Source organism: Streptomyces tritici (assembly GCF_048500665.1).
Taxonomy (GTDB): Bacteria; Actinomycetota; Actinomycetes; order Streptomycetales; family Streptomycetaceae; genus Streptomyces; species Streptomyces tritici.
The window spans coordinates 3,073,848-3,128,051 of sequence record NZ_CP183183.1 but is presented as its reverse complement, the minus strand read 5'-3'; the positions used below and the strand labels follow the sequence as shown (position 1 = coordinate 3,128,051).

The window sequence follows — 54,204 nt, the reverse complement described above, 5'->3', positions numbered from 1 at the left end:
CGTACGGGGTGACGGCGTGCTTGGGCCTGATCTCCGTCACCGGGGTCGATTCGTGGATCGTGACGCCGAGGGCCTCGACGGTCTCCGCGAGGCCCTTGGCGAGTTTCGCCGGGTGGAGGCGGGCGCCGTGCGGGGTCCAGCTGGAGGCGACGGCGCCGGAGACGCGGATGCGTTCGGCGGTGTCGCGGGCGCCGAGCAGTTCGCGTTCCTTCTCGCCGAAGGCGAGTTCGCGGGCGTGGAACGCCTTGAGGCGGGTCAGCTGGGCGGGGGTGAGGGCGACTTCGAGGACGCCGCCGCGGTGGAGGTCGGCGTCGATGCCTTCGGCGGCGCAGACGTCGACGACTTCGGTGACGGTGTCGTTCATGGCGCGCTGGAGGCGGGCGGCGGCGTCGTGGCCGTGCCGGGCGGCGTACCGGTCGCGGCCGGCGATGCCGTTGTAGAGCCAGCCGCCGTTGCGGCCGGAGGCGCCGTAGCCGCAGAACTTGGCCTCCAGGACGGTGATGTCGAGGAAGGGTGCGGCCTTCTTGAGGTAGTACGCGGTCCACAGGCCGGTGTAGCCGCCGCCGACGATGCAGACGTCGGCGGTGGTGTCCCCGGGCAGCGGCTCGCGGGGCGCGGGTGTGCCTTCCTGCGCGTACCAGAACGAGATGCCGCCGTTGACCGTGACCGTGCTGCTCATGCTGTCCTCTTGTCCCTGTCCCCTGTGGGTGCGTGGCGGGAGGGTACTACCGCTGTCCGGGGGGTGGATATCGCTGGCCGGGCGGGCGGTCGGCGTTCCATGCTGCTGTCATGATTCGTACTGCCACACCTGACGACGTCCCTGTCATCCACCAATTGATCCGTGAGCTCGCCGAGTACGAGAAGGAGCCGGACGAGGCGAAGGCGACGCCGGAGCAGATTCACGAGGCGCTGTTCGGGGAGCGGCCGGGCGCGTACGCGCACCTCGCGGTGACGGAGGCGGGGGAGGTGGCGGGGTTCTGTCTGTGGTTCCTCAACTTCTCGACGTGGCGCGGTGTTCACGGGATCTATCTGGAGGACCTGTACGTGCGGCCGGAGCACCGGGGCGGCGGGCACGGGAAGGCGCTGCTGACGGAGCTGGCGCGGATCTGCGTGGAGCGCGGGTACGAGCGGCTGGAGTGGTCGGTGCTGAACTGGAACACGCCGTCGATCGAGTTCTACGAGTCGCTGGGTGCGCGGCCGCAGGACGAGTGGACGGTGTACCGGCTGACGGACGGGGCGTTGAAGGAGCTGGGGGCGGCGGGCGGGGCCGCCTGACCGCCGCGTTCCTTCGGTACGGGTGACGGCCCGGTTCCCTTGCGGGACCGGGCCGTCCGGCGTGGGGGCGTCAGGGGATCAGGACGACCTTTCCCGTCGTGCCGCGGGTCTCCAGGGCGCGGTGTGCGGCCGCGGCCTCGGCGAGGGGGAAGGGGTGGACGGCGGGGCGGAGGCGGCCGGAGGCGGCTTCGGTGAGGGAGCGGGTCTCCAGGGCGCGCAGGCCGCCGGCCTTCTCGAGCATCGCGGGGCCGAGGGGGGTGGTGGAGGTGATGCCGCGGTCGGCGAGTTCCTCGTCGGTGAGGTCCAGGGGGCCGGCGCCGGGGGCCCAGCCGTAGGCGAGGTGGCGGCCGCCGGGGGCGAGGAGGTCGAGCGCGGCGCGGGCGGTGTCGCCGGCGACGGCGTCGAAGAGGATGGTGACGGGGCGGTCGCCGCGGAACTCCCGTACGCGGTCGGGCCAGTCGGGCTGCGTGTAGTCGACGGCGAGGTCGGCGCCGTTGGCGCGGACGCGGGCGGTCTTGTCGGGGCCGCCGGCGAGGCCGATGACGGTGGCGCCGGCGTTCTTGGCGTACTGGACGAGGAGGGTGCCGATGCCTCCCGCGGCGGCGGTGACGAGGACGACGTCCTCGGGGCCGGGTTCGGCGAACTGGAGGATGCCGAGGGTGGTGCGGCCGGTGCCGATCATGGCGACGGCCTCGGCCGGTCCGAGGCCGTCGGGGACGGGGTGGAGGCGGTCGGTGTCGGTGACGGCCGCTTCGGCGTAGCCGCCGGGGACCATGCCGAGGTGGGCGACGACCTGCTTGCCGAGCCAGGCGGGGTCGACGCCCTCGCCGAGGGCGTCGACGGTGCCGGCGACCTCGCGGCCGGGGATGGTGGGGAGTTCGGGGGCGGGGTAGGGGCCGGGGCCGCCCTGGCGCAGGGTGGTGTCCAGGACGTGCACGCCGGCGGCGGCGACGGCGATGCGGACCTGGCCGGGGCCGGGGGCCGGGCGCTCGGTCTCCTCGTACGTGAGGTTCTCGGCGGGGCCGAAGGCGTGCAGGCGGATCGCGTGCATGGTGGCGGTGCGGGACGTCGTGGACATGGTGGCCTCTCCCCAGGTGGACCGTGCTCCTGTTGACGGACTCCAGCCTGCGACCTCAAGCATGCTTGAGGTCAAGCGGCTTGGGTGCGCGGCCCGGTGAGGGGGCGAGGGCGAGGGAGACGGCCTCGATGGCGCTGTTGAAGGAGACCTCGGAGAGCACGCCCGGCGCGGCGACCTGGTCGCCGACGAGGTAGACCCCGTCGCCGCGGTCGATGGCGGGGCGGTCGCGCCAGGTGGTGCCGGGCCGGTCGACCGCGCCGGTGCGGCCGTTGGCGACGGCCTCGCGGCGCCAGACGGTGCGCTCGCGCCAGCCGGGGAAGCCGAGGTCGAGGAGGCGTTCGGCGTGGGCGACGCCGTCGGCCTTGGAGCCGTCGGGGCCGATGGGCAGCTGGGCCTGGATCAGCTGCCGGCCGGCCGGGGCGAGGCCGGGGTCCTGGGCGGTGAAGCGCTCCACCCAGCCGGGCGCGTCGAGGTCGGAGATGACGAACGGGTCGCCCTTGCGGGTGCGCAGGGCCACGTCGAACAGGACGGTACGGCCGCTCTCCCAGGTCAGTCCGGGCTCGCCGAGGAGGCGCGCGGCGGCCGGCAGGGAGGTGGCGAGGACGACGGGTCCGCGGTCGAGCGGCAGGGACTCGACGCGGGAGTCGGTCTCGATGCGTACGCCCAGGTCCCAGGCGCGGGAGGCCATCCGTTCGATGAGCTGTCCCCAGCCGCCGAGGACGTACTTGGCCTCCGGCGGGAGGGCGGCGGCGCGGTGCAGCCGCTCCTGGACGAAGCGGGCGGAGAGCGCGCCGGGGTCGTGGTGGAACAGGGCGACGCCGCTGTAGTGGGCGGCGGCGCGGGCGGTGTCGGCCCCGGCGATGCCGGTGGCCCAGGTGAGGAAGTCGGTGTCGACGGGGGCCTGTTCGGGTGTGCGGAGGGTGTGGCGGAGGAAGCCGAGCGGCGGGGTGCGGCGCAGGGCGCCGCCGCGGTGGAAGCGGAACCGGGCGGCTTCGAGGGCGGGCAGCGGGGCGAGCGGCCCGAGGAGGTCGCGCTGCTTGAGCCAGGTCCAGTGGGGGCCGCGGTCGTACAGGGCGTGGGGGCCCTCGTTGGTCCGGTACGGGCCCTCGGCGGTCCGCGCCCGGCCGCCGAGGGTGCCGTGCGCCTCGTACAGGGTGACCCGCGCGCCGGCCTCGCGGGCGGTGATGGCGGCGGTGAGTCCGGCGAAGCCGCCGCCGATGATCGTGATGTGCTGCTGCATGTCTGCTGCCCCTTCCCGGTGGTGTCACGCATGCGACGACCCGGGGCCGCGTTTCGTGACATGGGACCGGCGGCCGTGGCGCAGCTCACACCGGCGATGTCAGGGCAGGCGGGGGAAGCGGGACTGGAGGTCCCAGACGGCGGGGTTGTCGGCCAGGCCCTCGTGCATGTCGGTGAGGTCGGCGAGGAGGTCGTGGAGGAAGTCGCGGGCCTCGCGGCGGAGCTCGGCGTGGTTGAAGGTCAGCGGCGGCTCGTCGCCGGGCATCCAGTCGGCCTCGACGTCGACCCAGCCGAAGCGGCGCTCGAACAGCATCCGGTCGGTCGACTCGGTGAAGTCCAGCTCGGCGTACTGGGGCTGGGAGGCGCGGCTGCCGCGCGGGTCGCGGTCGAGCTGCTCGACGATGTCGCACAGCGCCCAGGCGAAGTCGAGCACCGGCACCCATCCCCAGGCTGTGGACACCTCGCGGTCCGCCTCGGTGTCGGCGAGGTACACGTCCCCGCAGAACAGGTCGTGGCGCAGGGCGTGGACGTCCGCGCGGCGGTAGTCCGTCTGCGGCGGGTCCGGGAAGCGGCGGGAGAGGGAGTAGCCGATGTCGAGCACGTGGTCGATGGTGTCACGCCCGCGCCGACGCGGTGACACGACGGCCGCCGGCCCCGTGGTGCCGGGCGTGGTGCCGGCCGTACGCGCGGGCCGCGACGGCCAGCAGCGGGCCGGTCGCGGCGAGCGGGGCGTAGAGCACGAGCATGACCGTGGCGCCGGAGGGCGACAGGTGCGCGTCCGGGGTCACGAAGAAGAGCAGGACCGCCTGGCTCAGGCAGAACAGGCCCATCAGCCAGCCCAGGACGCGGCCCGTGCGGGCCGCGACGCGAGGGTTCGGTACGCGCAGCCGGCCGGTGACCACCAGCAGCGGGAGCAGCGCGGCGCACTCCTGCAGGACGGTGAGGCCGACGACGTACGCGACGCCCCAGCCGGGGATCCCGTACACCTCGCGCAGCACCTCGGGGGTGTACCCGACGGGCAGCTGCGCGGCCATCGCCAGCCGCCACAGCCCGGACGGAACCGTGCACAGGGCGAGCAGGCGGGCCGCCCGGCGGGCGGTGCGGAGGTCGGCGGAGGGGCTGCGGAGGCCGGGGGCGGGGGTGAGCGGGCGCGTCGTCATGCCGCCCACTCTCGCGGCCGGGCGCGCCCCGGTCCTCGGCCCGTACGGCGGACCTCCTCCGCCGCGCGGCGGAGGCGGGAGGCGCCGTACGGACGAGGCGCTACGGCAGCAGCCGCTTCTCCTTCGCCACGGCCACCGCGCCCGCGCGGGTGTCCACGCCGAGCTTCGCGTAGATGCGGCCGAGGTGCGTCTTCACCGTGGCCTCGCTGATGAACAGCGCGCGGGCGATCTCGCGGTTGCCGAGGCCCTGCGCGAGCTGGGCCAGGATGTCGCGCTCGCGGTCGGTCAGCGAGGGCCCGGCGGCGCCGCGCATGCGGTCCATGACCCGGCTGGCGACCGGGGCGGACAGGGTCGTACGGCCCTGCGCGGCCGAGCGGATCGCCGAGAACAGCTCCTCCGGGCGCTCCGCCTTCAGCAGGTAGCCCGTCGCGCCCGCCTCGATCGCGCGCGTGATGTCCGCGTCGGTGTCGTACGTGGTCAGGACCAGCACGTGCACGTCCGGCGAGGCGATGCGGCGGGTCGCCTCCACGCCGTCGATGCCCGGCCCCAGCTGCAGGTCCATCAGCACCACGTCCGGCCGCAGTTTCGCGGCCGTCGCGACGGCCTCCTCGCCGCTGCCGGCCTCGCCGACGACCTCGATGCCGTCGGCGCTGCCCAGCAGCGCGAGCAGGCCGGCGCGGACGACCACGTGGTCGTCGCAGAGGAGGATGCGTACCGGCTTCTCGGAAGTCACTCGTGGGTCTCCAGGGGGATCGCGGCGGACAGGACGGTGCCCTCGCCGGGGGCCGACTCGATGGTGAGCGCCCCGCCGAGCTGGCGCACCCGCGCCCGCATCGCGGGCAGGCCGTGCCCGCGCACGCCGGACCGCCCGGTGCGGTCCGGTTCGAAGCCGCGGCCGTCGTCGGCGATGTCGAGGACGACCTGGTCGTCGAGGTACGTGAGGGTCAGCGCGGCGGAGGTCGCCGCGGCGTGCTCGCGGACGTTCGCGAGCGCGCCCTGCGCGATCCGCAGCAGCGCGGACTGCACCCGCTCCGGCACGGGCAGGGGCGTGCCGTCGACCCGGAAGCCCGCCGACTCGCGGGCCGCGAGCAGCCGCAGCGCCTCCTCCAGGCCGCCGCCCTCCGCGAGGTCCGCGGGGGCGAGGTCGTGGACGAAGCGGCGGGCCTCGGCGAGGTTGTGCTCGGCGATCGACTCGGCGGTGCGGACGTGCCGGCGCGCGGTCCGCGGGTCGCTGTCCCAGGTGCGGTCGGCGGCCTGGAGCAGCATCTGCTGGCTGGACAGGCCCTGCGCGAGGGTGTCGTGGATCTCCATGGACAGCCGCTGGCGCTCGGCGAGGGTGCCCTCGCGGCGTTCGATGGCGGCGAGTTCGCGCCGGGTGCGGATCAGGTCGTTGATCAGGGTCCGCTGCCGGTCGGCCTGCCGCTGCATGTGGACGAAGACCGCGGTGGCGATGGCCGCCACGGCGGGCGGCGCGACCAGCAGGTTCGGGTCCCAGCCGCCCAGCTGGACCTGGGCGGCCACCACGAAGGCGGTCAGCAGCGTGACGAGGACGAGCGCGGCGCGCGGCGGCAGGGTGCGCAGCCCGGTGTAGAACAGCGGCACCGCGCACCAGGCGAAGCTCGGCGCGAGCACCACGAGCACCACCCACACCGCGACCACCGTCACCAGCCAGGCGATCCGCCGCGGCGTCGCACGGGTGCCGAGCACCGGCCCGAGCAGGTACAGCGAGGCCAGCGCGCCGGTGAGCGCGATGATCCAGGCGCTGCGGTCCTCCCAGGGGTGCCGGATCAGGTACCGGACCAGCGAGGCGCCGAGCAGCAGGAAGAACGCGAGGTGCATGACGCGCGCCAGCCAGCGGGCGTCCGGATCGTGCTCCATCCCTGACCTTTCCACAGCCGCGTGACCGCGTCCGACCTGGTGGTACGCATCCATGGTGACCCGGGCGGACCAGTGCGGCATCAGCCGATCGGCTGACCCCGGCGTCCACCGTCCCGCGCGCCGAGGGCAGCCGGTCCGAGGACCGTCCGGGGCGGCCGGCGGCACCAGCATGGATCTCGAAGCGAACGAATCCCGCCGCTGAGGACCCGAGGACTCGAAGGAGCCCCACCATGAAGAAGAAGCTCTGGATCGGCGCCGCCACCGCCGCCGTCGTCGCCGCCGGCACCTTCGGCGCCGTCTCCGCGAACGCCTCCGCCCCGGCCGCCGCCCCCGCCGTCGCGATGAAGGCCGACGTCGCCAACGACAACCTCGTGCAGAGCACGCACCTGACGATCGAGGCCGCCACCGAGGCCGCGCAGGCCGCCCTGGACGCCGCGAAGGCGGAGAACCAGCGCGTCTCCGTCGCGGTCGTCGACCGCAACGGCAACACCCTCGTCACCCTGCGCGGCGACGGCGCCGGCCCGCAGTCGTACGAGTCCGCCGAGAAGAAGGCGTACACCGCGGTCTCCTGGAACGCGCCGACCTCCGAGCTGGTCAAGCGCCTGGAGAACGCCCCCAACCTGAGGGACATCCCGGGCACCCTGTTCCTCGGCGGCGGTGCGCCGGTGCAGGTCAAGGGCGCGCCGATCGCCGGCATCGGCGTGGCCGGCGCCCCGAGCGGCGACCTGGACGAGAAGTTCGCCCGCGCGGGCGTCGCCGCCCTCGACAAGTAAGCGGGAACGGCCCGATGACCCCGGTGGCGTTCCGGCCCCCCGAACGGGACGCCACCGGCCCCGTGCCCACGCTCGCGTACGCCTGAGGAGGGCGGCCATGGCCAGGAACGAAGCGAACCGGCGCCTGCTCGACGCCGCCCGCCGCGGCGACGCCGAGGGCGTGCGCGCCGCGCTCGCCGACGGCGCCGCCGTCGAGACCCGCGACGAGGAGCTGCGCACCCCGCTGCTGCTCGCCGCCCTCGGCGACCACGTGGCCGCCGCCCACGTCCTGGTCGACGCCGGCGCCGACCCGGACGCGCAGGACAGCCGGCACGACAGCGCCTGGCTGGTCACCGGCGTGACCGGCAGCGTCGCGATGATGCGGGTGCTGCTGCCGGCCGGACCGGACCTGACGCTGCGGAACCGGTTCGGCGGGATCGCGCTGATCCCGGCCTGCGAGCGCGGGCACGTCGAGTACGTGCGGGCGCTGCTGGCCGAGACCGCGATCGACGTCGACCACGTCAACGACCTGGGCTGGACGGCCCTGCTGGAGGCGGTGATCCTCGGCGACGGCGGCCGCGCCCACGCCGAGATCGTCGAACTGCTGCTCGCCCACGGCGCGACGCCCGGCCTGCCGGACGGCGACGGCGTCACCCCGCTCGCCCACGCCGAACGCCGCGGCTTCACCGGCATCGCCGCGCTCCTGCGCGCCGCGCGGTAGCGCGCGCCCGTCCGCCCCGCCCAGGGGGTGTCTCGTCGGCCATGCCGGGCTCCCGGCGTCTGGCACCGCTCCCCCCGCTGCCCGGAAGGCGCGGGGGGACCCCCAGCCGCGTTGTCGTCGGTCGCCGACTCCCCCACGCTCGGCTTCGCTCGCGCGGGGGGACCCCATCGCGTCGCCTCCCTCCTCCGCCTTGCGATGCACGGCACCGGACGCCGCTCGCTGATCCGGCCTGATCGACAGGACACCCCCTAGGATCGGCGGGTGGAACCCCGTCACGTCCTCCGCCCGCGCCGCCCCGCCGCGCGGGCGGCGCCCGTCGTCGCGGTGCTGCTGCTCCTGTCCGGCTGCGGCGACGCGGGGGTGGACGGGACGCCCGGCGCGGCCGGGCTGCGCGACCCGTACTTCCCGAAGCTCGGCAACGGCGGGTACGACGTGACGCACTACGACCTGGCCCTCGCCTACGACCCGAAGACCCGGCGGATCGACGCCACCGCCGAACTGACCGCCACCGCGACCCAGGACCTCAGCGCCTTCAACCTCGACCTGGCCGGCCTCACCGTCCGCGCCGCCACCGTCGACGGCGCGCCGGCCGCCGTCCGGCGGGCCGGCAAGGAGCTGACGCTCCGGCCGCGCGCGGACCTCGACAAGGGCGAGGTCTTCCGCACGCGGATCGTCTACTCCGGGGTCCCCGAGACCGTCACCGACCCGGACGGCTCCGAGGAGGGCTGGCTGCCCACCGCCGACGGAGCGCTCGCGGTCGGCGAACCCACCGGCTCCATGGCCTGGTTCCCCGGCAACCACCACCCCTCCGACAAGGCCACGTACACCGTCACGCTCACCGTCCCCGCCGGGCTGAAGGCCGTCTCCAACGGCCGCCCGGTCTCCGAGCGCACCGCGGACGGCCGGACCACGACCGTCTGGAACAGCCCGGAGCCCATGGCCAGTTACCTCGCCACCGTCGCCATCGGCACGTTCCGGACGCACACCGGCAGCGTCCGCGCCGGGACGTCCGCCGGCCTGCCCGTGGTCACCGCGATCGACCCGTCCGCCGCCGACGCGGAGGCGGACGCGCTGCTGGCCCGGATCCCGGAACTGCTCGACTGGCAGGCCGAGAACTTCGGCCCGTACCCGTTCTCCGCCGCCGGGGCGATCGTCGACCGGCCCGGGGACCTGGGCTACGCCCTGGAGACCCAGACGCGCCCGGTGTTCCCGCGCACCGCGTTCGACACCGCGACCCTCGTCCACGAACTCGCCCACCAGTGGTACGGCGACTCCGTCACGCCCGAGTCGTGGCGGGACATGTGGCTGAACGAGGGCTTCGCCACGTACGCGGAGTGGCTGTACGCGGAGGACTTCGAGGACACCCCGGCGCAGGACAGCTTCGAGGACGCCTTCGCCGACGAGGCCAACTGGGCCTTCCCGCCCGCCGAACCGCCCTCCGCGGAGAACATCTCGGACGCGCCGGTGTACGGGCGGGGCGCGATGGTGCTGCACAAGGTGCGCCGGGCGGTCGGCGACGACGCCTTCTTCGCGCTGCTGCGCGGCTGGGCGGCGAAGCACCGTCACGCCAACGCCTCCACGGCCGACTTCACCGCCTACGCGGAGACCGTGGCGGGGGAGAGCCTGGACGAGATCTGGGACGTGTGGCTGTACGGCGACGGCAAGCCCAGGAGCCCCGAGGACTAGTCCCGGGTTTGTGCGCGGGCAGGGGCAGGGCCCCGGTGCCTACGGGTGCTGTCGGTCGAGCGACGGCACCCGTGCACCGGGGCCCTGACGTGATGTGCGGGGGGCGTCGGTCAGATGTTGACGCCGAAGTCGCGGGCGATGCCCTCCAGGCCGGAGGCGTAGCCCTGGCCGACCGCGCGGAACTTCCACTCCGCGCCGTTGCGGTAGAGCTCGCCGAAGACCATGGCGGTCTCGACGGCCGCGTCCTCGCTGAGGTCGTAGCGGGCGATCTCGGCGCCGCCGGCCTGGTTGATGACGCGGATGTACGCGTTGCGCACCTGGCCGAAGTTCTGCGCGCGGGAGACCGCGTCGTAGATGGAGACCGGGAAGACGATCTTGTCGACGTTCGCCGGCAGCGCGGCCAGGTTGACGTTGATCTGCTCGTCGTCGCCGCCGCCCTCGCCGGTGCGGTTGTCACCGGTGTGCACGATGGTCTGGTCCGGCGTGGACTTGTTGTTGAAGAAGACGAAGTGCGCCTCGGAGGCGACCTTGCCGGTGGCGTCGACGCCGATGGCGGACGCGTCGAGGTCGAAGTCGGTGCCGGTGGTCGTACGGACGTCCCAGCCGAGGCCCACGGTGACGGCGGTCAGACCCGGCGCCTCCTTGGAGAGGGAGACGTTGCCGCCCTTGGACAGGCTTACAGCCATGGGAAGTCCCTTTCTTCGTGCTCTTCCTGGTGTCGTCACACGGGATAACGCGGACGGCGCCGCGCCGGTTCCACGGGAGTGGGGCGCTTGTGGAAAACAGGGTGACGCATGGGGGCCGCTGCGGGGAACATGGAGGACATGTCCGGGCCCTACGTCATCCGTGGTTCGGTCTCCCTGCCGGAGGCCGAGCTGATGTGGCGTTTCTCCAGGTCGTCCGGTCCCGGCGGGCAGCACGTCAACACCAGCGACTCGCAGGTCGAACTGCGTTTCGACCTCGCCGCGACGCAGGCGCTGCCGCCGGTGTGGAAGGAACGCGCCCTGGAGCGGCTCGCGTCCCGCCTGGTCGGCGGGGTCCTGACCGTACGGGCCTCCGAGCACCGCTCCCAGTGGCGCAACCGCGAGACGGCGGCCGTGCGGCTCGCGGCCCTGCTGGCGGAGGCGACCGCCCCGCCGCCGAAGCCGCGCCGCCCGACGCGGATCCCGCGCGGCATCAACGAGCGCCGGCTGCGGGAGAAGAAGCAGCGCGCCGAGACCAAGCGCGGGCGCCAGGGGCGGGACTGGTAGGGGACGGGGACCGTTGACGCCGTCGGGCTCAGCCCAGGTGGCGGTACCGGCCGCGGAAGTACGTCAGCGGGCCGCCGTCCGCCGTCGGCAGAGCCGCCGTCAGCACGCGGCCGATGACCAGCGTGTGGTCGCCGGCGAGCACCCGGTTCTCCGTCCGGCACTCCAGCGTCGCCAGCGCCCCGCCCATCAGCGGCGCGCCGCTGGCCTCGCCACGCGTCCAGGGCACGTCCGCGAACAGCAGTCGGTCGCTGACCCGGCCCTTCATCGCGAACCGCCCGGCCACGTGCCGCTGGCTCTCCGAGAGCAGCGACACCGCCCAGGTCGGCACCTCCGCCAGCAGGTCGTCCATGCGGGAGCCGTTGCGCAGGCTCACCAGGACCAGCGGCGGGTCGAGCGAGACGGACATGAAGGCGGTGGCCGTCATGCCGACGTCCTCGCCGCGCGGGCCGTCCTCCGGATCGTGCGCGGTGACCAGCACCACGCCGGAGGCCAGCCGGGACATCGCCGCCCGGAACTCGTCGTTGCTCACCCCCTCAGCATGGGGGATGCCGGGGGTGGGGGAGGCGGTACGCGGGGCGGGGCTCGTCTGCAACACACGCCGACGCTAGCTCCGGCCGCCCGGGCCGGGCATCGGGCCAGGGGACCAGCCGGGTCCTAGGTCCGCCGTCGGACACATCCGGCAGGCATATGACGCGGCCCGGCGCAAAGCGGCGCGCCGGACACCGGCCCCGTGGTGGATTTGCGTTGCAGAAGAAGGGGGAGCGCTCCCGTGTCCGTGTGACGCCTGGTGGTGCCGTATGTGACTTGAGTCACAGAGCCGAGTAATTGTTGACCCTGTGTACCGGGTGCACAGCTCCCTGTGATTCAGTGGCGGAGACAATGCAGCACGAGTGCCGATGAGAACCCTGGAGTTGCTGTCGAGGTCTCGGGGAGAGCGAGCGATGGAGACCGAGTCGGAGCCGTACGTCCGTCTTGCGACCCTGCGGCAGCTGCACCAGGTCGTGGCCGACCTCAACACTGCCCGCAGCCTGGCGGACACCCTGCAGACCGTCGCCGAAGGCGTCGTCCGGGGCCTCAACTATGAGCTGGCCTGCGTGAACCTCGTCCGCGCCGACGGAGACCTCGTCGTCGCCGCCTTCGCCGGCAGCCCCGCCGCCGAAGCGCTCATCACCGGCCGGGTCGGCTCCCGCGCCTCCTGGGACCGCCGCCTGAGCATGGGCGAGGCCTGGGGCGACCTGCGGTTCATACCGCACACCGAGGGCTGGGTGCTCATGGAGGACGACGTCCCCCAGTGGCACACCGACGGCCCCGCCCCGCGCTTCGAGGACGAGTGGCACCCCCAGGACCGCCTCTACGCGCCCATGTACGCCTCCGGCAGCGGCCGCGAGCTCCTCGGCGTCATCTCCGTCGACCGCCCCCGCAACGGGCGGCACCCCGGCCCCTGGGGGCGCGAGGCCCTGCAGATGTACGCCTCCCAGTCGGCGATTGCGATCAGCAACGCGCGCCTGCGAGCAAACATGCAGCGGGCCCTGGTCCGGCTCGAACGCGAGCAGCAGGCGCTGCGGGCCAGTGAAGAGTCGTTCCGCCAGGCCTTCGAGTACGCCCCCTCCGGCATGGCCATCGCCGAACTCGGCGGCGACCAGCACGGCCGGCTGCTCCGCACCAACGACGCGCTCTGCCGGCTGCTCGGCCGCCCCGCCTCCGTCATGCGCCGCTACTCCTTCGCCGACCTCGTCCACCCCGAGGACATCGGCACCCTGCTCCGCACCTCCGCCGAGGGCGGCCGCGCCGAGCTGCGGCTCGGCCGCCGCGACGGCACGTACGTGTGGGTCTCGCTGCGGAACTCCGTCGTCGCCGACACCGCCGACGGACCGCGCTTCCTGCTCACCCACGTCGAGGACATCGAGGAACGCAAGCGGCACGAGCTCCAGCTCGCCCACCGCGCCTCGCACGACGCCCTCACCGGCCTGCCCAACAGCGCCGAGCTGCGGGCCCGCCTCAGCGCGCGGCTCTGCGAACGGCCCGGCGGGGTGCGCGCCGCCTCCGCGTCCGACGGCCGTCCGGCGTACGGCGGCCCCGGCCGGCGGCACGACGACCCCTCCTACGAGGGCGGCTCCTACGAGAACGGCTCGTACGACGAGCCCGGCTTCGACACGTACGGCTCCGGGGCCGAGCACGGCTTCCGCTCCGACGGCTTCGACTTCGACCCGCCCGGCGGCGGGCCCTACGACCACCACGTCCACACCGTCGCCCCCGCCGGGGGAGACGTGGACGACGGCACCAAGGGGCTCGCGGTCCTCTTCTGCGACCTCGACGGCTTCAAGTCCATCAACGACCGGTTCGGGCACCACACCGGCGACGCCGTCCTCATCGAGGTCGCGCGCCGGCTCACCACCGGCGTGCGCGACGGCGACACCGTCGCCCGGCTCGGGGGTGACGAATTCGTCGTCCTCGCCGACGGGCTCGGCGCGGCGGACGCCGCCGACCTGGCCGTACGGCTGCGGAACGCGATCATTCCGCCCATCCGGGTGGACGGCAGGGCCGTACGGGTGGGTGCGAGTTTCGGCATCGGCTGGGCCGAGTGCGGCATGACCGTGGAGGAAGTGCTGAACTCCGCCGACCAGCGGATGTACATCGAGAAACGATCCCGCGCCAAGGTCCAGCGACGGGCGGGATAGGGCTGCGCGGAAGCTGCTCCGAAGTCAAGGACCGCATCGGGGGGTGGCCCGTTCGGGGTAGGCTCGCCCGGTCGGCGACGGCTGGCGAGCATGGATAGGAGTGACGGGGATGGCTGCCGGTACCAACGGCGCGAACACGCCCGAGGACGACGATCCGTTCGGTTACCTCTACGCGGACGGCCAGGCCGCGGGCGCGCAGTCGCCCCGCCAGGGCGGCTACGGCTACCCCGGGCCCGCCGCCGCGCAGCCGGGCGTCCCGAGGACCTCGTACAACCAGGTCAGGGCGGTCGGCGAGCGCCAGTACGGCGGCCACGCGCAGGTGCCGCACCAGGCGTACGGCCAGCCGAACGCGCAGTACGCCGCGCCCGAGACGTACCCCGGCGGCGCGCCCACCCGCCAGACCACGATCCCGCCGCAGCGCGGCGGCGCGGGCGGGGGCGGCGGCCGCGGGCCCAACACCAAGGGGCTGCTGCTCGGCGCGATCGCGGTCGTCGCGGTCGTGGTGATCGGCATCACCGTGGCGATCCTCACCAACGGCGACGAGAAGGACCCGGCGGCCGGCGGCGGGACGCCGTCGACCGGCGCGCCGACGGCCGTCCAGGAGAGCCCGACCGGCGAACCCACCGACAAGGAGACCCCGCAGCAGCTCCCCCAGCAGGACGCCGCCACCCTCAAGCTCGGCGGCTCCGCGGCCCTCGCCAAGGACATCAAGGGCGCGGAGGGCGCGGACGGCGCGTACGTGACCGGGTTCAACGCCCTCGGCTCCTCGGTCACCTGGCAGGCCGAGGTGGAGCAGGCCGGACCGTACTACCTGTCGGTGCGGTACGCGATCCCCGCGAAGGACGCCAACGCGACGCTGTCGGTCAACGACAAGCCGAACAGCAATCCGATCGGCCTGAAGAACTTCATCCGCTCCTCGGACCCGAACTGGGAGAAGAACTGGCAGACCACTTGGGCGCCGGTGACTCTCAAGAAGGGCATGAACACGATCAAGATCTCCTGCGAGCAGGGGAACCAGTGCGACGCGATCTTCGACTGGCTGAAGATCACGAAGGACCAGCCCTGACGGTCCCGGGACCGGCGGAGTGAACGGGTGGCGCCCCCTGGTGGGGCGCCACCCGTTTCTCACATCAGGCGCAGGAAGGCCGTGACCGTCTCGGTCATGGCCTCGCGGGCCTTTGTCAGGTACTTGCGGGGGTCGACGCTCGTGGTGTCCTCGGTCAGGTGGGTGCGGACGGCGGTGGTGTAGGCGGTGTTCAGGGCCGTGCCGACGTTGATCTTCGTCATGCCGGCGGCGACGGCCGCGCGGATCTCGTCGTCCGGGACGCCGGAGGAGCCGTGCAGGACCAGCGGGACCGGGACCGCGTCGTGCAGGGCGGTGATCAGGCCGTGGTCGAGGGCGGCGGTGCGCTCGGTCATGGCGTGCGAGGAGCCGACGGCGACGGCGAGCGCGTCCACGCCGGTGTCGGCGACGTACGCGGCCGCCTCCGCCGGGTCCGTGCGGACGCCGGGGGCGTGTGCGTCGAGCGGCGGTTCGCCCTCCTTTCCGCCGACCCGGCCGAGCTCGGCCTCCACCCAGATCCCGCGTTCACGGCCCCAGCGGACCGCGTCCGCGGTGGCCTTGACGTTGTCCCCGTAACTCAGCCGCGAGGCGTCGAACATGACGCTGCCGAAGCCCTCGGCGTGGGCCTGGCGCAGGAGGTCCACGGACTCGACGTGGTCCAGGTGGAGCGCGAGCGGGGCGGACGAGGCGCGGGCCACGGCGGTCGCCGCGGCGGCGAGCGGCCCGAGGCGGCCGCCGTGGAACTTCACGGCGTTCTCGGAGACCTGCAGCACCGCGGGCGCGCCGGCCCGCTCCGCGCCGGCGGCGACGGCCTCGGCGTGCTCCAGGGTGATGACGTTGAACGCGGCCAGGCCCCGGCGGGCGGCGCGGGCGGCGGAAACGAGTTCGCCGGTGCGGACGAGGGGCATGCGGGCGGCTCCCTTGACGACGTCGGGGGCGCCCGTCCCGCCCCGGGACGGCCGCCCGGGTCAGGCCGCGGGGGCCTGGGTCTGTACTGCTACCTGCGGCAGGAGGCGTTCGTACGTCTCCCGCTCGAACTCGCCGGCCGTCGGCGACAGCACCGTCGCCGTCGACAGCGCGACCGCCCGCGACAGGCGGTCCGGCCAGGGCAGCCGGTCGACCAGGGCGGACAGCAGGCCGGCCACGGCCGAGTCGCCCGCGCCCGTCGGGTTGCCCTTGACGGTGGCGGGCGGAGGCGCCTGCCACAGGCCCGAGGCGGTGACCGCCAGCAGGCCGTCCGCGCCCAGGGAGGCCACGACCGCGTGCGCCCCGCGCCGGCGGGCGTCGCGCGCGGCGCGCTCCGGCTCGCGGGCGCCGGTGAGCTGGGCCAGCTCCTCCGCGTTGGGCTTGACGATGTCCGGCCGGGCCGCGATGCCCCGCCGCAGCGGTTCCCCGCTGGTGTCGAGCAGCACCGGCACCCCGGCGCCGCGCGCGGTGCGGATCAGCTCCGCGTACGCGCCCACGTGGATGCCCGGCGGGAGGCTGCCGCACAGAGCCACCGCCTCGGCGGCGGGCAGGAGTTCGCCGTACCGGTGCAGGAAGGCGGACCACTCCTCGGGGGTGACCGTCGGGCCCGGTTCGTTCAGCTGGGTGGTGTCGCCCGTGGTGTCGTCGACGACCGCGAGCGTGCGGCGCGTGTTGCCGCCGATGGGGACGAGCGCGTCGCGCACCGGGCAGCGGGCGAGCAGGGTGCGCAGCACCGCGCCGTTGGGGCCGCCGGCGAAGCCGGTGACGACGGTGTCGTGGCCGAGCGCGCCGAGCACCCGGGCGACGTTGACGCCCTTGCCGCCGGGCCGTTCGAGGACGTGGGTGACGCGGTGCGAGGCGTGCGGGGTCAGCGCGGGCACGCGATACGTCAGATCGAGCGCGGTATTGAGCGTGACCGTGAGAATCACCTGCCGCACCCCCCTGGAAAGCGCTGTCTGTCCTGCCCGAATGCTGTTTCGCGCCCTGATCATGCCAAAGAGAAGGCGGTCAGCCCAGACCCTGTGCCGACCGCCGTCACCTAAGTTGCACCGAAATCAGCCCAGTTGGGGTTCAACCACCCAGGCGCCCTTCCGCATCACACCCTTGAGCTCGAAGTCCTCGTCGAGGACGACGAGGTCGGCGTCCTTGCCGGGTTCGAGGGAGCCGACCCGGTCGTCCAGGCCGAGCAGGCGGGCCGGGTTGGCGGAGACGGCCTGCACGATCGACTCGACGGGCAGCCGGTCGACCGTCGCCGCGCGCTTGAACGCCCGGTCGAGGGTGAGCGTCGAGCCCGCGATGGACCCGCCCTCGACGAGCCGGGCGACGCTGTCCTTCACCTCGACCTCCAGCGGGCCGAGCATGTAGCGGCCGTCGCCGAAGCCGGCCGCGTCCATGGCGTCGGTGATGAACGCGACGCGCGCCGGGCCCGCGTGATGGAACGCCAGTTCCAGGGCGGCCGGGTGCAGGTGGGTGCCGTCGTTGATGAGCTCGACGGTGACCCGCTCGTCCTCCAGGAGCGCGGCGATCGGCCCGGGCGCGCGGTGACCGAGGCCGGGCATCGCGTTGTAGAGGTGGGTGGCGACGGTGGCGCCGGCGTCGACCGCCGCGACGGTCTGCTCGTACGTGGCGTCGGTGTGGCCGACGGCGGCGATCACGCCGTGGTCGGCGAGCAGCCGTACGGAGTCGAGGCCGCCGGGCAGTTCGGTGGCGAGGGTGACCATCCGGGCCTGTCCGCGCGCCGCGTCGACGAGCTTGCGGACCTCGGCGGGGTCGGGGTCGCGCAGCAGGCTCTCGTCGTGGGCGCCCTTGCGGCAGGGGGAGATGAACGGGCCCTCGAAGTGGATGCCGGCGAGGTCGCCCTGCTCGGCGAGTTCGGAGAGCAGTCCGGCGCGGCGGGTGAGGAAGTCCATGTCGCCGGTGACGAACGAGGCGACGGTGGTCGTGGTGCCGTGCAGCCGGTGGGTGTGGACGCCGTGCAGGACCTCGTCGACGGTGCCGGAGGTGAAGGACGCGCCGCCGCCGCCGTGGTTGTGCATGTCGACGAAGCCGGGGACGAGCCAGTGGCCGGAGAGGTCGAGTGCGGGCGTGTCGGCGGGCGCCGAGCCCGCGATGCGGCCGCCCTCCACGATCACCCGTCCGTTGTCGACGATCCCGGTCGGCAGCACGACGCGTGCCCCGGCGAGAACCTTGCGAGCGGCCATCAGGCGGAGACCTCCGGGTCGTGGGGGGTTCGGGGAGAATTGTCGGCCGCGAGGAGGTCCCAGGCGAGGAGGCCCGCGCCGAGGCATCCGGCGGTGTCGCCGAGGGCCGCCGGGACGACGGCGGGCAGCTTCTGGAAGGTGACCCGCTCCTCGACGGCGGCCCGGAGCGGCGCGAACAGGGTCTCGCCGGCCTCGGCGAGGCCGCCGCCGATGATGAGCGTGCGGGGGTCGAGCAGGGTGAGCGCGGTGACCAGGCCGTCGGCGAGCGCGTCCACGGCGGTCCGCCAGACGCGGGCCGCGGCCGGGTCGCCGGACTCGACGGCCTTGGCGCAGTCGGCGGCGTCGGCGTCCGGGTCGCCGGAGGCCTCGGCCCAGGCGGCGGAGACCGCGGAGGCGGAGGCGTACCGCTCCAGGCAGCCGCGCTGGCCGCAGCCGCAGGGCACGCCGCCGGGGCGGACCACGATGTGGCCGATCTCGCCGGCGTACCCGTGGGCGCCGGCCTCGATGGCGTCGCCGATGCCGATGGCGCCGGCGATGCCGGTCCCGAGGGGCACGAACAGGAACCGGTCGGCACCGCGGCCGGCGCCGATCCGGCCCTCGGCGAGGCCCCCGGTGCGCACGTCGTGACCGAGGGCGACGGGCAGGCCGCCGAGGCGCTCGCTGAGCAGGGCGCGCAGCGGGACGTCGCGCCAGCCGAGGTTGGCGGCGTAGACGGCGATGCCGCGGCCGGCGTCGACGATGCCGGGGACGGCGACGCCGGCCGCGGAGGCGGGGGTTCCGTAGCGCTGCAGGCCCTGCTCGCGCAGCTCGGCGGCGAAGCCGAGGATGGACGCGACGACGGCCTCGGGCCCGCGCGCGCGGCCGGTGGCGCGCCGGGCCTCGTAGAGCAGCGTGCCGTCCGCCCCGACGAGGGCGGCCTTCATCCCGGTGCCGCCCACATCGAGGGCGATGACGTGTCTCACGGGTCCCAGTCTGACCCGGCGGACCCCAACAGGTCTAGTCCACTGCCCGATATTGTTGCGCGGTCATACAAACGCCGGCCCCACCCCTGCCGGAGCCCTCAGCCCAGGATCACGCTGCGGGTCAGGTTCCGGGGCCGGTCCGGGTCGAGGCCCCGGGCCTCGGCCAGGGCGACCGCGAGCCGCTGGGCCCGGATCAGCTCGGCCATCGGGTCGAGCGGCGAGCTGAGCAGCGTGCCGCCGGTCCGCGCCACATCCCCGGCCAGGCCCTCGGGGACCGCGCCGAACGCCCAGGTCACCCGGCCCGGGGCGGCGATGGCGATGGGCCCGTGGCGGTACTCCATGGCCGGGTACGCCTCCGTCCACGCGCCCGCCGCCTCGCGCATCTTCAGCGCCGCCTCCAGGGCCAGGCCGTAGGTCCAGCCACGGCCGAGGAACGTCCACTGCTCGGCCTCCAGCGCCGCCTCCGGCAGCGGCTCGGTGACGGCCAGCTCCGCGTCCACCGCCGCCTCGTCGACCGGCTTCAGGCCCGGCACGTCACCCAGCCCGGCCCGCAGGAACGCCAGCGCCGAGGTGGCGAAGCGCGTCTGGACCACCGACTCCTCGTCCGCCCAGTCGAGCACCGCGACCGCGTCCGCCGCGTCCCTCACCGGCGTCTTCGGGTCCGCGGTCAGCGCCAGCGTCGGCACGCGGCCGCGCAGCGCGGCCAGCAGCTCCAGGACCTCCGTGGTCGTGCCGGAGCGGGTGATCGCCACGACCCGGTCGTACGCCCGGTCCACCGGGAACTCCGACGAGGCGAAGGCGTCCGTCTCGCCCTGCCCGGCCGCCTCGCGCAGCGCGGCGTACGCGAGGGCCATGAACCACGAGGTGCCGCAGCCCGTCACCGCGACCCGCTCGCCGGGTGCGGGAAGGCCCTCGAAGTCCGCCGCCGCCCGGGCGGCGCGCCGCCAACAGGCGGGCTGGGTGGCTGTCTCGGCTGCGGTACGGGACATACGCGTCGGCTCCTTCAGGAAGGGGACGGTCGGGCACGGTCGGACGTACGTTGCGCACGATACCCAAGTGGTGTAGACCTCATCCCTCCCGATGAGGGAAAATCGCAGCTCAACGACGAGTGAAGGGAAGGACAACGCTGTGCAGCGGCGACTCCTTGGACTGACCGCGACGATCGCCGCGCTGGGCATGACCGCCGTGCTCGCCGGCTGCGGCGTGACCGGCGGCGACGGGGACGTCCGGCTCACGCTGGTCGCCGCCGACTACGACCTCGCCGGCGGGGACTCCACCGAGAAGTACTGGGCCGGCCTCACGGCCGCCTACGAGGCGAGCCACCCCGGGGTCGACATCGACGTGCGGATCGAGTCCTGGAACGACGTCGACCGCGTCGTCGCCGAACTCGTCGACGCCGGCAAGGCCCCCGACCTCGCGCAGATCGGCGCGTACGCCGACCACGCCGCCGCCGGCCGGCTCTACAGCGCCGACGAACTGCTCTCCGTGCCCGTCCAGGCCAACTTCCTCGCCCCGCTGATCTCCGCCGGCGAGATGCGGCGCGTCCAGTACGGGATGCCCTTCGCCGCCTCCACCCGGCTGCTCTTCTACAACAAGAAGCTCTTCGCCCGGGCCGGCGTCGCCAAGGCCCCCACCACCTGGGACGAGCTCGCCGACGACGCCCGGAAGCTGAAGCGCGCAAAGGTGCCCTACCCCTTCGCGCTGCCGCTCGGGCCCGAGGAGGCCCAGGCCGAGACCATGATGTGGCTGCTCAGCGGCGGCGACGGCTACACCGACGACACCGGCCGCTACGTCATCGACTCCGACGCCAACGTCGACACCTTCCGCTGGCTGAAGACCGAGCTCGTCGACAAGGGCCTCACCGGCCCCGTCGCCCCCGGCAAGCTCAACCGCAAGGCCGCCTTCGCCGCCTTCTCGCGCGGCGAGGTCGGCATGCTCAACGGCCACCCCTCCCTGATGAAGGAGGCCGCCAAGCAGGGCGTCGACGTCGGCATGGTCCCGCTGCCCGGCCGGGACGAGAGGCCCCGCGCCGCCATGGGCGTCGCCGACTGGATCATGGCCTTCAAGCAGAACGGCCACCGCAGGGAGGCCGGCGACTTCCTCAACTACGTCTTCAGCGACGCGAACGTGCTGAAGTTCGCCGGCGACAACGACCTTCTGCCGTCCACCGTCAGCGCCTCCCACGCCATGGAGGACGACCCCGAGCACAAGGCCCTCGCGCCGTTCCTGAAGGCACTGCCCGACTCCCGGCTCTACCCCGTCGGCAAGACCTCCTGGGCACGGGTCAGCGACACCGTCAAGCGGAACATAGGCCGGGCCGTCGAGCCGGCCGGTTCGCCGGACGCGGTGCTGGCCACGATCGGGCGGGCGGCGAGGACCGCGGAGGACGCCGAGTAGGGCCGCCGAATAGGTTGGTCGTATGAACGACGCATCGCAGCCCGGGGCCGGGCAGTCGCCCGAGCCGGACCCGCTCGGCGAGCGCGAGCGCGCCGTCCTGGCCCTGGAGCGCCGTTCCTGGCCGGGACCCGGCGCGAAGGAGCGCGCCGTGCGGGAACAGCTCGGGCTCTCCCCGGTCCGGTACTACCAGCTGCTCAACGCGCTGCTCGACGACCCGCGCGCCCTCGCGCACGACCCGGTGACGGTCAACCGGCTGCGCCGGGTGCGCGCCGAGCGTGAGCAGCGCCGCTGAACCGTGCCGCTGACGCGGACGCGGAGCGTGGGTAGGGTCGGGGCATGGTCAGCAGCCTGCCGCATCCGACCACGTCCGCCGGCCGCGACGGTCTGGCCGCGCTTCTCGCGCGTCCGGAGAAGGCCGTCGTCGCCCTCGACTTCGACGGGACGCTCGCCGAGATCGTCCCGGACCCCGAGCAGGCCCGCGCCCATCCCGGCGCGGTGCCCGCTCTGGCCGCCCTCGCCCCGCACGTCGCCTCGGTGGCCGTGGTCACCGGCCGGCCCGCCGGGGTGGCCGTCCGCCACGGCGGCTTCGCCGGGGTGCCCGGCCTGGAGGGCCTGGTGGTCCTCGGCCACTACGGCGCCGAGCGCTGGGACGCCGTCTCCGGCACGGTCACGGCCGCCGAGGTGCCGCCCGGGGTCGCCGCCGTACGGGCGGAACTGCCCGGCTTCCTGGACCGGGTCGGGGCCTGGCCCGGCACCTGGATCGAGGAGAAGGGCCGCGCTGTCGCCGTGCACACCCGGCGCGCGAAGGACCCGCAGAGCGCGTTCGACGCGCTGAAGGTCCCGCTCGGCGAGCTGGCCGCCCGTCACGGGCTGGTCCTGGAGCCCGGCCGGATGGTCCTGGAACTGCGTCCCCCGGGCATGGACAAGGGCATGGCGCTGGCGAAGCATGTCCGCGACACGGCCGCGGAGTCGGTGCTGTACGCGGGCGACGACCTGGGCGACCTGCCGGCCTTCGGCGCGGTGGAGAAGCTCCGCTCGAACGGGGTCCCGGGCCTGCTGGTGTGCAGCGGCTCCACGGAGGTCCCGGAGCTGGCGGAACGGGCCGACCTGTCGGTGGCCGGCCCGTCCGCGGTGGTGGACTTCCTCGCCGGACTGGCGGAGGAACTCGCCGCGCGCCGCTGAACGGCGCGCGGCGGTCGTTCCCTGGTGAGCAGTCCGGGAGTCCTGATCAGTCCGTCGGGATCAGTCCGTCGTGATCAGTGCGCGGCCGGGTTGGTCACGGTGATCCTCAGGTCGTCGCCGGTGTCGTCGGTGACGGTGACCTTCACGCCGTGGCCCGCGACCTTGACGCTCGCTTGGGCGGCCGCCGGGTCGTAGTAGGCGTTCGGGTCGGTGTCGTCGAAGACGGGGATGCCGGGGACGGAGGGGGCGCAGGCCGCCTTCGTCACGACCGTCTGCTGCTGTCCCTTGCCCGACAGGACCTCCTTGTGGAGGCAGATCGCGTCCGTGGCCTCCAGGCCGAAGGTCGCGTCGAAGGGCTGCCGGCGGTTGCTCGGCGCGGTGCCGTCGTCGTAGCGGAACGGCGTGGGCCGGGCGTCGACGGCCATGGCCGCGCCGCCGCCGGGGTGGTCGCTGACGTTGTTGTCGTCGAAGGACCGGTCGACGTACCAGACGAGCATGCCGTTCTGGTACTTGAACCACTCGACCCAGTCCGGGGCGGTGATGCCCTTGCTGAACTGGTACGGGCCCTCGGCGAGCAGCGCGTCGCTGCCGACGTACTCGCGGTTCTCCACGAGGTAGTACCGCGGGAAGGTGGCCGTCTCGGTGCCGGTGGAGATCTTCCAGCGGCCGGTGGCCGTCCAGCCGTTCGTGCCCTGCTCGACGTCGTCGGTCAGCAGCGTGGTGCCGCCGGCCGACAGGGTGATGTCGTCCAGGAACGCGCCGGCGAAGTGCACGCCGCCGTCGGTCTGGTAGCGGAACCGGAACAGCGAGGGCTTGCCCTGGGCGTCGTACGCGTAGCGCAGCGTCGTCCACTTGCCGGCCGAGGAGCCGTCGACGGCCGCGCCGGCGCGCTGCCAGTTCGCGCCGCCGTCGAGGGAGTACTCGGCGAACAGGTAGTCGTAGTCGGCCTCGATCTCGTGCCAGGCACCGGCCGTGACGGTGACCCGGGGCGCGGCCGGCACGGAGCGGGTGAGGGACTGGTTGAGCCCGTCCGCGGAGCCGGTCCACCAGGCGTGCGAGCCGGAGGCGGGGGTGGCGTACGTGGTGCTGGTCGTCTTGTCCGGCAGCGGGATGCGGACGGCCTGCTCCTTGCCGACGGCCTGGAGCTGCGCCGGGCTCAGCGTGTACGTGCCGGTGGCGCCCAGGGGGGCGTCGGCGTAGTCCAGCCAGCCGAGGAACAGCTTCTCCTCCGCGCCCATCAGGCCCGGGTGGGTGCCGATGCCCTCGTTGGCGGCGGCGCCGTGGCTGAGCCAGGAGCCGGAGCTCATCAGGGTCCAGAAGGCGGTGGAGTTCTCGCCGCCGTTGGTGTCGTAGTAGTCCGGCAGGCCGAGGTCGTGGCCGAACTCGTGGCAGAAGACGCCGAGTCCGCCGTTCTCGCCCTCGGTGGTGTAGTCGCCGAGCCAGTACTTCGACTGGCCGATGCGGGCGCCGCCGGCCTTGTTCTGGGTACCGGCCACGTCCGGGCCGGTCAGGCCGTAGTCGTCGCCGTTGACGTACCAGCGGTGGGACCAGATGGCGTCCTCGCCCTGGGCGCCGCCGCCGGCGTCCTCGCCCATGCCGGCGTGCACGGCCTGGAAGTGGTCGATGTAGCCGTCGGCCTCGTCGAAGTTGCCGTCGTGGTCCCAGTCGTTGCGGTCCCAGACGTCGAACTGGGCGAGGTGGGCGTCGATCTCGGCGGGGGACTTGCCGGCCGCGATCTGGGCGTCCCACCAGGCGTTGCCGGTGTCCTGGATGAAGGCCCAGGAGCCGCCGTTGTCCTCGATCGCGTTGTCGCCGTAGAAGGAGGCGTTGTACGGGACCTTGACCCAGTCCTCGACGGTGTTGGTGACGGAGTAGCGGCCGCCCGAGAGGTTCTCGTAGTAGGTCCGCATCGACTCGCCGGGGCCGTTGAAGAAGTTCTCGTAGTAGGCCTTCGAGAAGTCGGCGGTCCAGGCGTTGGAGTTGTCCGTGGTCCGGTCCGGCTTCGGGATCTGGTTGTGCAGCGGGCCGGGGACGGAGCCGTACTTGCCGGCGGACTGGTCGCCGAACTCCGCGAGGATGGTGAGGATCTTCTCGGAGCGGACGGTGGTCGTCTCCACGAATTTTCCGGGTGCGAGTTCGACGACGCCCTTGGCGTTCGCCCTCGCCTTGCCCTTGGCGACCTTGTCGATCGCCTGCTCGCGCATCTCGGTGCGCTGCTCGGTGAGCGGTCCGGGACGGTTGTCGGGCCGGTGGGCGGTGGCGCCCGGTGCTCCCGACGGGGTGTCCCGGGCCTCCTGCGCGGCGGCCGGGGTGAGGCCCGCGGCGAGGAGTGCGGTGAGCGCCGACCCTAGGGTCATGCCCACGACAAGTCTCTTCACGTCTGCGATCCCTTCGCATGCGTGGTCGCATGGTTCGCGCGGTTCGGGGGGTGTCGGATCGCCTGGGGGAACGATCGCGGCAGAGTCTGGCACGGAAGGGGCGCGGAAGAGGAGAGGTCGGCAGCGACATCTTCCGCTACGCGGTGCGCCCACCCCGAATGCCGGACGCCGCGGGGCCGCACGGCCCCGCGGCGCCAACCGCTCCGCTTCCGCTCCGCGGGCCCGACCGCCGCCCGGCGCGGGCCGCTACTCCCCGTCCGGGTCCTCCCGCAGCGCCGCCAGCTGCTCCAGGAACCAGCGCTGCGGCGGCAGCGCGGTCGCCGCGGCGGCGAGGCGCTCCGTGCGCTCGGCCCGCTCGGCGGCCGGCATCGACAGGGCCTCGTGCAGCGCCTGCGCCGTCGCGCTCACGTCGTACGGGTTCACCGTCAGCGCGTCCTCGCGCAGCTCCTCGTACGCGCCCGCGCCCTCCGACAGGACCAGCGCGCAGCCCGCCTCGGAGACCACCGGTATCTCCTTCGCCACCAGGTTCATGCCGTCCCGCACCGGGTTCACCAGCGCCACGTCGGCCATCCGGTACACCGCGAGCGAGCGCGTGAAGTCGTCCTGGACGGAGACCAGCACCGGCTGCCAGTCCGCCGTGCCGAACTCCTCGTTGATCCGGTCCGCCAGCTCCCGGACCGCCGCCGTGTACGAGCGGTACGCCTCCAGGTCCTGCCGGGACGGGTACGCCGAGGCCAGGTGCACCACCCGGCCCCGCCACTCGGGGCGGGCGGTCAGCAGCTCCCGGTAGGCGAGCAGGCCGCGCAGGATGTTCTTGGAAAGCTCCGTCCGGTCGACCCGGGCGATCGTCCTCCGCCCCGGGCCGACCTCCTCGCGCAGCCGGGCCAGCCGCTCGTCCACCTCCGGCCGGTACGCCAGCGCCCGCAGGTCCTCGGCGTCTACCCCGAGGGGGAAGGTCCGCACGCGGGTGGTCCGCTTCGGGCCGCCCCAGTGCATGTGGTCCACCCCGCGCCAGGGGGTGCCGGTGGGCGAGAGCGGCTGGGCGGCCCCGACCGCGCTGTCGATGTGCGCGCCGTTCATGAACGCGAACGCCCAGCTCCACGTGTGGAACCACAGCTCGTCCGCGCCGAGCATCCCCCACACCAGCTCCTCGCGGACGTCCTGCGGCAGCATCCGCAGGTAGTCCGTCGAGGCCCAGGGCGTGTGCGTGAAGTGGCCGATCCGCAGGTCGGGCCGGAGCTCCCGCAGCTGCCCCGGCACCAGCGCCAGGTGGTAGTCCTGCACGAGCACGCAGGCGCCCTCGTCGGCCGCCTCGGCCAGCGCCTCCGCGAACGCGCGGTTGTACGCCCGGTACGCCTCCCAGCGCAGCCGGAACTCCGCGTCGAAGACGGGCTCGCGCGGCACGTCGTACAGGTGGTGGTGGAGGAACCACAGCACCGAGTTCGCGATCCCGTTGTACGCGTCCGCGTACACCGCGGGATCGATGTCCAGCATCCGGACGCCCGGCTCGCCGACGCCCTGCCGCACCGCCTCCCGGTCGCCCTCGCCCAGGGCCGCGCAGACCCACAGGCTGTCCTCCGCCGAGATCGCGCTCAGGCCGGACACCAGCCCGCCGCCGCCCCGCCGGGCGTCGAGCGTGCCGTCGTCCCGGCGCACGTAGCTGACGGGACCGCGGTTGGAAGCGACGAGAACACTGGCCATGGGGCGAACCTAGCCCGTCCCGTATCCGCTCAAACGTACGCCCGGACACGGTGGCGACAACCGGTCAGCGGTCCCGGCGCGCCCGGAGCGCCGCCCGCGCCACCACGCCCGTCGCGCCCAGCGCCAGCATCAGCCCGCCCAGCAGCCACAGACGCTCCCCGGCGTGCCCGGCCGCGCCGAGCAGGGTCCCTTCGTGCAGCAGCCGCGCCTCGTGCATCATCTGTGCAAATCGCATGAAAAGGGAATCTAGTCATCCCTTTCCGCGCCTTTCGGCTGCGCCACGCCCGTCACGGCTCCGCAAGGCGCCTCGGCTGCGCCACGCCCGTCCCGGCTACGCGACCCGCCTGTGCGCGTACTCCGCGATCTCCGTCATCGGCGGCCGCTCCTCGGTGTCCACCGGGTACGTCCGCGGCACGAACCCCGGCTCGCCCGCCGCGCCCCGCTCGAACTGCGTCAGCACCGGCCGCACCAGATGCCCCCGCGACAGCCGCACCTGCGCCGTCCGGTAGATCGCCGCCGCCATCCGGCCCAGCGCCTGACCGCCCTGGTGGCGGTGCTTGCGCACCCCCACGTCCACCTGCGCCAGGGCGTCCAGGCCCACCGTGTGCAGCGCGTCCACAAGGAGCCCCAGCTCCACCCCGTACCCCACCGGGAACGGCAGCCGCTCCAGCAGCGAGCGCCGCGCCGCGTACTCGCCGCCCAGCGGCTGCACGAAGCCCGCCAGCTGCGGCCAGTGCAGGTTCAGCAGCGGCCGCGCCACCAGCTCCGTCACCCGGCCGCCCTGCCCCGGGGCGTCCCCCAGGGGCCGGTCGTACATGGCCTTGACGAACTCCACGTCCGGGTCCGTCAGCAGCGGGCCCACGATCCCCGAGACGAAGTCCGCGGAGAAGTCCCGCAGGTCCGCGTCCACGAAGCAGACGATGTCCCCGCCGGTCGCCATCAGCGAGCGCCACAGCACCTCGCCCTTGCCCGGCACGGCCGGGATCCCCGGCAGGATCGCGTCCCGCGCCACCACCCGCGCGCCGGCCGCCGCCGCCACCTCCGCCGTCCGGTCCGTGGACCCGGAGTCCACCACCACCAGCTCGTCGACGAGCGGGACCGCCTCCGACATCAGTTCGCGCCGGATCACGGAGACGATGTCGCCGACGGTCGCCTCCTCGTCGAGCGCGGGCAGCACGACGCTCACCGTCGTCGCGCGCTTGGCGGCGAGGATCTGGTCGAGGGGACGATCGGCCACCGACCAGGAGCGCCGCCCGAGCCAGCGCTCCACTTCTTCCAGCACGTCCGTTACTCCCCAGTTGCGGTGTGTGATCCATCTCGCGCTTCGGACGGCTGTCTCAACCGCCCACGCCTTCGGTTACAGTCTTGAACAACGCGGAGGCCCGATGCATGTCGGGGTCCCGACCGCGACTCACAATCGAATACCGCTCATCCAGAGGGGCAGAGGGACACGGCCCGTTGAAGCCCCGGCAACCCTCCAGCCGGTCTCCAGTCCGCGCAGCGCGCGGCCGCGAGGCTCCCGGCTAGGGAAGGTGCCAAATCCGTCTCATGGCGAAATGCGCCATGAGGAAGATGAGGAGAAAGGGCCTCGCCTCCATGGCTGTACAGACGGTTGCACCCACCACGAACGCGGTCGATCTCGGCCCCGCCACCGGCCTCTCCTGTCGCGAGTGCGGCGAGCGTTTCGCGCTCGGCCCGATCTTCGCCTGCGAGCTGTGTTTCGGCCCGCTGGAAGTCGCGTACGAACTCCCCGCCGGCGACCCCGAGGCGCTGCGCAAGCAGATCGAGGCCGGACCCGCCAACATCTGGCGCTACGCCCCGCTGCTGCCCGTCCCGGCCGACGTCACCCAGAAGCCCAACCTGAACCCCGGCTGGACCAAGCTCGTCCAGGCGGACAACCTCGCCCGCGCGCTGGGCGTCGAGCCGGGCAAGCTGTTCGTCAAGGACGACTCCGGAAACCCGACCCACTCCTTCAAGGACCGCGTCGTCGCCCAGGCCATCGAGGCCGCCCGCGCCTTCGGCTTCACCACCCTGTCCTGCTCCTCCACCGGCAACCTGGCCGGCGCCGTCGGCGCCGCGGCCGCCCGCGCCGGCTTCCGCTCCTGCGTGTTCATCCCGCACGACCTGGAGCAGGGCAAGGTCGTCATGGCCGCCGTCTACGGCGGCGACCTCGTCGGCATCGAGGGCACGTACGACGACGTCAACCGCTTCTGCTCCGAGCTCATCGGCGACCCGCTGGGCGAGGGCTGGGGCTTCGTCAACGTCAACCTGCGGCCGTACTACGCCGAGGGCTCCAAGACGCTGGCCTACGAGATCTGCGAGCAGCTCGGCTGGCGGCTGCCCGACCAGCTCGTGATCCCGATCGCCTCCGGCTCCCAGCTCACCAAGATCGACAAGGGTCTGCAGGAGCTCATCAAGCTCGGCCTCGTCGAGGACAGGCCGTACAAGATCTTCGGCGCCCAGGCCGAGGGCTGCTCCCCGGTCTCGGCCGCCTTCAAGGCCGGCCACGACGTGGTCCGCCCGCAGAAGCCGAACACCATCGCCAAGTCGCTCGCCATCGGCAACCCGGCCGACGGCCCGTACGTCCTCGACATCGCCCGCCGCACCGGCGGCGCCGTGGAGGACGTGAACGACGAGCAGGTGGTGGACGCGATCAAGCTGCTCGCCCGCACCGAGGGCATCTTCGCCGAGACCGCGGGCGGCGTGACCGTCGGCGTGACGAAGAAGCTCGTCGAGAACGGTCTGCTCGACCCGAGCCTCACCACGGTCGTCCTCAACACCGGCGACGGGCTCAAGACCCTCGACGCGGTGGCCGACACCTCTCAGGCGACCGCCGTCATCCGCCCGAGCCTGGACGCGTTCCGCGACGCCGGCCTGGCGAACTGAGCCGACTGCGACTGAAAGGGAGTAACCGCAGCATGAGCGTCAACGTCCGCATCCCCACCATCCTCCGCACCTACACCGGCGGGCAGTCCGAGGTCCAGGCGGAGGGCGCGACCCTCGCCGAGGTCATCGCGGACCTGGAGAAGAACCACACCGGCATCGCCGCCCGCGTCCTGGACGACCAGGGCAAGCTGCGCCGCTTCGTCAACGTCTACGTGAACGACGACGACGTCCGTTTCGAGCAGGGCCTGGAGACGGCCACGCCGGACGGCGCGGGCGTCTCGATCATCCCGGCCGTCGCCGGCGGCTGCTGAGTTACCAGCGGTACCCGAATTGCCCCCTCCGCGAGAGAAGCGGAGGGGGCAATTCTGCATGGTTGAGCGCGGTAGAGTTGGGGAAGTCCCCTCCGCTGCTCGTGCCGGCCGCATATGAGAATGCGCCCGCACGCGACAAGATGCAGCCAAAGTGTTCGAGCGTTGTGTACTTTTTGCGTCCTTTGCCGGGCCCGACTTGCCCTGGATATCAAGGAAATCTCCGCAATTCTCCTTTCCGGCGCGCTCAGAATTCTCGTCCGATTGACCTGTTGCAGAGGGCAGTTGGGCAGATACATTCAGCCGCGGTCGACGCGTTCCGGCGCAGGGTCTGACCCGGGTCCGCGAAGTGCGGTCCCGCGCAAGGGCCAGTAATAGGGGAGTTAGGCATGGCTCAGGGCACCGTCAAGTGGTTCAACGCGGAGAAGGGCTACGGCTTCATCGCGGTCGACGGTGGTGCGGATGTTTTCGTCCACTACAGCGCAATCCAGATGGACGGCTACCGCACCCTCGAGGAGGGGCAGCGGGTCGAGTTCGAGATCTCGCAGGGCCAGAAGGGCCCGCAGGCCGACATGGTCAAGCTCGCCGTCTGACCGCGGCGCGATCGGCCACCGACGCACTTCACCCGAGGGGCCCGCATCCTGACCGGATGCGGGCCCCTCGCGTGCGCCCGCACCTCCGGCGCGGCCTCGCCCGACACCCGGAAGCCGCTTGCGCCCTCCCGACGCCCGACCACCACCCCTTGTTCGACGTCCCTGCGGGACGGCCTTGCACTCTCCTGGGTCGAGTGCTAATCATTGGCGTTAGCACTCTCCACGTGAGAGTGCTTACGGATCGGGCAGACGAGGTCCGCAGGCCGGGCGGGGCAAGGAACCGCACGGCGCGCAGACCGTCCGTCGCGGGCGTCGGCGCGGTCCTGGAGCGTTATCCACCCCATGTCCGGGAGGACCACTTCACATGGCCAAGATCATCGCGTTCGACGAGGAGGCCCGGCGCGGTCTCGAGCGCGGCATGAACCAGCTCGCTGACGCCGTCAAGGTCACCCTTGGCCCCAAGGGCCGGAACGTCGTCCTCGAGAAGAAGTGGGGCGCCCCCACGATCACCAACGATGGTGTGTCCATCGCCAAGGAGATCGAGCTCGAGGACCCGTACGAGAAGATCGGCGCCGAGCTGGTCAAGGAAGTCGCCAAGAAGACGGACGACGTCGCCGGCGACGGTACGACCACCGCGACCGTCCTCGCCCAGGCGCTCGTCCGCGAGGGCCTGCGCAACGTGGCGGCCGGCGCCAACCCGATGGCCCTGAAGCGCGGCATCGAGAAGGCCGTCGAGGCCGTCTCCGGCGCCCTGCTCGACCAGGCCAAGGAGGTCGAGACCAAGGAGCAGATCGCCTCCACCGCCTCCATCTCCGCCGCCGACACCCAGATCGGCGAGCTCATCGCCGAGGCCATGGACAAGGTCGGCAAGGAAGGCGTCATCACCGTCGAGGAGTCCCAGACCTTCGGTCTGGAGCTGGAGCTCACCGAGGGCATGCGCTTCGACAAGGGCTACATCTCGGCGTACTTCGCGACCGACATGGAGCGCATGGAGGCCGCGCTCGAGGACCCGTACATCCTCATCGTCAACTCCAAGGTCAGCAACGTGAAGGACCTCCTTCCGCTGCTGGAGAAGGTCATGCAGTCCGGCAAGCCGCTGCTGATCATCGCCGAGGACGTCGAGGGCGAGGCCCTGTCGACCCTGGTCGTCAACAAGATCCGCGGCACCTTCAAGTCCGTCGCCGTCAAGGCCCCGGGCTTCGGCGACCGCCGCAAGGCCATGCTGAACGACATCGCCATCCTCACGGGCGGCACGGTCATCTCCGAGGAGGTCGGCCTCAAGCTCGAGAACGCCGGCCTGGACCTGCTGGGCCGCGCCCGCAAGGTCGTCATCACCAAGGACGAGACCACCATCGTCGACGGCGCCGGTGACAGCGAGCAGGTCGCGGGCCGCGTGAACCAGATCCGCGCCGAGATCGAGAACTCGGACTCGGACTACGACCGCGAGAAGCTCCAGGAGCGCCTCGCGAAGCTGGCCGGCGGCGTGGCCGTCATCAAGGCCGGCGCCGCGACCGAGGTCGAGCTCAAGGAGCGCAAGCACCGCATCGAGGACGCCGTCCGCAACGCGAAGGCGGCCGTCGAGGAGGGCATCGTCGCCGGCGGTGGCGTCGCCCTGCTGCAGGCCTCCGAGGTCTTCGAGAAGCTGGAGCTGGAGGGTGACGAGGCCACCGGCGCCGCCGCCGTCAAGCTGGCGCTCGAGGCCCCGCTGAAGCAGATCTCCGTGAACGCCGGCCTCGAGGGCGGCGTCATCGTGGAGAAGGTGCGCAACCTGCCCGTCGGCCACGGCCTGAACGCCGCCACCGGCGAGTACGTCGACATGATCGCCGAGGGCATCATCGACCCGGCGAAGGTCACGCGCTCCGCGCTGCAGAACGCGGCCTCCATCGCCGCGCTGTTCCTCACCACCGAGGCCGTCATCGCCGACAAGCCGGAGAAGGCCGCCGCGCCGGCCGGCGGCGGCATGCCGGGCGGTGACATGGACTTCTGATCCCTCGCGGATCGGCAGTTCCTGAAGCGGTACGCGAAGGGCGGCACCCCCACCAGGGGTGCCGCCCTTCGGCGTTCGCGCGCCGCGCGTCAGAGGACGTCGACGAAGTCGCCGACCGCGGACGAGTGGAAGTGCGTGCTGGTGCTCGTCCCCAGGTAGCGGATCAGGTACGTGCCGTCGACCGTGGCCGTCGTCTTCAGCGACACGCCGCCGTTGGCCGCGGACTTGCCGGAGGCGACCAGCTTGTACGCGCTCGAGCCCTTCGCCTGGAACCACAGGCCGACGGGCTGCCCCGCGTACAGCGTCCAAGCGCCGTTCTTGTACTGCTGGAGCCCACCCGTCACCGTCACCGTGGCGCCCTTGCGCACCGGCTCGGGCGCCGCGTTCACCGAGACGACGCGCGTCTGGATGCGCCCGAGCCGTACGGCCGGGCCGAAGCTCTCGGCCATGGTGTCGGTGGCGGGATGGTGGACGCGGAACCAGCCGCCGGTGCTGCGGCCCGTGACGGTGAAGGGGGAACCGGCGGAGGCTTCGCCGGTGCCGATCACCTTCCAGCCCGTGCGGCCGTCGGCGGAGTGCTCCAGCCGCATCGGCTCGGTGTGGATCCCCGTGATGTCGGACGGGTAGGTGTACTCCAGCCTGCCCGTCATCGTGACCGTCGTGTCGGCCGCGAGCGAGCCCTGCACCTTCTCGATGTGGGACTCGCCGGGCATGACCACCTGACCGCCGGCGCTTCCCTCGAGGAACACATCGGTCGTCGACACGTACCAGTGCCCCGCGTACTTCCACGGCGCGCCCTTGAACAGGGCGCTGTAGCGGCCGTCGGCGTCGGTGGTCACGAGCCGCACCATCCCACCGGAGTTCACCCGCACCTGGGTGCCGGCGAGCGGCGTGCCGTCGTCCTCGGCCACGACGCGGCCGCGGATGGCGAAGGGCTCACCGGGCAGCACACGGGCCTTGTCCACCGCGCCGGTCACCGTGACCGGGCGGGCCGTGACGCTGTAGAAATCGTGCTGCAGCTTCAGGGTGCCGTGGACCTCGTCGCTGTCCTCCGAGAAGGCGAGGTCGTACAGGTTGTGGTTCGTGGTCACCCGGTATGGCTCGGCGGCGAACGTGCCGTCCGCGGCCACGGCGACCGTCTGCGCCGACTCCTCGGAGCGGGCCGACACCCGCACCGTACGGCCGGCCAGCGGGACCGCGTCGCCGGAGCCGGGCTGAATGCCCGTCAGGCTGCCCTTCGGGCGGGCGACCGGGTCGGTCCACGCAGGGGCCGCGACGGCGAACGTCGCCTGCGGCCGCAGCGTGAAGTCCAGCGTCCCCGCGTCCAGGCGGGTGAGCTTGTTGCCCTTGCTGTCCTCGGCGGTGACGTCGATCGAGTACCGGCCGAGCTCGGGGAGCTGCCCGCCGTCCTCGGTCAGCTTCAGCGGGGTCTCCGCGGGCAGCTGGTAGTAGCCCGCCGCCTCCGACGCCGTCAGCGCCGGCAGCTCGACGAGGACCCGGTCGCCCTTGCGGATCCTCGCGGAGACGGAGGTGACCGTGCTGTCCGGCGCGTCGGTCCAGGCCGAGACCTGGAACGCGCCGCGCTGGTGGTCGAACGTGGTGGCCCGGCCGATGCCGACGGTCGCGGTGTCGGCGAAGGCCGGAACGGCGGGCGCGGTGAGCGCCAGGGCGACCGCGACCGCGGTCAGGGAGTTCCTGAGGTCAGCGCGCATCGATGTACACCGCCTTGGTCTCGCTGTAGAAGTAGCCGTTCAGCGGTTGGGTGACCATCGCCCAGTACCCGTCGCCGTAGTTGGTGGCGGTGAACCGGAAGCCGCCGTTCGTGGCCGTCTTGATGTTCCGCTTGACCCAGTACCACTGCGTCTCGCCGCGCGGCTTGAAGATCAGCGTCACGTACTGGCCGCCCATCGGCTTCCAGACCCCGGAGACCTGCTTCTGCACCGCGCCGGACACGGTCATCGTGCCGTTCACGGTGGGGCGGGTGGGGCTGATGGTGAAGGAGGAGAACCGGGTCGGGATGCGGGTCTGGAAGACCGGCTTCGAGACCGCCGTGACGTACCGGTCGGTCTCGGCGTGCACGACGCGGTAGTACGCGCGGACGAAGCCGTTCACCGAGATGTCGAACGGGCAACTGGCCGTGCCGCTGTACGCCGAGGTGCCCCAGCGCAGGCTGCGCCAGGTCCGGCCGTCCAGGGAGTACTGGATGGCGACGGGCTCGGACTCGCAGCCGACGGCGCTCAGCTTGCCGGTGGCCCGGACGGTGCCGTACGGGTCGATCGCGATCCGGACGTCGGTGAAGCCGGCCGGCTGCGGAACGGCGATGCGGCCACGGGCGAACGGCAGCTCTCGCAGGTACACCGAGGGCCGGACGTGGGTGAACACGTCGGTCGTGACGGACGCCTTCGCGGGATACGCGAAGGTGCCGTCGGCGGCCGCGTCCGCGCCGCCCATCGCACGGGCCACGTGGTGGATCCCCGCGTTCGGGTACTCCGGCGACGAGACGACGGGCGCACCGGCGAACGGCTGCCAGCCGTCGTTGGTGAGGCGCTCGACGCGGCCCGTGACGTTGACGCTCTGGCCCAGGGGGACGCGGAACTTGTCGAGGGCGGCGGTGATCCGGTACGTGGTCTCCTCGGCGCCGACGGACTTGTGGATCTGGTGCGTGGCGTCGGGATCGGTGTCGGAGGCCGGTTCGACGATGGTGGCGGTGCCGCTGTGGACCCGCGCGTTCGGTGTGAACGGCACCGAGAACATGCCGCCCTCGCCCGTGACGGCGGTGGCCTGGGTCGAGGAGTTCGGCCCGTCCATCAGCGCCAGCCTGACCTGCACCTTGGTCCCGGCCCGGGCGGGTCCGCGCGTGCCGGTCGACGGGTCGAAGGTCGTCGCCGTGCCGGACAGCACCACCCGGCGGTGGTCCCAGTCCGTCGTCGTACGGTCGAAGGCGGTCTTCGTCACGCCCGTGTGGAGCTTGTAGGCGAACGTGCCGCCGGTCCAGTGCTGAACCGTTCCGCCCGGCATCCGGTAGTCGACGGAGACCGGGTAGTCGCCCAGAGCGGTGCCCTCGGGCAGCCGCAGGGCCGTCTCGGTGGCCCAGCCGGCGGGCTGACCGGTCGAGTAGTCGTACTCGTGCGGCCGCAGCGCGTCGGTCGAGAAGAGCACCGCCGCGTCCGGCGCGGCGGACGCGTGGACGTTGACCTTCACCCAGAGGGCGTTGGACGGCAGTCCCACGTCCAGCCGGCCGTCGTCGAGCGTCGCCGTACGGGTGACGGTCACGGTCTCCGCGTGCGCCGCGGGCGCCGTGACCAGGGCGGGGGCCGTGAGCCCCGCCGAAAGGACGAACACGGCCGCGGCACGCACGACGGCATGCGGCAGCCTGCGCACGGAGCGCATCAAGGGACCCCCCACAGGTCGGAAAAGCGCGGCGCGCGTGATCGCGAAGGCCGCGTGGGAGCACGATAGCGCCCCGCGATTGAACGCGTTCACTCAAGGGGCGGATCCGGCCGGGGTGCGCCATGCTGGGGAGGTGAGCGTGCTGAGCGAGCAGGGCCTCGTGGTGCCGCGCCTGGCGGCGGTCTCCCCGGCGGGCGAGGAGTTCGCGCTGCGGCGCTGGGAGCTGACGGACCTGCCGCTGGTGCGGGAGGCGTCCACGGACCCGTACATCCCGCTGATCACCACCGTCCCGCCGGAGTACAGCCGCGAGGAGGGCGAGGCGTTCGTCCACCGCCAGTGGGCCCGCGCGGAACGCGGCACCGGCTACCCCTTCGTCGTGGAGCGCCGCTCCGACGCCCGTGCCGTCGGCACCGTCGGCCTGTGGACCCGGGACGTGCCCGAGGGCCGGGCCACCCTCGGCTACTGGATCTCCCCCCGCTGCCGCGGCGCCGGCGCGGCCGGAGCCGCGCTGCGCGCCGTCGCCGACTGGGCGCGCCGCGACCTGCGCATCCCCCGCCTCCAGCTCTTCGTCGAGCCCTGGAACACCGCCTCCTGCCGCACCGCCGAACGCGCCGGCTTCGTCCGCGAGGGCCTGCTGCGCTCCTGGCAGGAGATCGGCGGGGAACGGAAGGACATGCTGCTGTACGCGCGGACCGACCCGGTGTGACCCGGTCCCTCAGGAGTCCCGCCACTGCTGCGTGGCGTCGCCCGCGTCGCAGACCTTGGAGCCGACGGCGTACCCGTCGCTCATGTACAGGCAGCGCTTCTCCGCCACGTTCTCCAGGAGCCGGCCGCCGGAGGCGGTGGCGGGCACCCGCCACAGCTGGGCGTCGGAGCCGTTGCAGGGCTCGGAGTCCATGCCCGCGTAGCTCTTCGACTCCAGACACTTGCCGGTCGCCTTGCTGACCACGCGGAACGTGCCGGCCGAGACGGGCTGGTAGGTCCACTGGTACGTCCAGGTGGCGCCGTTCGTCGCCGGAGTCCCGCACACCCGCGACCAGACGGCCGTGCTGCCGCCGACGCCCTCCTCCTCGGACAGGCAGTGCCCGTTCGAGGCGTTGCGCATCAGGTGCGTGCCCGAAGGGGCCGACTGGGCCGGGGGCTTGCCGGCGGGCGGCCGCTCACCGCCGGAACCACCGGAATCGCCCGCACCACCCGAGCCGTCGGCGTCGCCGCCCGTCTCCTTCGCCCCGCCGCCCGCGGCGTCCCGGTCGCCCGCCGGACCGCCCGCCGCGGGCGAACTGCCGCCCGGACGCGGGGACGCGCTGCCCGCCGCCGACGGCGCCGGCGAGCCGGACGGCCCCCGGACGCCCGGCGGCCTCGCGCTCGCGGTGACCGAGGCGGTGGCGGAGGGCTTGGTGACGCCGGGGCTCGCGTTCAGGTCGGTGACGTACGGCAGCAACGCGACCGACAGCGTCGTCCCCGCGCCGATCACCACCGGGATCGCGAACACCAGCAGCCGCGGCCGCTTGCGCGCCGGGGGCTCGGCGGGAGTCCGCGCGACCGGCTCCTCCGCCGCCGGCGGGCGCGGACCGGCCGCGGCGGGTACGACGGCGGGCGCGGGACCGGGCGCCGGATCCGGTTCCTCCGTGACCACCGGCGGCGGTACGGCCGCGAAGGCCGCCCGCTCCGCGACCCGCGCCGCGACGGCGGCCGGCCACGGGGACGACGCGCCGCCCCCCAGCCGCAGCGTCGCCGGATCCGCGCCGGGGGCCGCACCCCGGGCCGCGCCCTGACCCGCGCCCGGGGCCGCGTGCTCCTCCGCCAGGGCGACGAGCCGGTCGGCCGTCGGCCGGTCCTCCGGGTCCTTCGCCAGACAGGACGTGACGATCGCGGCCAGCTGCGGGTCCGTGTCCGGCAGGGCCCCGAGGTCGGGCTCCTCGTGGACGATGCGGTAGAGCAGTTCGAGGCCGGAGCCGTCACCGAACGGAGGCAGGCCGTTCGCCGCGTACAGGATTAGGCTGCCGAGCGCGAACACATCGGCCGCGCCGTTCAGTTCGCGCCGCGCGACCGCCTGCTCGGGAGCCATGTACGCGGGCGTGCCGACGACCATGCCGGTCTTGGTGAGCCGGCTCTGGTCGGCGGCCCGGGCCACGCCGAAGTCGATGAGGGACACGCCCTCCGCCGTCAGCATCACGTTGGACGGCTTCAGGTCGCGGTGCACCATGCCCGCCGCGTGCACCACCCGCAGCCCCGCCGCCGCCTCGCGCAGCAGCCGCCACAGGGCCGGGCCGGGCAGCGGCCCGCCGTGCAGCCGTACCGCCTCGCTCAGGGTGATTCCCGGGATGTACCCGGTCGCGAACCACGGCGGCCGCGCGGTCCGGTCGCTCGCCAGCAGCCGCGCGCCCGCCGCCTTCGGCAGCCGCGCCAGGTTGTCCAGCTCGTGCCCGAAGTGCCGCAGGAAGTCCTGGTCCTCGGCCAGCGCGGGCAGCACCTGCTTGACCGCCGCGTACGCGCCCGGCCGCCCAGGCTCCCCCTGGGAGGCCCCGAGATACACCCGGCCCATCCCGCCCGCCCCGAGCAGCCCCAGCAGCCGGAACGAGCCGATCCGGCGTGGGTCGCCCTCGCCCAGCGGCGTGGCTCCGCTGCCGGTCAGTGTGGAGTCGTGATCCGTTCCCCCGGTCATGCCGGACAGGCTATCGGCTGACGGGCAACGGGAGTTGACCGGAGGAGCGGCCGGGGGACAGCCCCCGGCACGGTCCGCCCGCTGCCCGGATGGGTCACCGACGTCCCCTCAACGAGGCTTTCCCCATGACCACTTACCGACGCAAGGCCACCCTCGCCGCCCTCTCCGCCGCCGTCGTCGCCGGCGCCCTGCTCCCCACCGCCCCCGCCTCCGCGGCCGCCGCATCCGCAGCCGCCCCCAGGCTCGACTGGACGCCCTGCGGCCCGGCCGGCCAGGGCCAGGAGTGCGCCACGCTCCCCGTCCCGCTGGACTACCGCGACCCCCGCGGCGAACAGCTCGCCCTCGCCGTGACCCGGATCCGCAGCACCCGCCCCGACGCCCGCCGCGGCACGCTCCTCGCGCTCCCCGGCGGACCCGGCGGCTCCGGCGTCGAGCGGCTCACGCAGAAGGGACCGCGCCTCGCCCGCGAGACGGGCGGCATGTACGACCTCGTCGGCTTCGACCCGCGCGGCGTCGGCGGCAGCACCCGGGCCCACTGCCGCATCGACGAGGCCGACCGCCGCCTCGTGACGCTGCGCGCCTGGCCCGGCCCCGACGGCGGCATCGACGTCAACGTGGAGCGCTCCCGGCGCGTCGCCGACGCCTGCCGCCGCAACGGCGGCCCCGTCCTCGACAGCCTCACCACCGCCAACCAGGTCCGCGACATGGACCTGCTGCGCCGGGCCCTCGGCGAGCGGCGGATCTCCGTCTGGGGCAGCTCCTACGGCGCGTACGCCGCCGCCCAGTACGCCCAGAAGCACCCGCACCGCACCGACCGGATCGTCCTCGACAGCAGCGGCGACCCCGACCCGCGGCGCGTCGCGCAGGGCTGGCTGCGGGACATGGCGAAGGGCGTCGACGACCGGTTCCCCGACTTCGCGGCCTGGGCCGCGCACCCCGACCGGGACGGCGAGGGGCTGCGCCTCGCCGAGCGGCCCGAGCAGGTGCGCCCGCTGTTCCTGGCGCCCGCCGCCCGCCTGGACGTCACGCCCGTACCGAGCGCCCACCCCGGCGTCCCCGTCGACGGGAACGTCCTGCGGCAGGCCCTGCAGGTGTCGCTCGTCGGCGACGCCGCGTTCCCCGCCCTGGCCCGGCTGATCCAGGCCGTCCAGGACCCGGCCGCCGCCACCGACCCCGCCCGCCGGCCCGTCCTGCCGCCGCCGCTCGCCGCGCCGCTGAGCGACGAGGACGCGACGATCACCACCGGCGTCGTCTGCAACGACGTGCGGTGGACCGGAACGGTCGAGGAGCACCGGGCGGCCGTCGCCGCCGACCGCGCCGCCCACCCGCTCACGGCCGGCCTCCCCGCCAACATCACGCCCTGCGCCTACTGGAAGGAACCGGCCGAGAAGCCCACCCGCATCACCGCGAAGGGCCCGTCCAACATCCTCATGATCCAGAACCGGCGCGACCCCAACACCCCGCACAGCAGCGGCCTGAAGATGCGCGCCGCCCTCGGCGACCGCGCCCGCCTCGTCACCGTCGAACAGGGCGGCCATGGCGTCTACCTCGGCAACGGCAACGCCTGCGGCGACGCGACGGTCAGCCGCTTCCTGCGCACGGGCGAACGCCCGGCGGAGGACACGTACTGCCCGAGCGCGGACTGACCCGGCTCGACCGACCCGGCTCGACCGGCCCGGCTCAGCGGACGACGTCGAAGACGTTCTTCTGCACGCCGTTCGCGTACGCCTCCGACTCGACCAGCGTCAGCTTCTGGACGTCCTTGTCCGTCGCGCTGAACAGCCGCTTGCCCGCGCCGAGCAGCAGCGGGAAGACCAGCAGGTGGTAGCGGTCGATGAGGCCCGCGTCGGACAGGGCGTGGTTCAGGGTGGCGCTGCCGTGCATGATGATCGGGCCGCCCTCGGTCTCCTTCAGCGCGGCGACGTCCTCCACGGACCGCAGGATCGTGATCTCGCCCCAGTTCGACACGAGGTCGCCCTCGGAGAGGGTGGTGGACACGACGTACTTCGGCATCGTCCGGTAGTCGGCGAAGTCCTCCATGTCCGGCCACACGGCGCTGAACGCCTCGTAGCTCGTCCGGCCCAGCAGCATCGCCCCGGCCTCCTTCTGCTCCCGGCCCTTGATCTCGAAGGCCTCGGGAAGGAACTCGGTGTGCTTGAACGTCCAGCCGGAGTTCCGGTAGCCGGGCTCGCCGCCGGGAGCCTCCACGACGCCGTCGAGGGAGACGAAGGCGGTGCTGATGAGAGTGCGCATGGGAAGCTCCTGGTGAGTGGGCTGTCTGTCGTGTCTGCCGTCTCTGCTCGACGACATGATCTTTGACCGGCCCGGGATCCGAAACTCATCGGCGGAGGCGCACCGAATCGTCGCGCCCCTGTCACAGGGCTCCCGTACGGTGCGTCCCATGACTGCTTTCGTACTGGTACCAGGGGCATGGCTCGGGGCCTGGGCGTGGGACGTCGTCGCGGCGGAGCTGCGGGCGGCCGGGCACGAGGCGTACCCGGTGACGCTGACCGGCCTGGCGGAGAAGCGCGGACTGCCGGCCGGGCAGCGGACCCACGTGGACGACGTCGTGGCGGAGGCCGAGCGGACGGGCGCGTCCGACGTGGTCCTCGTCGGCCACAGCTACTCCGGCATCCCCGTCGGCCAGGCCGCGCTCCGTCTCGGGGACCGGCTGCGGCGGCTGATCCTCGTCGACGCGGGCGTCCCCGCGGACGGCGCGTCCTTCGCCGACGCGTGGTGGCAGGGCCGGGCCGCCTTCGAGGCGACGCTCGCTGAGCACGGCGGCGACTGGCCGCCGGCGGCCCACGAGCTTCCCGGCCAGGGCATGACCGACGAGCAGATCGCCCGCTTCCTCGCCGAGGCGACCCCGCACCCCGGCGCGACGCTCACCGAACCGGCGTCCCTGAACGGCTCGTTGGCGGACGTCCCGACCACGTACATCAAGTGCCTCCTCGACGGCGAGGAGCCGACCCCGGACGTCCAGGAGCTGCTGAAGAGCGACCGCTGGCGACTGGTCGAAATGCCGACCGGACACTGGCCGATGTTCTCCCGTCCCCGCGAACTCGCCGCCGTGCTGCTCTCGGAGGCCGCCCATGGCATGCCGCATCAGTGAGCTGGTCCTCGACTGCGCCGACCCGGAGCGGCTCGCCGCGTTCTGGAGCGAGGTCCTCGGCTACGTGGAGCTGGGCCGCGAGGACGACGGGAGCATCGAGATCGGCCCCCCGGACGCCGGCTTCGGCGGCCCGCAGCCCACGCTGATCCTCAGCCCCAGCAGCGACCCGCGCACCGGCAAGCTGCCCCTGCACATCGACGTCAGCCCCACCGACCGCGACCAGGAAGCCGAACTCCCGCGCCTCCTGGCCCTCGGCGCGCGCCCCGTCGACATCGGCCAGGGCGACGACGTGACCTGGCACGTCCTGTCCGACCCGGAGGGCAACGAGTTCTGCCTCCTGCGCCGCCGCATCCCGCCGGTGTGAGCCCGCCTCAGCGGGCGTAGTCCTTGAGCTTCTCCGTGTCGAGCGACCTCGCGCCTTCAGGCGCGCGCCTCGCGAGCTCCTCGAAGTCCTCGATCGACATGTCGTCCGGCTGTTCGGCGGGGCTGGGGGTCATGGCGTCGCCTCCGTCATGTGCGGTTCCTTTCGGCGTCACGGATCGCCTCGGCGTACGCGCGGACGCGGGCGGCGGGGATCACGGCGGGGCGTGGGGCCGGTGGTCCCGCATCGCCCCGGCAGGCCCCGCACGCGCCGTCGACCAGCACCTCCGCGTATCCCGGCGCGCGGCACTTCACGCACTCCAGCAGCCGCAGCGGCGGCGGTTCACGGCGCATCGGCGGCGGCGGGATCTTCGTGGTCAGACGGCTGCGCACCAGCCCCGCCGGGTGGTGCACGGGCGACGGCAACCCGGTGGTGAGCGCGCTCAGGACGTCGCCCTCGGCCGCGTCCCGGGCGAACCACTCCTCGACGAGCGGCGCCAGCGCGCAGCAGTCGCGGTGCGACAGCGACAGCGCTGAGTTCTCCCGGCCGAGGGCGGCGAGCAGGATGTACGCGCGGGAGCGCGTCGGCCCGCGCCGCTCGACGGGCGCGTCGCCCCGCCGGAACGCCTCCCACCACGCGTCGTCGCGTGCCGTACGCGACCACCACGTTCGGGTGATCCACTTTCCCTCGATGCGTTCGACGCCACGGCGCAAATGGCCGGCGCGGGTGATCCGGTTGAGCGCGGTGCCCATCGCCTGCTGCCCGTAGGGCAGTTGCTTGGCCAGCGTCTTCAGCGAGATGTCGGTGCCGTCGGGCAGCCGGTCGATGTACGCGGCGATCGCCGCCTCGCGGGGTTTCAGGTGCGCCCAGTCGTCCGGTCCCACCGGACGTTCGTACGGAGCGGTGCGCTTTCCGTAGCCGGGGTTGGCGAGAGGGTGGGCGGGGCCACTAAAGTCGGCGTCAGCCATGGATCGAACGTTTCCTTCGATCTGGTTGGTGAGGCCCTCGTCCGGTGTTGGCGCACCGGCGGGGGCCGCTCTATGTCTAGGGCTCGCTCACCGTAAACGCATATGACGCTGCGTGGCAAGTCGCTCGCGGAGCGTCAACTCCGGGGGTGGGTGGGCGGGTTCATCCCGGACCCGAACCCCTTCCGTAGAAACAGCGCTCGGATCTCGAAACCCGAGACCGGGGGCGGGGGGCGGGGGAGAGGTACTCGGGGCGGGGGTGTCATGTGGGCTTCTGGTGGGGCCGCCCTCTTTCCGAGTGTGGGTCCTGGAGGCGCCGCGTCAAGGGCGCTCCTTCGTCGCGTCGCTTCGCGATTCCGCTGACGCTCCACCCTTGACCCGACACCTCCAGGACCCTTTTCACACTCGGAGGGCGGCCCGGGGGTGGGGGTCCGCGCGGGACCTGGCGGGGTGGTTCGGGTGCGTGGGCGGCCGCGGCTTTGTCTGTGGGGTACGCACCAGTGGAGTGGGGTGCCCATTGCCGTCTCGGCGGCACGACGGCCGTCGCGGGGCGCGCTTCATGCCCCGCTGGTCATTCTCCGTGGAGGGAGGGGCGGAGCCTGACGTTTCGCGGCTGCGGAGCGGATGCGGGAACCTCGTGCGTCACAGCGGCCTCTTCCTGCACCGGCCGTCACACTCCTGGGCCTTAAGAGCACGGAAACGACATCCCGACACGCCCCGCGATGCGCCGAAGTGCCGGACATGGGGCTGGGGTTGCGTGTGTGACGGCGGGGCGACCAGCCCGCTCCTGGTGCGCACACGGTGGTCGGAGCCGAACGTTTCGTTGCTGCGGAGCGAGAGATGAAGGCTCGTGAGTCACACGGGGCTCGTCTGGCCACTTCCGTTTCCAAGCAGGGCGTAGGGAGCACCGAAGCGACAGACTCCGCTTCTCCGAGGCCCGCGCCCGGCCTCCGGCGCGTCCCCTTGGGGCGGGTGCGGTGCATGGGGTGCATGGGACGGAAGCCGTTGCGCGTCGCCACAGCCCCACGCCACGGACACCGCACCCTTCCTGCACGGCGGCCACCCGTGCGTCTTTCCCCCCACGGACAATGACCAGCGGGGCATGAACCGAACCCCGCGACGGCCGTCGTGCCGCCGAAACGGCATGGGGCACCCCATGCCACTGCCGCGCACCCCAGCCACCCGCGAGCCCGGCAGCCGCTGACGGGCCCGGGGGTGACGTGCGTGGTTGCGTGGGCCCGGCCCCCGGGCCGCCCTCCGAGTGTGAAAAGGGTCCTGGAGGTGTCGGGTCAAGGGTGGAGCGACAGCGGAATCGCGAAGCGACGCGACGAAGGAGCGCCCTTGACGCGGCGCCTCCAGGACCCACACTCGGAAAGAGGGCGGCCCCACCAGAAGCCCACCGGCGACTCCCGCCCCGAGTACCTTCCCTACGGGCAACCAGCCGGGACCGCCGCCTAGCGCGCCCCTGCCCGCACCCCGCCGACGAAGGCGGCCCAGGCCGCCGCCCGGAACACGAGCTTCGGGCCGTGGGGGTCCTTGGAGTCCCGGACGGGGACGACGCCGGGGCGGTCGTCGGAGACCTCAAGGCAGTTGCCCCCGGTGCCGTCGCTGTACGACGACTTGCGCCAGGTGGCGACCTCGACGCAGTTGCCGCCGCTGCCGTCGCTGTAGCTGGACTTGATCCACACGGCCGTGCTCAGGTCGCGCTCAGAGCTGTCGATCTTCATGGGCGTAATCCTTTGCCACGGATTCGATCAGAGCCAGGGATTCACGCGGTGATAGCGCTGAGGCCCCGAGGAGATCGTAGGTGAGCATGTGTCGCCTGACAGTGGCGGGATCGTCGTCCAGTCGGCCCGTGCCGTGGCCCTCCAAGTAGGCCAGTGGTGGGGCGTCTTCGAAGGTCATCACCTTCAGCCCGCCGCCCATCGCACCGTACGCCCCCGCCCCGAACGGCAGCACCTGCACGATCACCCTGCGCCGCCGCGCCAGGGCCGCCACATGTCGCAGCGCCTCGGCCATCACGGCGGGTCCGCCGACCTCCTGCCGCAGTACCGCCTCCCCGAGAACCACCCACAACAAGGGCTTTGTCGGGTCGTCCAGCAGGCGGCCGCGTTCGAGCCGCGCCGCCACGAGTTCGTCGATCGCTTCCTCCGGAGCCGTCGGCTGGTACGCACGGAAGACCTCCCGCGCGTACGCCTCCGTCTGCATCAGGCCCGGGATGATCAGCGGGGCGAACTCCTTGATGGCCTCGGCCACCGCTTCCGCCTCCGCGGCCTCCGCGAAGTGGTCGGGGTACTTCGACTTGTTCGCCGCCTTGCAGTTCCGCTTGAAGAAGCCGCCCGTATCCAACAACTCGTCCAGTTGGGAGGCGATGTCCTGCGGAATGCGCCTCGTCCCCGCCTCCATCTGGCCGATGTACGAGCCGCTGACGAACAGCAGCTCGCCCAGGGCCTCCTGGCTGAGGCCCTTGCGTTCGCGGGCGTGGCGGAGTTCCGCGCCGATTATGGCTCTGGGGGAGGTCGAGGGGTCGGGCTTCCTCGGGCCGCCGGCTGCCGCCATGGTCATCAACTCCCGATCGCACATCTGCGGTTGTTGGGGCGTCACGACTGTTCCCCAGTGTGCTCCGCCCGGACACTCTCCGTAGGTGAAACCGATACAGAACGTGGAGGAATCGGTAAGGTGGCACGTTCGTTGGAGCGGCTGAGGGCCGCTCAGCAGGTGGTCGACCAGCTGAAGGCGGAGCTGGACGCGGTGGGCGTGGTCCTGCCGTCGATGGGGGTCGATCCGCTGACCTTGGGAGGCAACGGGCCGGGGCAGCCGTATCCGCTGATCGAGCTGGGGCGGTGCACCATGGAGACCGCGCGGCAACTGGTCGCGGCGCTGGACGGGAAGCGGCAGGGGGAGGCGGAGGCGCAGACCCCGGTGGCGGCCTCCGCGGGCGACGTGCTGCGGGAGCGGGTGCGGGCGGTCAACCGCGAGGGGAGGCTCCCCTGAGCCGGTTCGCCTCGACCCATTCGTCCCACGCCGTGCGCCGGGCCAGCCACTCCTTGGTCTCGCGCGGGGTGCGGGGGCGGTAACCGGGGCCGCCGCAGCAGGACTTGTGGTAGCCGACGCCGTTGGCGAGCACCGTGGCGACCGCGCGCCACGCGGCGGTGTCGCCGCGGCGGGGCGTGGCGAAGGCGGAGCCCGCGTGGATCATCGGCTCCGCGCAGCGCGGGCAGCGCCGCTCGCGGTCGGGGTCGTACGGCTGCTTGTACGAGGCCCGGCACGGCAGGCAGACGTACGACGTCTTTCCGTGGCTCATGCGGCCAGCGTACGGCGGAGCCAGCGGGTCCGGGCCTCCAGGGCGTCCCTGCTGACCGCGGCGGTGGGGGCGATGGTGTCGTAGCCGTGGTACGCGCCTGGCCAGACGTGGAGTTCGGCGTCGCCGCCGGCGCGCCAGAGGGCGTCGGCGTAGGCGACGGCGTCGTCGCGGAAGTTCTCGGCGGCGCCGACGTCGAGGTAGGCGCGGGGGAGGGCGGAGAGGTCGGTGGCGCGGGCGGCCGCGGCGTAGGGCGGTACGTCGTCGGTGCCGTGGAGGTCGCCGAGGTACGCCTGCCACATGGTCGCCTTCGACGTGCTGTCCACGGTGTCGACGTCGGCCATCTGGCGGCTGGAGTGGGTGGCGTCGCGGTCGTCGAGCATGGGGCTCATGAGGAGCTGGCCGACGGGGGCGGGGCCGCGGCGGTCGCGGGTGAGCAGGGCGAGGGCGGCGGCGAGTCCGCCGCCGGCGCTCTTGCCGCCGAGGAGGATGCGGGCGGGGTCGACGCCCGGCAGTTCGGCCGTGGCGAGGAGGCCGGCGTAGCAGTCCTCCAGGGGCGCGGGGTACTGGGCCTGGGGCGCGAGGCGGTACTCGACGGAGACGATCGCGAGGCGGAGGGGTTCCGCCCAGTCGTGGAGCAGGCGGGGCATGACGGACCAGGCGTTGCCCATGACCATGCCGCCGCCGTGCATGTAGTAGAGGACGGGCAGGGGGCCGGTGGCGTCGGTGGGGCGGCCGTGGACGAGGGTGACGTCGGGGGCGCCGGGGGCGTGGAGCTCGGTGACCTCGAAGCGGCCGTCCGCGGCGAGTGCGTCGACGGTCGGGCGGGGGCGGGCGGCGGCGTCGCGCGCCTTGACGGCGGCGAGGTTCTCGGGCGTCACGACGCCCCGCTCGCCCCGCGCCGCCCGCACGGTGGCCAGCTCCGGATCGATCCCAGGTACGCGCATGTCACCCTCCCCGTACGCCCCCGTTCCGAACCGCACCAGCTTGTCAGGCCGCGGGCCGCGCCACGAAGGCGACTTCCTCCGACTCGGCGTCGAGGGCGATGGTGAGCGACGCGTCCGTACCGTCGGGACACACGGCATGCCGGGGCCATCCGGTGCGGTCACACCCGGGTCGACTCCGTCGGCCGGGCGTCGTCGTCGGACGGCCCCGGAGCCGGCTGGGGCTCCGGCTCCGGGTTCCACTCCGTGAGGAGGGCGGGGCTGAAGCCGAAGGCGTAGGTGGCGGCGAAGCCGGTGGTGTAGCCCACCAGGAGGCCGGCGGCGTAGACCGCTGCCGTCTCCGCGAGGCCCTTGTTGCCCTGCAGCAGCGGGAAGAGGGCCCAGCCCGAGGGGCCGATGGCCGTCGAGCCGACCTTGGTGCCGAGCATGTTGAAGAGGCCGATGAGGCCGCCGCCGAACGCGCCGCCGACGCAGGCCGTGACGAACGGGCGGCCCAAGGGGAGCGAGACGCCGTAGATGAGGGGCTCGCCGACGCCCAGGAGGCCCGGCGGGAGGGCCGACTTCACCGTGCGGCGGATCGACGCGTTGCGGGTGAGGCGGACGTACACGGCGACGGCCGCGCCCACCTGGCCCGCGCCGGCCATCGCGAGGATCGGGAGCAGGACCGTGTAGCCCTGCTGCTCGATCAGGGTGGTGTGGATGGGGATCAGGGCCTGGTGCAGGCCCAGCATGACCAGCGGCAGGAACAGGCCGCCCAGGACGAAGCCCGCGGCCGCGCCCGCGTGGGCGAGGAGCCAGTCCGCCGCCGTGCCGATCGCCGTGGCGACCTCGCCCGCCACGTACATCAGGCCGAAGACGGTGACCAGGCCCGTCACGAGCACGGTGAGCGTGGGGGTCACCAGGACGTCCAGGGATTCCGGGACCCACCTGCGGCACCGCTTCTCCACCTGCACCGCCAGTGCCGCCGCAGCGAGGGCGCCCAGGACGCCGCCCTGGCCGGGGGAGAGCGACTGGCCGAAGGCGTCGATCTTCGCGACGCCGGGGAAGACCACGATCGCGGCCACCGCGCCGCCCAGGATCGGCGTTCCGCCGAACTCCTTCGCCGTGTTGAGGCCGACGAAGACCGCGATCAGGGCCATGAAGCCGGAGGCGATCGCCGCGAGGGCGGGGGTGAGGGAGGGGAGCCAACCGAGGTTGATCAGCAGGCCGTTGAGGCCCGCGATGATGCCGCAGCCGATCAGGGCGGGGATCAGCGGGACGAAGACGTTCGCGATGCGGCGGAGGAGTTGTTTCGTGGGGGTGGCGTTGGCCGTTCTCCGGGACTCCCGGAGCGCCGCGCCTCGTGCCGCCAGCTCCTGCGCGCCGTGCGCCGCCCCGCCCTTCGCCACCAGCGCCTCGAACTCCGGGGTGACCCGTGCGACCGTGCCGGGGCCCAGCACGATCTGGTACGTGTCGTCCTCGACGACCCCCAGGACCGCCGGCAGGGCGCGCAGCGCCTCGTCCTGGACCAGGGAGCGGTCCCGCAGGGCGAGGCGCAGACGGGTCATGCAGTGGGCGACCGACTCGACGTTCCCCGCACCGCCCACCAGGGGGAGGAGCGCGGCCGCGATCGCGCGGTTCCTGTCCTGCGGGGTGCCGGAGGCGTCCGGTGCGTCTGCTGTGCTCATGTGCGGACCTGCCGTGCGGGGAGGGCGGTGTTCGGGGCCCTACTGTCCCGCGGCGAGCGCCGCCCGCAGGTGACCGGCGCTCCCGGCGAGTCGGCGTTCCGCCTCCTTCGCGTCCACGTCCGCGAGGATCATCAGGATCGCGGTCTTCACCTCGCCGTCCGCCGCCACGAGGGCCTTCTCGATCTCCGCGTCCGGCGCGCCCGTCGCGAGGGAGACGATCCGGCGCGAGCGGGCGTGCAGTTTGTCGTTGGAGGCGCGGACGTCGACCATCAGGTTCCCGTACGTCTTGCCGAGCCGGATCATCGTGATCGTCGAGATCATGTTGAGGACGAGCTTCTGCGCCGTGCCCGCCTTCAGGCGCGTGGAACCCGTGAGCAGTTCGGGGCCGGTGACGATCTCGAGGGCGTGTTCGGCGGCGGCCCCCAGCGGGCTGTCCTCGTTGCAGGACAGGCCGACGGTGAGCGCCCCGGCGGCGCGCGCGTGGGTGACCGCGCCGACGGCGTACGGGGTGCGGCCGGAGGCGGAGACGCCGACGACCGTGTCGTCGGGGGCGAGGCCCAGCCGCTGCAGGTCCGTCGCGGCCAGCTCCGCGGAGTCCTCCGCGCCTTCGACGGCCTCCGCGATGGCGGTCGGGCCGCCCGCGATCAGGCCGACGACCCGGGACGGGTCGGTGTTGAAGGTCGGCGGGCACTCGCTGGCGTCGAGCACGCCGAGCCGGCCCGCGGTGCCCGCGCCCGCGTAGATCAGCCGGCCGCCGCGGGCCATCCGGGCGGCGACGGCGTCGATCGCGGCGGCGATCTCGGGGAGCCGGGCGGCGACCGCGCGCGGGACGGCGGTGTCCTCGCCGTTCATGAGGCGGGCCAGGTCGAGCGTGGGCAGCCGGTCGATCTCGGCGAGCTCGGGACGGAACGCCTCGGTGGTCAGGGCGGCGAGCTGGGCCTGGAGCGCGGTGTAGTCCTGGGAGGTGGTCATGTGGCGGGTGCTCTTTCGGCGTGCGGGGCGGGCCGGAGGGGCGGTCAGCGGCTGCGGGGGGCGTGGCGGTGGGCCAGGGCCTCGTACGAGGCCGCGAGCGCCGGGGCGGCCGTCTCGTACGTCCGCTGGCACACGCCGGTGAACAGGCAGTCCACGACCAGGAGCTGACTCGTGCGGGAGGACATCGCGGCCGGGCGCAGTTCGCTCTCGCGGGCCGTCGACGTCGTGAGTATGTGGTCCGCGTACTGGGAGACCGGGCCGTCGGGTCTGCCGGTGATCGCGACCGTGGTGGCCCCGTGGTCGAAGGCGACCCGCAGCGGTTCTATGACGTCGCCGGTGGAGCCGGAGTGCGTGATGGCGACGGCCACGTCGCCGGAGCGGAGCTGGACGGCGTTGGTGACCGCCAGGTGCGGGTCGCTGGGCGCGTGCGCGAGCAGACCGATGCGCAGCAGCTTCTGGACGAGGTCCTGGGCGACGAGCCCGGAGGCGCCGATGCCGTACACGTCGATGCGGCGGGCGGCGGAGAGCGCGGCGACGGCCGCGCCGAGCTGCACGGTGTCGAGGTTGGCGGCGGTGTCGGCGAGGGTCTGCTGCTCGTCGTACGCCAGCTTGGCGACCACGTCGGCGATCGGGTCGTCGACGGCGATGTCGGCGGTGACGGAGGGCGCGCGGCCGGACTGCTGCTGGGCGGCGAGGCCGGCGAGGGCGAGCCGCAGGTCGCGGTAGCCGGGGTAGCCGAGGAGGCGGGCGGTGCGCACGACGGTGGCCTCGCTCGTGCCGGTGAGCTCGGCGAGGCCGGTGACGGTGAGCGCGGCGCAGCCGGCCGGGTCGCCGGCGACGGCCTCGGCGACCCGCTGCATGGAGCGGGTCATGGAGGGCGCGAGGGTGCGGACCTTGGCGGCGAGGGCGGCGGGCGCGGGCGGGGCGTCGCCGGCCGGCGCGGGGACGGTGGCGGGGGCCGGGGCGGGGCCGGGCGTGCCGGGAACCGCGCCGGGGGCCGCACCGGCACCCGTACCGGTGAAAATTTCCTTCACGTCATGGGTCACATTTGAAAGATATTTTCGGTCCGGTGGGACCGTCAACCCCCTGTGGACCGGGGTGGACAATGGCTCCATGGACGACATCGACCCCGTCGAGCAGGCGCTGCACGCCGCCCGCGCGCTGGTGCTGGCCGACCTCGTGGCGCGCGACGTCGCCCAGGCGGAGGTCGTCTCGGTCGTCGAGGACGCGGTGACGCACCGCCGCTGGTGGGTCGAGCAGTGGCCGGAGGGCGTGGCGTACGTGGCGGGGCTCGTCGCCCAGGACGTCCAGGACTCGCTGCTCGAACGGTACGGGCGCTGGCCCCTGTGTCCGGTGTGCGCCTCCGGCGACCCGCACGCCCTGGACGTCGAGCCCGAGCTGGGCCCGGACCCGCACTGGGTGTGCGGGAAGCAGGGCGTGGTGGTCGCTCCGGTCGGTGGTCTGACGTGATCTCGGGTCGGCGGTCCGGCGTGATCTCGGGTCGGCGGTCCGGCGTGACCTGTGGTCCTCTGAGCCCATGACTCTCTACATCGACCCGCCTCAGTGGCCGGGCCACGGACGCATGTGGTCGCACCTGGTCAGCGACGTGTCGTTCGAGGAGCTGCACGCCTTCGCGGCCTCGATCGGCGCGCCCTCCCGCGCCTTCGACGGCGATCACTACGACCTTCCGGCGGAGCGCTACGCGGACGCCGTGGCGGCGGGCGCGGTGGAGGTGAGCTCGAAGGAGCTGGTCCGCCTCATCACCGACGCGGGCCTGCGGCGCCCGAAGCGGCGGCCCGCGCCGCATCCGGCGGGCTGAGGCGCCCGAGGCCCACCACGGGGGCTCACGGCCGGGGCGCGGACTCCTTCGCGGCGGCCGGCTCCTCCGTCGTCGCGCCCAGGACCACCCGCGAACGCGCCGGGCGCTGCAGCCGCAGCGCCACGACCACGGCCGCCAGCGCGACCGCGGTCATCGCCGCGCCCGCCCAGGCGGGCGAGGCGTAGCCGAAGCCGGCGTCGATGACGGTGCCGCCGAGCCAGGGGCCGCCGGTGTTGCCGATGTTGAAGGACGCGGTGGCGGTGGCCCCGGCCAGGGTCGGGGCGGCGCCCGCGACGTTGAAGATCCGGGCGTTGAGCGCCGGGGCGGTGTAGAAGCACGAGACGCCGAGCAGGAAGCTCAGCGCGATCGCGGCGACCGGGCTGGACGCCAGCACGGCCAGGGCGACCATGATCGCCGTCGAGGCGGTGATGCCGCTGAGCAGCACGCCGAACGGGTGCGCGTCCGCGACCCGGCCGCCGATGTACGTGCCGATCAGCGCGCCGATGCCGAAGAGCCCGAGGACGCCGGAGACCCAGCTGTCGCCGAGCCCGGCGACATCGGTGAGCAGCGGGGCCAGGTACGAGAAGGCACAGAAGACGCCGCCCGCGGCGAGGGCGATGATCACGACGGTCAGCAGCACCTGCCGGTCGCGGTAGATCGTCAGCTCGTCCCGCAGCCGGGGCCGGGTCTCGGGCAGGGGGATGCGCGGGATCTTCGCCAGGACGCCGGCCAGCGCGATCGCGGAGGCCGCGGCGACCGCCCAGAAGGCGGAGCGCCAGCCCAGGTGCTCGCCGAGGAACGCGCCCGCAGGGACGCCGAGCACGTTGGCGATCGACAGTCCGCCGATCATCACGGCCATGGCCCGGGCCCGCGCGCCCACCGGCACCATGGCGATGGCGACGCCCGCCCCCACGGCCCAGAACCCGGCGCAGGCGAGCGCGCTGATCACGCGGGACGCGAAGAGCACCTCGTACGTCGGTGCGAGCGCGCCCGCGACCTGCCCGAGGCCGAAGAGGGAGATCAGCGCGACCAGCGTCGTCTTCCGCGGCAGCCGCAGCGTGGCGGCGGCGAGCACCGGCGCGCCGACGACCATGCCGATGGCGAAGGCCGAGATCAGCAGGCCCGCCTGGGGGATGGAGACCCCCATGTCCTCCGCGATCGGTGGCAGCAGCCCCGACAGCATGAATTCGCTCGTGCCGAGCGCGAAGACGGACAGGCCGAGGATGTACACGGCCAGGGGCATACGGGGGCTGCCGGAGGGCGTGCCGGACGACGCGGAGGGCATGCCACGGGTCAACCCGTCGTTCATGCCTGTCATTCCCGGCCCCGCCGACCGTCTTGCCATGCGGACGGGGCGGCGTGGGCGGGGCGGCGTGACCGGGGCGGCCGCCCCGGTCGCCCCGGTCGGTCAGGCCGTCAGGTGCGTCGGATCCGTCAGTTCGCGGTGCAGGTTGCGGCGGGCCGGGGTCTCCCAGTGGGCCGCGCCGTACGGGGTGCGGAACAGGCGCGGCAGGGCGAGGAGCTGGCGCAGGACGGCGGCGCGGCCCTCGCGGAAGGCGTCCTCGGGGACGAAGCCGTACTCCTCGCGGACCGCCCGTGCATACCCCCCGTAGGTGTCCGCGTCGCTCGCCAGGATCGCCAGGTCCGCGTCGCACAGCAGCGCGCCGTTGGCATCGCCGTCCGCCGGGTCGTGCGTGACGGTGAGCCGGACGAGGCGGGCGACCTCGGCGGTGGCGGCGTCGGACAGGCCGGCCTCCGGGAGGGCGCGCTCGGCGAGCGCCGCGCTGCGCTCCTCGTTCTCGGAGCGGTCCGGGCGGTAGACGGCGTCGTGGAACCAGGCCGCGAGCCGGACCAGGGCGAGGTCGGCGCCGGCCGGGGCGTGCGGGGCGAGCTCGTCGATCCGGTCGAGGACCGCCCGCAGGTGTGCGGTGGTGTGGTACCGGCGCTGCGGCTCGGCCCAGCGCTCGAGCAGCTTGCGGGCGTACGGGGCGGGGTCGGGGCCCTCGCGGCCGGCGCGGGCGTCGAGCAGCGCGGCGGTCCAGCGGTCGGCGAGGTCCTGGTCGTAGGTCCGGTCGTCGTCCCGGGGGTGTTCTGCGTCGGCGGCCATGGGCTGCATTCTGCCGCGTCCCCGAATCCATCCTCCACGCACGGGGATTACATACCCCCTGTGGGTATGTTACGGTGCTCCGCGAAGTACCCCCCGGGGGTATGCCTTGGGGTCTCGTCTAGGAGGGATGAGGGACATGCCGACCGTCAGTCCACGGCGCTGGTGGGCCCTGCTCGTGCTCGCCACCGCGCAGTTCATGGTGATCATGGACACCTCGATCATCGGGGTCGCGCTCCCCGAGATGCAGAAGGACCTGGGCTTCTCGCAGGGCGAGCTGCAGTGGGTCTTCAACGCCTACGTCATCGTCTTCGGCGGCCTGCTGCTGCTCGGCGGCCGGCTCTCCGACCTCGTCGGAGCACGGAAGATCTTCGTCTCCGGCTGGACCGTCATGATCGTCGGCTCGGTGATCGCCGCGGCCGCGCAGAGCGCACTCGTCGAGATCGTCGGCCGCGCCGTCCAGGGCGTCGGCGGGGCGCTGATCGCGCCGTCCGCGATGACCCTGCTGATGATGCTCTTCATGCACGACCCGAAGGAGCTCGGCAAGGCGATGGCGCTGTACG

General features: G+C 73.3%; 55 protein-coding genes and 1 riboswitch (2 of these 56 running past the window's edge). Of the genes, 22 read left to right on the top strand and 33 right to left on the bottom strand.

All coding sequences use genetic code 11. From position 1 onward, the window contains the following. A protein-coding gene (locus ACNJ93_RS14290; RefSeq protein WP_418957793.1) for an NAD(P)/FAD-dependent oxidoreductase crosses the window boundary here: on the bottom strand, positions 1-679 show its beginning. 719 nt of this gene lie to the left of the window's left edge; 679 of the gene's 1,398 nt are visible here — the first part of the coding sequence; it begins with the start codon at positions 677-679; its stop codon lies beyond the left edge, outside the window. A gap of 110 nt (positions 680-789) precedes the next feature. On the opposite strand from ACNJ93_RS14290, the gene ACNJ93_RS14285 reads away from it, so the two are divergent. Continuing rightward, on the top strand, positions 790-1,275 hold the full coding sequence (locus ACNJ93_RS14285) for an N-acetyltransferase family protein (RefSeq protein ID WP_418957792.1): 486 nt from the start codon (positions 790-792) through the stop codon (positions 1,273-1,275). 70 nt (positions 1,276-1,345) lie between these two features. Here ACNJ93_RS14285 and ACNJ93_RS14280 read toward each other — a convergent pair whose 3' ends face one another. From ACNJ93_RS14280 to ACNJ93_RS14255, 6 genes are all read right to left on the bottom strand, one after another. Further along, on the bottom strand, positions 1,346-2,326 hold the full coding sequence (locus ACNJ93_RS14280; RefSeq protein ID WP_418961406.1) for a zinc-binding dehydrogenase: 981 nt from the start codon (positions 2,324-2,326) through the stop codon (positions 1,346-1,348). An 82-nt stretch (positions 2,327-2,408) separates the two neighbouring features. Next, on the bottom strand, positions 2,409-3,593 hold the full coding sequence (locus ACNJ93_RS14275; RefSeq protein ID WP_418957791.1) for an NAD(P)-binding protein: 1,185 nt from the start codon (positions 3,591-3,593) through the stop codon (positions 2,409-2,411). Between the two features lie 99 nt (positions 3,594-3,692). After that, positions 3,693-4,193: a hypothetical protein gene (locus ACNJ93_RS14270; protein WP_418957790.1), complete on the bottom strand. Its 501-nt coding sequence runs from the start codon at positions 4,191-4,193 to the stop codon at positions 3,693-3,695. 13 nt (positions 4,194-4,206) lie between these two features. Then, complete coding sequence (locus ACNJ93_RS14265) at positions 4,207-4,752, bottom strand: hypothetical protein (protein ID WP_418957789.1); 546 nt, start codon at positions 4,750-4,752, stop codon at positions 4,207-4,209. A 100-nt stretch (positions 4,753-4,852) separates the two neighbouring features. After that, complete coding sequence (locus ACNJ93_RS14260) at positions 4,853-5,485, bottom strand: response regulator (protein ID WP_418957788.1); 633 nt, start codon at positions 5,483-5,485, stop codon at positions 4,853-4,855. Continuing rightward, the gene (locus tag ACNJ93_RS14255; protein WP_418957787.1) at positions 5,482-6,630 is read right to left on the bottom strand and encodes a sensor histidine kinase; all 1,149 of its coding nucleotides are present in this window, start codon (positions 6,628-6,630) and stop codon (positions 5,482-5,484) included. The genes ACNJ93_RS14260 and ACNJ93_RS14255 overlap by 4 nt, the downstream gene beginning before the upstream one ends. Positions 6,631-6,860: 230 nt before the next feature. Between ACNJ93_RS14255 and ACNJ93_RS14250 the strand changes: the two genes are divergently transcribed. From ACNJ93_RS14250 to ACNJ93_RS14240, 3 genes are all read left to right on the top strand, one after another. Continuing rightward, on the top strand, positions 6,861-7,403 hold the full coding sequence (locus tag ACNJ93_RS14250) for a GlcG/HbpS family heme-binding protein (RefSeq protein ID WP_418957786.1): 543 nt from the start codon (positions 6,861-6,863) through the stop codon (positions 7,401-7,403). A 97-nt stretch (positions 7,404-7,500) separates the two neighbouring features. After that, the gene (locus ACNJ93_RS14245) at positions 7,501-8,103 is read left to right on the top strand and encodes an ankyrin repeat domain-containing protein (RefSeq protein WP_418957785.1); all 603 of its coding nucleotides are present in this window, start codon (positions 7,501-7,503) and stop codon (positions 8,101-8,103) included. A 261-nt stretch (positions 8,104-8,364) separates the two neighbouring features. After that, the gene (locus tag ACNJ93_RS14240; RefSeq protein ID WP_418957784.1) at positions 8,365-9,789 is read left to right on the top strand and encodes a M1 family metallopeptidase; all 1,425 of its coding nucleotides are present in this window, start codon (positions 8,365-8,367) and stop codon (positions 9,787-9,789) included. Between the two features lie 110 nt (positions 9,790-9,899). On the opposite strand, the gene ACNJ93_RS14235 is transcribed toward ACNJ93_RS14240, so the two are convergent. Continuing rightward, positions 9,900-10,475 (bottom strand): TerD family protein, encoded by a 576-nt coding sequence (locus ACNJ93_RS14235; protein ID WP_418957783.1) that lies wholly within the window; start codon positions 10,473-10,475, stop codon positions 9,900-9,902. Positions 10,476-10,604: 129 nt separating this feature from the next. Here ACNJ93_RS14235 and arfB point away from each other — a divergent pair, with 129 nt between their 5' ends. Further along, positions 10,605-11,039, top strand: a complete 435-nt coding sequence (gene arfB, locus ACNJ93_RS14230) for an alternative ribosome rescue aminoacyl-tRNA hydrolase ArfB (protein WP_418961405.1) — start codon at positions 10,605-10,607, stop codon at positions 11,037-11,039. 28 nt (positions 11,040-11,067) lie between these two features. On the opposite strand, the gene ACNJ93_RS14225 is transcribed toward arfB, so the two are convergent. Next, positions 11,068-11,634, bottom strand: coding sequence for a flavin reductase family protein (locus ACNJ93_RS14225; RefSeq protein WP_418957782.1), 567 nt, complete (start codon positions 11,632-11,634; stop codon positions 11,068-11,070). A 346-nt stretch (positions 11,635-11,980) separates the two neighbouring features. Between ACNJ93_RS14225 and cdgB the strand changes: the two genes are divergently transcribed. Both cdgB and ACNJ93_RS14215 read left to right on the top strand, forming a co-directional pair. Further along, positions 11,981-13,717 (top strand): diguanylate cyclase CdgB, encoded by a 1,737-nt coding sequence (gene cdgB / locus ACNJ93_RS14220; RefSeq protein ID WP_418957781.1) that lies wholly within the window; start codon positions 11,981-11,983, stop codon positions 13,715-13,717. A gap of 109 nt (positions 13,718-13,826) precedes the next feature. Continuing rightward, a complete protein-coding gene (locus tag ACNJ93_RS14215) occupies positions 13,827-14,783 on the top strand; it encodes a CBM35 domain-containing protein (protein ID WP_418957780.1) in 957 nt (318 codons plus the stop codon). 59 nt (positions 14,784-14,842) lie between these two features. Here ACNJ93_RS14215 and ACNJ93_RS14210 read toward each other — a convergent pair whose 3' ends face one another. From ACNJ93_RS14210 to ACNJ93_RS14190, 5 genes are all read right to left on the bottom strand, one after another. Then, positions 14,843-15,688 carry a class II fructose-bisphosphate aldolase gene (locus ACNJ93_RS14210; protein ID WP_418957779.1) on the bottom strand — a complete coding sequence of 282 codons (846 nt, stop codon included), beginning with the start codon at positions 15,686-15,688 and terminating at the stop codon, positions 14,843-14,845. Between the two features lie 60 nt (positions 15,689-15,748). Then, positions 15,749-16,675, bottom strand: a complete 927-nt coding sequence (locus ACNJ93_RS14205; RefSeq protein WP_418957778.1) for a 1-phosphofructokinase family hexose kinase — start codon at positions 16,673-16,675, stop codon at positions 15,749-15,751. A gap of 126 nt (positions 16,676-16,801) precedes the next feature. Continuing rightward, positions 16,802-17,947 carry an N-acetylglucosamine-6-phosphate deacetylase gene (gene nagA / locus ACNJ93_RS14200; RefSeq protein ID WP_418957777.1) on the bottom strand — a complete coding sequence of 382 codons (1,146 nt, stop codon included), beginning with the start codon at positions 17,945-17,947 and terminating at the stop codon, positions 16,802-16,804. Then, positions 17,947-18,909, bottom strand: coding sequence for an ROK family protein (locus tag ACNJ93_RS14195; RefSeq protein WP_418957776.1), 963 nt, complete (start codon positions 18,907-18,909; stop codon positions 17,947-17,949). The genes nagA and ACNJ93_RS14195 overlap by 1 nt, the downstream gene beginning before the upstream one ends. A gap of 98 nt (positions 18,910-19,007) precedes the next feature. Beyond that, a complete protein-coding gene (locus ACNJ93_RS14190; RefSeq protein ID WP_418957775.1) occupies positions 19,008-19,898 on the bottom strand; it encodes an SIS domain-containing protein in 891 nt (296 codons plus the stop codon). Between the two features lie 187 nt (positions 19,899-20,085). Here ACNJ93_RS14190 and ACNJ93_RS14185 point away from each other — a divergent pair, with 187 nt between their 5' ends. From ACNJ93_RS14185 to otsB, 3 genes are read left to right on the top strand one after another with little or no spacing between them, the layout of a single operon-like run. Next, complete coding sequence (locus tag ACNJ93_RS14185) at positions 20,086-21,306, top strand: extracellular solute-binding protein (protein ID WP_418961404.1); 1,221 nt, start codon at positions 20,086-20,088, stop codon at positions 21,304-21,306. Between the two features lie 22 nt (positions 21,307-21,328). Next, positions 21,329-21,598, top strand: coding sequence for a DUF3263 domain-containing protein (locus ACNJ93_RS14180; protein ID WP_418957774.1), 270 nt, complete (start codon positions 21,329-21,331; stop codon positions 21,596-21,598). 44 nt (positions 21,599-21,642) lie between these two features. Further along, the gene (otsB, locus tag ACNJ93_RS14175) at positions 21,643-22,488 is read left to right on the top strand and encodes a trehalose-phosphatase (RefSeq protein WP_418957773.1); all 846 of its coding nucleotides are present in this window, start codon (positions 21,643-21,645) and stop codon (positions 22,486-22,488) included. A 74-nt stretch (positions 22,489-22,562) separates the two neighbouring features. Here the strand turns inward: otsB and ACNJ93_RS14170 are convergent, their stop codons facing one another. The 4 genes from ACNJ93_RS14170 to ACNJ93_RS14155 form a co-directional block, all read right to left on the bottom strand. Further along, positions 22,563-24,845, bottom strand: a complete 2,283-nt coding sequence (locus ACNJ93_RS14170; protein WP_418957772.1) for an immune inhibitor A domain-containing protein — start codon at positions 24,843-24,845, stop codon at positions 22,563-22,565. A 267-nt stretch (positions 24,846-25,112) separates the two neighbouring features. Continuing rightward, positions 25,113-26,567 (bottom strand): alpha,alpha-trehalose-phosphate synthase (UDP-forming), encoded by a 1,455-nt coding sequence (locus ACNJ93_RS14165; protein ID WP_418957771.1) that lies wholly within the window; start codon positions 26,565-26,567, stop codon positions 25,113-25,115. Positions 26,568-26,631: 64 nt separating this feature from the next. Then, entirely contained in the window at positions 26,632-26,802 is a 171-nt protein-coding gene (locus ACNJ93_RS14160) for a hypothetical protein (RefSeq protein ID WP_418957770.1), read from the bottom strand. A 96-nt stretch (positions 26,803-26,898) separates the two neighbouring features. Continuing rightward, entirely contained in the window at positions 26,899-27,849 is a 951-nt protein-coding gene (locus ACNJ93_RS14155) for a glucosyl-3-phosphoglycerate synthase (RefSeq protein WP_418957769.1), read from the bottom strand. A 143-nt stretch (positions 27,850-27,992) separates the two neighbouring features. Further along, positions 27,993-28,146: riboswitch (SAM riboswitch) on the top strand. Here ACNJ93_RS14155 and thrC point away from each other — a divergent pair. The 4 genes from thrC (at position 28,131) to groL (ending at position 32,341) form a co-directional block, all read left to right on the top strand. Continuing rightward, a complete protein-coding gene (gene thrC, locus ACNJ93_RS14150) occupies positions 28,131-29,453 on the top strand; it encodes a threonine synthase (RefSeq protein ID WP_418957768.1) in 1,323 nt (440 codons plus the stop codon). It overlaps the preceding riboswitch by 16 nt. A 32-nt stretch (positions 29,454-29,485) precedes the next feature. Beyond that, positions 29,486-29,764, top strand: a complete 279-nt coding sequence (locus ACNJ93_RS14145) for a MoaD/ThiS family protein (RefSeq protein ID WP_418957767.1) — start codon at positions 29,486-29,488, stop codon at positions 29,762-29,764. A gap of 386 nt (positions 29,765-30,150) precedes the next feature. Then, complete coding sequence (locus ACNJ93_RS14140; RefSeq protein WP_005315736.1) at positions 30,151-30,354, top strand: cold-shock protein; 204 nt, start codon at positions 30,151-30,153, stop codon at positions 30,352-30,354. Between the two features lie 364 nt (positions 30,355-30,718). Beyond that, positions 30,719-32,341: a chaperonin GroEL gene (gene groL / locus ACNJ93_RS14135; RefSeq protein ID WP_418957766.1), complete on the top strand. Its 1,623-nt coding sequence runs from the start codon at positions 30,719-30,721 to the stop codon at positions 32,339-32,341. An 89-nt stretch (positions 32,342-32,430) separates the two neighbouring features. Here the strand turns inward: groL and ACNJ93_RS14130 are convergent, their stop codons facing one another. Together ACNJ93_RS14130 and ACNJ93_RS14125 are read right to left on the bottom strand one after the other, a co-directional pair. After that, complete coding sequence (locus tag ACNJ93_RS14130; protein WP_418957765.1) at positions 32,431-34,053, bottom strand: hypothetical protein; 1,623 nt, start codon at positions 34,051-34,053, stop codon at positions 32,431-32,433. Further along, positions 34,043-35,722, bottom strand: coding sequence for a hypothetical protein (locus ACNJ93_RS14125; RefSeq protein WP_418957764.1), 1,680 nt, complete (start codon positions 35,720-35,722; stop codon positions 34,043-34,045). Before ACNJ93_RS14125 ends, ACNJ93_RS14130 begins: the two co-directional genes overlap by 11 nt. Before the next feature lie 142 nt (positions 35,723-35,864). On the opposite strand from ACNJ93_RS14125, the gene ACNJ93_RS14120 reads away from it, so the two are divergent. Beyond that, positions 35,865-36,437, top strand: a complete 573-nt coding sequence (locus ACNJ93_RS14120) for a GNAT family N-acetyltransferase (RefSeq protein ID WP_418957763.1) — start codon at positions 35,865-35,867, stop codon at positions 36,435-36,437. A 9-nt stretch (positions 36,438-36,446) separates the two neighbouring features. Here ACNJ93_RS14120 and ACNJ93_RS14115 read toward each other — a convergent pair whose 3' ends face one another. Then, a complete protein-coding gene (locus tag ACNJ93_RS14115) occupies positions 36,447-38,396 on the bottom strand; it encodes a protein kinase domain-containing protein (RefSeq protein ID WP_418957762.1) in 1,950 nt (649 codons plus the stop codon). A 125-nt stretch (positions 38,397-38,521) separates the two neighbouring features. Between ACNJ93_RS14115 and ACNJ93_RS14110 the strand changes: the two genes are divergently transcribed. Further along, on the top strand, positions 38,522-40,042 hold the full coding sequence (locus ACNJ93_RS14110; protein ID WP_418957761.1) for an alpha/beta hydrolase: 1,521 nt from the start codon (positions 38,522-38,524) through the stop codon (positions 40,040-40,042). Between the two features lie 34 nt (positions 40,043-40,076). On the opposite strand, the gene ACNJ93_RS14105 is transcribed toward ACNJ93_RS14110, so the two are convergent. Beyond that, entirely contained in the window at positions 40,077-40,649 is a 573-nt protein-coding gene (locus tag ACNJ93_RS14105; protein WP_418957760.1) for a dihydrofolate reductase family protein, read from the bottom strand. A 148-nt stretch (positions 40,650-40,797) separates the two neighbouring features. Here ACNJ93_RS14105 and ACNJ93_RS14100 point away from each other — a divergent pair, with 148 nt between their 5' ends. Continuing rightward, on the top strand, positions 40,798-41,508 hold the full coding sequence (locus ACNJ93_RS14100; protein ID WP_418957759.1) for an alpha/beta fold hydrolase: 711 nt from the start codon (positions 40,798-40,800) through the stop codon (positions 41,506-41,508). Further along, positions 41,489-41,872, top strand: coding sequence for a VOC family protein (locus ACNJ93_RS14095; RefSeq protein WP_418957758.1), 384 nt, complete (start codon positions 41,489-41,491; stop codon positions 41,870-41,872). Before ACNJ93_RS14100 ends, ACNJ93_RS14095 begins: the two co-directional genes overlap by 20 nt. Positions 41,873-41,879: 7 nt before the next feature. Here ACNJ93_RS14095 and ACNJ93_RS14090 read toward each other — a convergent pair whose 3' ends face one another. From ACNJ93_RS14090 to ACNJ93_RS14075, 4 genes are all read right to left on the bottom strand, one after another. Beyond that, the gene (locus ACNJ93_RS14090) at positions 41,880-42,005 is read right to left on the bottom strand and encodes a hypothetical protein (RefSeq protein ID WP_418957757.1); all 126 of its coding nucleotides are present in this window, start codon (positions 42,003-42,005) and stop codon (positions 41,880-41,882) included. A gap of 13 nt (positions 42,006-42,018) precedes the next feature. Continuing rightward, positions 42,019-42,837, bottom strand: a complete 819-nt coding sequence (locus ACNJ93_RS14085; RefSeq protein ID WP_418957756.1) for a hypothetical protein — start codon at positions 42,835-42,837, stop codon at positions 42,019-42,021. 1,451 nt (positions 42,838-44,288) lie between these two features. Then, positions 44,289-44,561, bottom strand: a complete 273-nt coding sequence (locus ACNJ93_RS14080) for a DUF397 domain-containing protein (protein WP_418957755.1) — start codon at positions 44,559-44,561, stop codon at positions 44,289-44,291. Beyond that, positions 44,542-45,393, bottom strand: a complete 852-nt coding sequence (locus ACNJ93_RS14075; RefSeq protein WP_418961403.1) for a helix-turn-helix domain-containing protein — start codon at positions 45,391-45,393, stop codon at positions 44,542-44,544. Before ACNJ93_RS14075 ends, ACNJ93_RS14080 begins: the two co-directional genes overlap by 20 nt. A gap of 120 nt (positions 45,394-45,513) precedes the next feature. Here ACNJ93_RS14075 and ACNJ93_RS14070 point away from each other — a divergent pair, with 120 nt between their 5' ends. Further along, the gene (locus ACNJ93_RS14070) at positions 45,514-45,828 is read left to right on the top strand and encodes a hypothetical protein (protein ID WP_418957754.1); all 315 of its coding nucleotides are present in this window, start codon (positions 45,514-45,516) and stop codon (positions 45,826-45,828) included. Here the strand turns inward: ACNJ93_RS14070 and ACNJ93_RS14065 are convergent. The 5 genes from ACNJ93_RS14065 to ACNJ93_RS14045 all read right to left on the bottom strand — a co-directional run bounded on the left by ACNJ93_RS14065 (position 45,803) and on the right by ACNJ93_RS14045 (position 50,764). Further along, positions 45,803-46,138, bottom strand: a complete 336-nt coding sequence (locus ACNJ93_RS14065) for a deoxyxylulose-5-phosphate synthase (RefSeq protein WP_418957753.1) — start codon at positions 46,136-46,138, stop codon at positions 45,803-45,805. The two genes, ACNJ93_RS14070 and ACNJ93_RS14065, sit on opposite strands and share 26 nt — an antisense overlap. Then, positions 46,135-47,082 (bottom strand): alpha/beta hydrolase, encoded by a 948-nt coding sequence (locus ACNJ93_RS14060; RefSeq protein ID WP_418957752.1) that lies wholly within the window; start codon positions 47,080-47,082, stop codon positions 46,135-46,137. The genes ACNJ93_RS14065 and ACNJ93_RS14060 overlap by 4 nt, the downstream gene beginning before the upstream one ends. Before the next feature lie 158 nt (positions 47,083-47,240). Continuing rightward, positions 47,241-48,746, bottom strand: coding sequence for a PTS transporter subunit EIIC (locus tag ACNJ93_RS14055; protein WP_418957751.1), 1,506 nt, complete (start codon positions 48,744-48,746; stop codon positions 47,241-47,243). A gap of 39 nt (positions 48,747-48,785) precedes the next feature. Further along, a complete protein-coding gene (gene murQ / locus ACNJ93_RS14050; protein ID WP_418957750.1) occupies positions 48,786-49,718 on the bottom strand; it encodes an N-acetylmuramic acid 6-phosphate etherase in 933 nt (310 codons plus the stop codon). A gap of 44 nt (positions 49,719-49,762) precedes the next feature. Beyond that, positions 49,763-50,764 carry a MurR/RpiR family transcriptional regulator gene (locus tag ACNJ93_RS14045; RefSeq protein WP_418957749.1) on the bottom strand — a complete coding sequence of 334 codons (1,002 nt, stop codon included), beginning with the start codon at positions 50,762-50,764 and terminating at the stop codon, positions 49,763-49,765. A gap of 67 nt (positions 50,765-50,831) precedes the next feature. On the opposite strand from ACNJ93_RS14045, the gene ACNJ93_RS14040 reads away from it, so the two are divergent. Further along, complete coding sequence (locus tag ACNJ93_RS14040; protein WP_418957748.1) at positions 50,832-51,188, top strand: hypothetical protein; 357 nt, start codon at positions 50,832-50,834, stop codon at positions 51,186-51,188. A 67-nt stretch (positions 51,189-51,255) separates the two neighbouring features. Then, on the top strand, positions 51,256-51,537 hold the full coding sequence (locus tag ACNJ93_RS14035) for a DUF4031 domain-containing protein (protein ID WP_418957747.1): 282 nt from the start codon (positions 51,256-51,258) through the stop codon (positions 51,535-51,537). A 25-nt stretch (positions 51,538-51,562) separates the two neighbouring features. Here the strand turns inward: ACNJ93_RS14035 and ACNJ93_RS14030 are convergent, their stop codons facing one another. Both ACNJ93_RS14030 and ACNJ93_RS14025 read right to left on the bottom strand, forming a co-directional pair. After that, the gene (locus ACNJ93_RS14030) at positions 51,563-52,780 is read right to left on the bottom strand and encodes a Cmx/CmrA family chloramphenicol efflux MFS transporter (RefSeq protein ID WP_418961402.1); all 1,218 of its coding nucleotides are present in this window, start codon (positions 52,778-52,780) and stop codon (positions 51,563-51,565) included. 165 nt (positions 52,781-52,945) lie between these two features. After that, the gene (locus ACNJ93_RS14025; protein WP_418957746.1) at positions 52,946-53,644 is read right to left on the bottom strand and encodes a hypothetical protein; all 699 of its coding nucleotides are present in this window, start codon (positions 53,642-53,644) and stop codon (positions 52,946-52,948) included. A gap of 136 nt (positions 53,645-53,780) precedes the next feature. Between ACNJ93_RS14025 and ACNJ93_RS14020 the strand changes: the two genes are divergently transcribed. Next, positions 53,781-54,204, top strand: partial view of an MFS transporter gene (locus ACNJ93_RS14020; RefSeq protein ID WP_418957745.1) — the beginning only. It continues 1,010 nt past the right edge of the window; the window shows 424 of its 1,434 coding nt (coding positions 1-424); its start codon is at positions 53,781-53,783; the stop codon falls past the right edge of the window.

Excerpts from the sequence above, each read along its gene's own strand:
- ACNJ93_RS14245 (WP_418957785.1), top strand. The coding sequence starts at position 7,501 with ATGGCCAGGAACGAAGCGAACCGGCGCCTGCTCGACGCCGCCCGCCGC.
- ACNJ93_RS14065 (WP_418957753.1), bottom strand. The coding sequence starts at position 46,138 with ATGAGCCACGGAAAGACGTCGTACGTCTGCCTGCCGTGCCGGGCCTCG.
- ACNJ93_RS14160 (WP_418957770.1), bottom strand. The coding sequence starts at position 26,802 with ATGCGATTTGCACAGATGATGCACGAGGCGCGGCTGCTGCACGAAGGG.
- ACNJ93_RS14060 (WP_418957752.1), bottom strand. The coding sequence starts at position 47,082 with ATGCGCGTACCTGGGATCGATCCGGAGCTGGCCACCGTGCGGGCGGCG.
- ACNJ93_RS14075 (WP_418961403.1), bottom strand. The coding sequence starts at position 45,393 with ATGGCGGCAGCCGGCGGCCCGAGGAAGCCCGACCCCTCGACCTCCCCC.
- murQ (WP_418957750.1), bottom strand. The coding sequence starts at position 49,718 with ATGACCACCTCCCAGGACTACACCGCGCTCCAGGCCCAGCTCGCCGCC.
- ACNJ93_RS14140 (WP_005315736.1), top strand. The coding sequence starts at position 30,151 with ATGGCTCAGGGCACCGTCAAGTGGTTCAACGCGGAGAAGGGCTACGGC.
- ACNJ93_RS14030 (WP_418961402.1), bottom strand. The coding sequence starts at position 52,780 with ATGCCCCTGGCCGTGTACATCCTCGGCCTGTCCGTCTTCGCGCTCGGC.
- ACNJ93_RS14095 (WP_418957758.1), top strand. The coding sequence starts at position 41,489 with ATGGCATGCCGCATCAGTGAGCTGGTCCTCGACTGCGCCGACCCGGAG.
- ACNJ93_RS14280 (WP_418961406.1), bottom strand. The coding sequence starts at position 2,326 with ATGCACGCGATCCGCCTGCACGCCTTCGGCCCCGCCGAGAACCTCACG.
- ACNJ93_RS14235 (WP_418957783.1), bottom strand. The coding sequence starts at position 10,475 with ATGGCTGTAAGCCTGTCCAAGGGCGGCAACGTCTCCCTCTCCAAGGAG.
- ACNJ93_RS14100 (WP_418957759.1), top strand. The coding sequence starts at position 40,798 with ATGACTGCTTTCGTACTGGTACCAGGGGCATGGCTCGGGGCCTGGGCG.
- ACNJ93_RS14210 (WP_418957779.1), bottom strand. The coding sequence starts at position 15,688 with ATGCCCCTCGTCCGCACCGGCGAACTCGTTTCCGCCGCCCGCGCCGCC.
- groL (WP_418957766.1), top strand. The coding sequence starts at position 30,719 with ATGGCCAAGATCATCGCGTTCGACGAGGAGGCCCGGCGCGGTCTCGAG.
- ACNJ93_RS14090 (WP_418957757.1), bottom strand. The coding sequence starts at position 42,005 with ATGACCCCCAGCCCCGCCGAACAGCCGGACGACATGTCGATCGAGGAC.
- ACNJ93_RS14040 (WP_418957748.1), top strand. The coding sequence starts at position 50,832 with ATGGACGACATCGACCCCGTCGAGCAGGCGCTGCACGCCGCCCGCGCG.
- ACNJ93_RS14185 (WP_418961404.1), top strand. The coding sequence starts at position 20,086 with ATGACCGCCGTGCTCGCCGGCTGCGGCGTGACCGGCGGCGACGGGGAC.
- ACNJ93_RS14025 (WP_418957746.1), bottom strand. The coding sequence starts at position 53,644 with ATGGCCGCCGACGCAGAACACCCCCGGGACGACGACCGGACCTACGAC.
- ACNJ93_RS14115 (WP_418957762.1), bottom strand. The coding sequence starts at position 38,396 with ATGACCGGGGGAACGGATCACGACTCCACACTGACCGGCAGCGGAGCC.
- ACNJ93_RS14080 (WP_418957755.1), bottom strand. The coding sequence starts at position 44,561 with ATGAAGATCGACAGCTCTGAGCGCGACCTGAGCACGGCCGTGTGGATC.
- ACNJ93_RS14130 (WP_418957765.1), bottom strand. The coding sequence starts at position 34,053 with ATGCGCGCTGACCTCAGGAACTCCCTGACCGCGGTCGCGGTCGCCCTG.
- ACNJ93_RS14275 (WP_418957791.1), bottom strand. The coding sequence starts at position 3,593 with ATGCAGCAGCACATCACGATCATCGGCGGCGGCTTCGCCGGACTCACC.
- ACNJ93_RS14105 (WP_418957760.1), bottom strand. The coding sequence starts at position 40,649 with ATGCGCACTCTCATCAGCACCGCCTTCGTCTCCCTCGACGGCGTCGTG.
- ACNJ93_RS14085 (WP_418957756.1), bottom strand. The coding sequence starts at position 42,837 with ATGGCTGACGCCGACTTTAGTGGCCCCGCCCACCCTCTCGCCAACCCC.
- ACNJ93_RS14055 (WP_418957751.1), bottom strand. The coding sequence starts at position 48,746 with ATGAGCACAGCAGACGCACCGGACGCCTCCGGCACCCCGCAGGACAGG.
- ACNJ93_RS14255 (WP_418957787.1), bottom strand. The coding sequence starts at position 6,630 with ATGGAGCACGATCCGGACGCCCGCTGGCTGGCGCGCGTCATGCACCTC.
- nagA (WP_418957777.1), bottom strand. The coding sequence starts at position 17,947 with ATGGCCGCTCGCAAGGTTCTCGCCGGGGCACGCGTCGTGCTGCCGACC.
- ACNJ93_RS14145 (WP_418957767.1), top strand. The coding sequence starts at position 29,486 with ATGAGCGTCAACGTCCGCATCCCCACCATCCTCCGCACCTACACCGGC.
- arfB (WP_418961405.1), top strand. The coding sequence starts at position 10,605 with ATGGAGGACATGTCCGGGCCCTACGTCATCCGTGGTTCGGTCTCCCTG.
- cdgB (WP_418957781.1), top strand. The coding sequence starts at position 11,981 with ATGGAGACCGAGTCGGAGCCGTACGTCCGTCTTGCGACCCTGCGGCAG.
- ACNJ93_RS14285 (WP_418957792.1), top strand. The coding sequence starts at position 790 with ATGATTCGTACTGCCACACCTGACGACGTCCCTGTCATCCACCAATTG.
- ACNJ93_RS14180 (WP_418957774.1), top strand. The coding sequence starts at position 21,329 with ATGAACGACGCATCGCAGCCCGGGGCCGGGCAGTCGCCCGAGCCGGAC.
- ACNJ93_RS14165 (WP_418957771.1), bottom strand. The coding sequence starts at position 26,567 with ATGGCCAGTGTTCTCGTCGCTTCCAACCGCGGTCCCGTCAGCTACGTG.
- otsB (WP_418957773.1), top strand. The coding sequence starts at position 21,643 with ATGGTCAGCAGCCTGCCGCATCCGACCACGTCCGCCGGCCGCGACGGT.
- ACNJ93_RS14035 (WP_418957747.1), top strand. The coding sequence starts at position 51,256 with ATGACTCTCTACATCGACCCGCCTCAGTGGCCGGGCCACGGACGCATG.
- ACNJ93_RS14170 (WP_418957772.1), bottom strand. The coding sequence starts at position 24,845 with ATGACCCTAGGGTCGGCGCTCACCGCACTCCTCGCCGCGGGCCTCACC.
- ACNJ93_RS14190 (WP_418957775.1), bottom strand. The coding sequence starts at position 19,898 with ATGTCCCGTACCGCAGCCGAGACAGCCACCCAGCCCGCCTGTTGGCGG.
- ACNJ93_RS14215 (WP_418957780.1), top strand. The coding sequence starts at position 13,827 with ATGGCTGCCGGTACCAACGGCGCGAACACGCCCGAGGACGACGATCCG.
- ACNJ93_RS14265 (WP_418957789.1), bottom strand. The coding sequence starts at position 4,752 with ATGACGACGCGCCCGCTCACCCCCGCCCCCGGCCTCCGCAGCCCCTCC.
- ACNJ93_RS14250 (WP_418957786.1), top strand. The coding sequence starts at position 6,861 with ATGAAGAAGAAGCTCTGGATCGGCGCCGCCACCGCCGCCGTCGTCGCC.
- thrC (WP_418957768.1), top strand. The coding sequence starts at position 28,131 with ATGAGGAAGATGAGGAGAAAGGGCCTCGCCTCCATGGCTGTACAGACG.
- ACNJ93_RS14110 (WP_418957761.1), top strand. The coding sequence starts at position 38,522 with ATGACCACTTACCGACGCAAGGCCACCCTCGCCGCCCTCTCCGCCGCC.